The organism is Streptomyces sp. NPDC002004 (assembly GCF_053593975.1).
Genome location: NZ_JBSFDP010000026.1, coordinates 1 through 57,671 on the forward strand (window position 1 = coordinate 1; position 57,671 = coordinate 57,671).

Sequence of the window (57,671 nt, forward strand, 5' to 3'; positions counted from 1 at the left end):
CCTCGGTGAACTGGGCCGCACTCCACGAACACCGCACACCACGCCGCGTACCCCTGCCCACGTACGCCTTCGACACCAAGCGTTACTGGATCGAGGCGCCCGGACGTCCCACCGCCGGTCCGTCCCCGACGCCGACCGAGACGGCGGCGGTGGCGGCCCCGGTGTCGATGGGCTACGCCCGCCCGGTCCTGAGCAGCACGTACGTTCCACCGCGGTCGAAGACCGAGGAGCTGGTCGTGGCCGAGCTCGAAGAGACCCTGGGTGTCCACCCGATCGGTGTCCACGACAACTTCTTCGAACTCGGAGGGAACTCCCTGCTCGCGATGCGGATCGTGGCGCGGTCCGAGGCCCGCCTGGGGGTCCGGCTGTCCAGCCACGCCGTGCTCGACGCCTCGACGGCGGCGCAGCTCGCCCTCCTCGTGGACGTGGAGCGGACGCCGGCGACCGATGCGGGGGAGTCCGCAGTCGTGCTGCTCAAGCGGGGAGTCGGGGACGGCGTGCCGCTGTTCCTCGTGCACCCCGTCGGGGGAAGCGTCTTCTTCTACCGCGAACTGGCACGCCTGCTCCCTGCCGAGCAGGCGGTGTACGGCTTCCAGGCACGGGGTCTCGACGGTACGGCGGTACCCCTGCGGAGCATCGAGGCGATGGCCTCGCACTATCTCGATGGACTTCGTACACAGCAGCCCACCGGTCCCTACGCGCTGGGCGGAGCGTCCTTCGGAGGCCTCGTCGCCCTGGAAATGGCGCAACGGCTGCGAGCCGCTGGTGAGACCGTGCACCTGCTGGCCGTCTTCGACTCTCCCGGACCCGGCCAGATGCCACCGGACCGCGAGGAAGTGGACATGGCCGCGTTCGGCTCCGGAGATCCGGACGCCTCCTTTGCCCGACGAGTCATCGACGTCTATCAGGCCAACATGGAGGCGCTCCGGGCCTACCGACCCCGCCCCTACGAAGGCTCGATCCTGTACTTCCTCGCCGAAGAGCGCCGTGCGGGCATCGACCCCCCGCGCCCGGACACTGCGTGGGAGCCGCTCGCCCTCGGCGGACTCGCCACGCATCGCGTGCCCGGTAACCACGTGACGATGCTGGCACCGGAGAACGTGGAGGCGATTTCCCGGGTCGTATCCGGTCGCCTTCCGTCGGTCGACGCGGAGAGTTGACGGAGGCGTTGCTGTGAATGAATTTCGGTTTGGATCGGGAGGTTTGCCATGGAATTGACCAAAGAAGTGCAAGAGGGACAGCAGGCGTATACGCGCTGGGGGCTCAACTACTACAGATTCTTTGTTCTCGGCTTCAGTAACCGGCTCGGCTGGCGATGCTCGACTCCTCGCCTGCTCCGGATGTACGACGAGCATGTCTCCGGAAACCACCTCGATGTCGGCGTGGGTACTGGGTACTATGTCGCGAACTGCCGGTACCCCACCGCAAACCCCCGGCTCGGCCTCATGGACGTCAATGAGAACAGCCTGGACTACGCGGCCGGTGCTGCCAGGAGACACGCGCCGGAAATCCATCGCTACAACGTGCTGGAGCCGATACCAGATGGTCTGGCGAAATTTGATTCCATTGGCATGAACTATCTTCTCCACTGCCTCCCGGGGTCCATCGCCGAGAAGAGCGTCGTATTCGATCACCTCGCGCCGCTCATGAACCAGGACGGTGTGCTCTTCGGTGCAACGGTCGTGCACGACGGCCGGCACAACGCGATCGCCAGGTGGCTGCTCAAGGCCTACAACGAACGCGGGCACTTCCATAATTCTTCGGATACGACGCACGGCCTGGAGCGGGCTCTGCGGGACCGGTTCGAGGAAGTAGAAGTTCAGCGCGTGGGATCAGTGGCACTTTTCAGCGCGCGTAAGCCGAGAAGGGCGCCGCGCTCGATGGACGGAGAGTAAGAGATGAATCGCGATGCAGATCTGTCGTGTGACGTTCTGATCATCGGTGCCGGGTTGGCCGGGGGTACGCTGGCCCGACAGCTGCGTTTGGAGCAGCCTGATTTGGACATCGTGGTGGTCGAGAAGGAGAGGGAGTTCCCGCCAGGCCTCGATGAATCGTCTGGTGAGGAGTTCACCAACTATGCCAATCGCATTCTCCGAATAGGTCCTTACCTGCGCAAGAACCACTATGTCAGTTCGGGTATGCGCTTCTTCTTCGATTCGCCCGAGAAGGACCTGTCGATCGAGCGCATGTCCGAGATCGGTGGCAGGCGGCCCCATCCGATCCCCACCTATCTGATCGACCGGCCCGCGGTGGAGCGCGACCTCTGTGAGCTGAACCGTGAAAGCGGTGTCAGGGTTCTGCTCGGGACCGCCGTGCTGAACTGCGGTCCTGGTGAGTCACCGGCCGAGGCGATCACGCTCGACCGTGAGAACGGGCACCTCGTGCGCACCACTGCAGGCGTCATCCGCTGCAAGTGGCTCGTGGACGCGGCAGGCGAGGCCTCCCCTCTCGCCCGCATGCTCGACCTGGTACCCGAGGAGGACCGCAATCCGATCGCGGCTTCGTGGGCCCGCTTCGACGGATGCCTGTCCCTCGACGAACTCGGTGACAGCGACTGGCGCCATCGCGTTCCGCACTGGGGCCGGGCGTCGTCGATGACGTACTTCATGTACCGCGGCTACTGGATCTGGCTGCTGCCGCTCTCCGAGTCGCAGTACAGCATCGGTGTCGTCTTCGACAGGCGTCACACGGAGCCCGCTGTCGGGTCGGGCGACGAACTGCTGGCATTCCTTCGCGAGCACCGTGCCCTGCGTGACGTCCTCGGGCCGGACCCGATGCTTCGCAGTTTCGGCACGCGCGAGAGGCTCGCACGCCTCGCCAAGCAGCAGTTCTCGGAGGACCGGTGGTTCCTGACAGGCAATGCGGCGACGGTCCTCGATCCCATGTTCGCCACTTCCTCATGGCTTTTCACCGAGAACAACAAGCTCATCGGTGAGTTCATCACGTCCGACCGGGAAGGAAGGACGGCTGAGCTGCTGGCCTTCGTGCACCACTTCGACATCCGGGTCCGTAGCCGTTACGAGAAGCTCCTCAACACGTTCGGCCACTACATCTCTCGCGGCTCTTTCGACGCCTGGGCAGCCTGGCTGGCCCTTCGCACCCGGGTCTACTACAACCGCATTGTCCCGGACGCGCTCGAAGACCACCGGATCCTGCTCAAGTTCTCCCGGACCCACGGCACCGACTGCCCCTGCGACGCAACGGTGATGGGCGGAAAGCTGGCCCGGCTGCTGAGCTCGGCGGACCGCCTCACCGAAGAGTTCGTCGAGCTGATCGATCGCGACGAGAAGTACTACACGAACAACGAGGGCGTGTTCCTCGACTCGGCCGAGTTCGACCAGGACGAGACCTTGATGCCGAAGGTGTACGAGCCGAGGGACTGGACGCTGGAGGGCCCGGCGGACGAGCGGAGCTATGAAATCTTCTGCCGCACCCTCGTGCAACGGCTCATCGAGGTTTCAGGCGGGTCCTGGAGCGAGGAGAGGTTCAAGGCGGTATTCAACCCTGACTGGGACGGTCACCAGCCGCTGGAGGAGATGTACAAGGGCGTCGCCGGGTGAGTTCACCCCACAGCCGAATGACGCGAGTACGTGAATGGGGCGCCGAAGGCGCTCTGCTCGATCCAGCTGTCTGACGAACCGAACCGTGGAGCTTTGCCCATGACCCTTCCCGTCCACGACGAACCTGTGGCCTACCCGTTCGAAGGCGACGACGGCCTGGCCCTGAGCGAGGCGTATGCGGCCGCGCGAGAGGCGGATGGCCTGATTCCCGTCCAGCTGCCGTACGGCGAGCCGACCTGGCTGGTGACGCGGTACGCCGACGCCCGGTTCGTGATGGGAGACGCGCGTTTCAGCCGGGCGATGGCCGCGGTGAAGGACGCGCCACGGCTGACACCGGACAACAACCTCGTCGGCATCCTGAGCATGGACCCACCGGAGCACACCTATCTGCGCGCCCTGGTCGCCAAGGCACTCACCCCGCGCAGGGCCCAGGAGCTGCGGCCGCGGGTGCGGGAGATTGCGGAGCGACTGATCGACGACATGGTCGCCGACGGGCAACCGGCGGATCTGGTCGAGGGCTTCTCCATGCCGTTGCCCTTCACCGTGATGTGCGAGCTGCTCGGTGTGCCGGAAGCCGACCGCCCCATGGTCCGGTCCTGGAGCGATGCATGGCTGTCGACGAGCCCGCTGACCGTCGAGGAGTTCGGCGGCGTCCGCATGCGGATGCGGGAGTACATGCGGGGGCTTATCGAGGAGCATCGCAAGACGTCCACCGACAACATGGCGTCTCGTTTGATCGAGATCAGCAACGCGACCGCCCAGCTGTCGGACCTCGAACTGGCCGAGGTGTCGACCGGGATCCTCACTTCCGGACACGAGAACGCCGCGAGTCAGATCTCCAACTTCGTCCATGTGCTCCTGGAGCGCCCGGAGAACTGTGAGCAGCTGCGGAAGGATCCCGAGCTGATACCCGACGCCGTGGAGGAGCTGAACCGGTTCGTTCCGCTCCTCGCCGCGGGGGGAAGTTTTCCCCGTTACGCCAAGGAGGACGTCGAGGTCGGCGGAGTCCTGGTGCGTGCCGGTGAGCCCGTGCTCGTCTCGGTCAGCGCCGCCAACCGTGACGTGCTCCAGTTCGACGCCCCGGAGGCGCTCGTGTTCGACCGGGAGAACCGGCAGCACGTCGGCTTCGGTCACGGTGTGCACCACTGCCCCGGCGCCGGGCTCAGCCGGCTTGAACTGCAGGAGGCGCTGCGCGCCCTGCTCGCCAAGCTGCCCGGCCTGACGATGGCAGGTGAGGTCGTCTGGAAGACCCCGACGGTCGTTCGTGCACCCCGGATCATGCCCGTTGGCTGGTGACCCGTGACGTGGAACGTCGAGGTGGACCCGGACGTCTGTATCGGCTCGGGTGTGTGCGTGGCCCTCGCCTCGGACCGATTCACGCTGGACGGAGCACACGCCCGGCCCGTGACCGGCGGCGTAGAGCCGGACGAGGCCCTGCTCGACGCCGCGGACACCTGCCCGGCGATGGCGATCAGCGTCAGCGAGCGTGGGGCGGTCATCGGTCCGCGCCCCTGGTCATGAGCGGGTCACCCATCCCGATGAAGAATCCTGGGCTTGGCCGCCCCCGCCACCATCACGCGGCCGGCCTTCAGCATGCCCACCTACACGCGATCAGGAGTACCCCGTTGACCGAACACCGCTCGATCCCGGGCGTAGTGGTACGAGCACTGGAGTCCGCGGACGTCGATGACGCCGTGGAGCTGCTCACAACCTCCAGCGCCTACGACAACCGCATCCAGCTGCGCAAGCTGCTGACCGCCGAGGGACCCGATCACGTCAACCACGCGCTGGTGGCGGACCGGGGCGGCGCCGTCATCGGTGCGGCAGCGCTCACCGTGGTGCCCAGTCTCCCCGGCACCGCGTCGGTCCGGGTGGTGGTCACGGAGGCCGAGCGCGGACAGGGCATCGGGACCGTACTCGCCGGCGAGATCGCCGCGGCGCTCGGTGACGGCTCCGGCTTCAGGGCGATTACGTGCGCACTGCGCGACGATCTCCCGCGCGGGCGGCGGTTCGCCGAGCGGTACGGCCTCGCGGTGACGAACCACAGCGTCGGCTGGAAGATCGACGTCCCCGAGCGGGAGGAGGAACTCCGGAGCCGGCTCGCGAACGTGGCCGACGGGCCCGTGGTGCGCATGCGCCGGGTCGACGTGGAGACGGAGACGGAGCTGCTGACCGCAGTCGCGAGCCGGTGCCTCATCGGCTTTCCCGTCCCGTTCGGCACAGGGGCGAGCGTCGACATGGGCTCTGTCCTGCAGGCCATTCCGCGCGGAGCGATGATCTTCCTGGCCGAGCTGGCCGAGCTGGCCGATGGCGAGGAGAGGATCCCCTGCGGACTGTCGGTGCTGGCTCCGGAGGCCGGTGGGTCGGTCTGGCACACGATCTTCACGGGTGTGGACCCCGACCACCGCAAACGCGGGGTCGGGAAAGCGGTGAAGGCCGCCCAGCTGGCCGAGGCCCGACGCGCCGGTGCTCAGGTTGTCACGGCACTCAGTGACGAAACCAACGAGCCCGTCATGCGCCTGAACCGCGCCATGGGAATGGTGCGGACCATCGGTTACTGGAGCATGGCCCGCAGCATGTCGGACGACGCCGGCACCACCGTCTGACGCCACGGAGGCGTCGGGGTTCCGTCGGACCATCTGCTCCTGGCCAGGCCCGGCCCGCGCAGCCGGCTGGGCCTGGCGCGGGCCTCGCCGTCGGTCAGGCCTCGCGTCGTGGGGCGCCACAGCGCCTGAGATCGTCCTCAATGGCGCGCAGGACGTCCGAACGGCCGCCCTTGAGATAGAAGTGGTCGCCGTCGAAGGCCCGCAAGGTGAACGGACCCGCGGTGGTCTCGTGCCAGTGGGCCAGCTCGGCCCTGTTCACCTTGGGATCGTCAGCACCCACGTAGGCGGTGACCGGGCAGGACAGCACAGGGCCGGGCAACGGCCGGTAGAGCTCGTTGAGCTCGAAGTCCGCTCGCAGAGCGGGAAGGAACAGCTCCAGCAACTCCGGCTCGTCGAAGATCTCGGTGGGTGTGCCGTTGAGGTCGCGCAGCGCGTCGACGAACTCCGGGTCCGACAGGGCCGAGAATTGCGGGCGTGTGGATTGCAGGTGAGGGGCGCAACGGCCCGACACCATGAGGCACAGGGGATCCCCGAACGGCCCGCCGCTGAACCGGCGGGCCATTTCGTAGGCGACGATCGCGCCCATGCTGTGCCCGAAGAACGCGTAGGGCCGATCGAGGTACCCGCTGATGGCATCGTAGAGAGGTTCGATGAGCTGCTCGATGCGGTGGACCGGCGGCTCGTGAAGGCGGGACTCGCGCCCCGGCAGGAGAACTGGGTGGACATCGATTCCGGGGCCGAGCGCTCGCCAGGGGCGGAACAGGGATGTGCCGCCGCCCGCGTGGGCCAAACAGAACAACCGGATGCCCGCGTCAGTTGCGGTACCGGTCACGCCGGTGGTTATCCACTGGTCGGCGGTGGCGGTCACAGCTGTGCGGGGTCGGGCCTGCCCGGCCGCCGGCCCGAGTGCTCCAGCCAAGGTCTCTCCTTCATCGTCATGTCAGGGCGGAAGCCGCCGTCGTGGCCGTTCGAAGATCGAGGCCGCGTCGAGTCCGTTGCGCGGCTAGGGACTTGTGCCCGGGGCCCTACACTAAGCACGGGGTCGAGTAGCGACTCATTGATATCGCTGAGGATCCGTGCCGAAGTCGCCGCCGGCGGGGTTCGCCGTCCGGCCGGTCTCAAGGTGCGGGAATGACTGGGAAGGGTGTGTCGGCGTGACGCGCTATGGGTCTCCGCTTCCGGAGAAGCCCTCGCTCGACGAGCTGGAATCGAAGTGGTCGCAGTTCTGGAGCGACGCCGACGTATACCGCTTCGGTCGGCCGGGCAGTCGTGACGCCGTATTCTCGATTGACACTCCGCCGCCCACGGTCAGCGGCTCCCTCCACGTGGGGCATGTCTTCAGCTACACCCACACCGATATCGTCGCCCGTTTTCAGCGGATGCGCGGCAAGCATGTCTTCTACCCCATGGGCTGGGACGACAACGGTCTGCCGACCGAGCGCCGGGTGCAGAACTACTACGGGGTGCGCTGCGACCCGTCGCTGCCGTACGACCCGGACTTCACGGCGCCGACGCCCGTCGCCGAGCGGACGGGCAAGGACAAGAAGGCCCCCGCGATCAGCATCTCGCGGCAGAACTTCGTCGAGCTGTGCGAGAAGCTCACCACCGAGGACGAGCTTGTCTTCGAGGAGCTCTGGCGCAAGCTGGGGCTCTCGGTCGACTGGTCGATGACGTATACGACCATCGGCAAGGAGGCCCAGCGGGTCTCGCAGGCGGCGTTCCTGAACCTGCTCCAGCGCGGTGACGCGTACCAGTCCGAGGCGCCCACGATGTGGGACGTGTCGTTCCAGACGGCGGTCGCCAACGCCGAGGTGATCGAGAAGGATGCCTCGGGGGCGTACCACCGGGTGACGTTCAAGCACGGATCCGAGGACGTCTTCATCGAGACGACCCGGCCCGAGCTGCTTCCGGCCTGCGTGGCGCTGGTCGCGCATCCCGACGACGAGCGGTACCAGCCGCTCTTCGGCAAGGAGGTCGTCTCGCCGCTGTTCGGTGTCCGGGTTCCGGTGGTCGCCCACCGGGCCGCCGACCCCGAGAAGGGCAGCGGCATCGCGATGATCTGCACCTTCGGCGACATGACCGACGTGATGTGGTGGCGCGAGTTCCAGCTTCCGACCCGTACGGTCATCGGCCGCAACGGCAGGCTGCTCGCGCTGGACTTCGAGACCCTGCCGAGCGAGGACGCCGAGCGGGCGCAGGCGATCTACGACAAGATCGTGGGCAAGACGGTGCACACCGCCCGGGAGATCCTCGTTGAGGAGCTGCGGGCCGACGGCAGTCTGATCGACGACCCCCGTCCGACGACGCGTGCGGTCAAGTTCTTCGAGAAGGGCGACAAGCCCCTGGAGATCGTCAGCAGTCGGCAGTGGTTCATCAGGACCGTCGAGCACCGCGACGCCCTCCTCGCCCGTGGCGATGAGATCCAGTGGCACCCGTCGCATATGCAGTCCCGTTACAACGACTGGGTCCAGGGTCTCAACATCGACTGGCTGATCAGCCGTCAGCGCTTCTTCGGGGTGCCGTTCCCGCTCTGGTACGCACTGGACGAGGAGGGCCAGCCGGACTACCGCGAGCCGATCGTCCCCGACGAGTCGATGCTTCCGGTCGACCCGTCCAGCGACTGTCCGCCCGGCTTCACGGAGGACCAGCGGGGCAAGCCCAACGGCTTCATGGGCGAACCGGATGTCATGGACACCTGGGCGACCTCCTCGCTGAGCCCCCAGCTGGCCTGCGGCTGGCTCTCCGACCAGGAGCTGTTCGCGCAGGTCTTCCCGATGGATCTGCGCCCCCAGGCGCACGACATCATCCGCACGTGGCTGTTCACGACCGTGGTCCGGTCCCACCTGGAAGCCGGCACCACCCCGTGGAAGCACGCCGCGCTCTCCGGCTGGATCCTCGACCCGGACCGCAAGAAGATGTCCAAGTCTCAGGGGAACGTGGTCACACCCGGGCATCTGCTGGACGAGTACGGCGCGGACGCGGTCCGCTACTGGGCGGCGAGCGGCCGTCCGGGGACCGACACCGCCTTCGACCCGCAGCAGATGAAGATCGGCCGGCGGCTCGCGGTGAAGCTGCTCAACGCTAGCAAGTTCGTGCTCTCGCTGCCTGCCCCAGATGCCGGAGCGGAGACCACAGATCCGCTGGACAAGGCGTTGCTGGCGAAGCTGGCCGGGACCGTGAGCGAGGCGACGGCCGCGCTCGAGGGGTTCGACTACACCTCGGCGCTGGACGGCATCGAGCGTTTCTTCTGGTTCTTCTGCGACAACTACGTCGAGCTGGTCAAGGAGCGCGCCTACGGCAAGGGCAGCGAGGAGGGCGCAGAGTCGGCCCGGGCCACGCTGCGCACCGCACTCGACATCGTGACCCGGATGTTTGCGCCCGTGCTCCCCTACACCACGGAGGAGACCTGGTCGTGGACCCATGACTCCACGGTGCACCTGGCCGCGTGGCCGTCGCTCGAGGAGCTTTCGGCGGGTGCCGCCGACGGGCGGCCGGAGCTGGCCGACGTCGCCGCTTCGGCGATCGCCGTCGTCCGCAAGGCCAAGTCCACCGCGAAGCTGTCGATGCGCGCGGAAGTCGCCCGGGTCGTGGTCCAGGCGCCCGCCGAGGTGCTGGAGAGCATCGCGCTGTTGAGCTCGGACATCAAGGCGGCCGGCAATGTGTCCGAGCTTGAACTCCGGGCCGACGACGACGCCGCCGAGCTGACGGTCGAGGTGGAGCTGCCGTAAGAAGCCGTATATGCGGCACGGGACGGCACCACGCGTCACGATCACTGGTGATCTCGTAATGCGTCGCTCTCGGGTTCGAATCCCGAAGGCGGCCCTGTAGAAGCCTCAGGACTCACTCGCCGTGACCTGAGGCTTTTGCTTACCGGATGCAATGCCGCCAGCGAGCGCGAGCTTCCTTGAAGTTGTACACCGCGAAGTCCGTCACGGGGCGGGTACCCGATCCGCTGCTACAGGCCGTTGCTGGTGGAGTTGGCCAGGTCCGCGAACAGCAGCACCTCCGCCGCACCCGCAGCCAGTGCCGCCCGGCTGACCTCGACCGTCGCGGCGCCCGCGTAGCCGCGGCCGCGCAGGAGGGCCGGGGTGTAGACGGGGGCCACTCTGATCTGGCCGGCGGCCATCGGGGTCGTGCCCGCCATGGAGACGGGGGCGCCGTCCGGGGTCTCCCCGAACGTGACTCGTCCGTGGGTGATGCGCGTGTCGGCCCAGGAGCTGGCCTCCGCGGAGGCAGTTCCTCCGATGTCCGCGACGAACTCTCCGTAATGGCAAATGAGTTGATCGCGGTCCTGTTCGCCAGCGATTCGGCCCCGGATACGGCTCTGGCGGGGTCAGCGTGCCGAGGCGGTACAGGCGCTGCTGCTCGCGGAGCGTCGGCGTCGCGCCGGTGTGCCGCTGCCAAGCCTCGGCGAAGGCGGTGGCGGTTTCGTGGTCTGCACTGACGCCAGGGAGGGCGTGGCCAAGGCTGGCCAGATGGGCGGCGAGGGTGTCGGTCTCCTCTGGAGTGAGAGGGTGAGATTCAGGCGGCGGGGCGGGGTTCGGAAGTAGGTTGCGCGGATCTCACCCGCTCTCTCCAGCATGCCGAAGGCGGGGCTTCGGCGCCGTATGCGTGCGGTCCGCGCGTGCGCAGCGCCTCGGTCACTGTCAGGGGGATGGTGTGCAGGGCTGGGCGCGAGTGCAGGAAGTCTCATGCGCGGGCTATGAAGCTGTCGACGTCATCGGTGAGGTGCCAGTCGTCCGGGCGCATGCCTCACGTTCCCGCGTGTTCACGGACTGCGCCCGTGGTTTTCCGACGGGGCGAGGCGACGGGGGCGGTCAGGACACCGCCTCCCCAATGACTCCACCAACTACTCGGGCTTCAGGTCCGTCGCCTGGCTGTCGTGCAGGTACCTGTCCGCGGACGTGCAACGGTCTGGCTCCTCGTGGACTCGTTGGTGTAGCCGGACAGAGTGTCCGGCCCGTTCTAGGCCCGATAGCGGATGTTGAGCACGGCACGGCAGCCCGAATCGCTCCCTGATCTCGAGGGCCTGATCGGCCGCTAACGTGGATGACGGACCAACCGTCGGGGAGGCAGCGCGCATGCGTGGTCTTGGGGATCAGCTCAGCGTCGGAGAGCGGATCGCGTTCTACCGTGAGCGCCGGGGCTATACGCAGCCTGTGCTCGCCGGGCTCGTGGGGCACAGCACCGACTGGCTGTCGAAGATCGAGCGAGGTGTGCGCAAGCCGCCGAGGATCGACAAGCTCGCCGAGCTCGCTCGTGTACTGCGGGTCCCGCTGGGCGACTTGATGGGTCAGCCCGTCCTGATGGAGGACGGGGAGAAGCACATGGACGACGTGCCGGCCGTCCGCGATGCGCTGATGAGCCCTCGGCGTCTGTCCAAGCTGCTGTTCGGTCGTACGGCGGAGCGGCAGTTGCCTCAGCCGGACCTCGTGCGGGTCTTCGTCGAACGCAGCTGGGGCGACTACCAGGCCGGCGTTCTTGGGGATGTCATCGCCGCCCTGCCCGGTCTGCTCAGGACCGCCCAGGAGCTGGAAGACCTTCCGCCTGGTGATCAGCGGAGACGCGGTCTCGCCGTCTCGGCTCGTACACATCACCTGGCGGCAACCACACTCGCCAAGGTCGGCGAGTCCGACCTGTCCTGGCTCGCGGCCGAGCGCGCCATGCGTGCCGCCGACGAATCCGAGGACCCGCTGTCACTCGTCTCGGCCGCCCGATCCGGTACGCACGCGCTGCTGGCCAACGGGCGCTACGAGGACGCCCTCGAACTCGGCAATACCGCCGCTGCCTGGCTCGCCAGGCAGGTGCGTGACGACGATCCGGCAGCTTTGAGCCTTCTGGGCATGATTCATCTGCGAGCCGCTGTGGCCGCCGCCCGTCACCAGGATCGCCCCACCGCCCACTCCCTGCTGGATAAAGCAAATCGGCTTGCCGATCAGCTCGGCTCCGATGAGAACCACTGGCAGACCTGCTTCGGTCCGACCAACGTCGAGCTGCACCGCCTGTCGATCGAGCTGGACCTGGAGAACATCCCGTACGTCGTCGAGCACGGCGGCATCGACGTCTCCCACATGCCGGCGGAACGCGCCGTCTCCCATCGCATCGACTACGCCCGCGCCCTGTCCCTCAGAGGACGCGTCGACGACTCCTTCGGCGAACTGCGGGAGGCCGAACGCACTTCGCCGCAGCTCGTGCGGAACAATCCACGTGTACGCGAGACCCTTCGCGATTTGAGGAAACAGTCCCCGGTCACGGGCGGCAGCCACTCGTCCGAGCTGCTGGCCATGGCCCAGCGATGCAGGGCGGTGCAGTGAATTCGATGCAAGGCAAGGTGCTGGGCGTCGTCGGATCGAGCGCCGGCGGGATCGAGGAACTGCGTACAGGGCTCGTGGTCCCCGCGCTCGAACAGGGCTGGACGGTCGCGGTCACGCTCACGCCAACCGCAGGTCAGTGGCTCCGCGCGAGCGGGGAGACCGCAGAGCTCGAAGGGCTGACCGGCCTCCCTGTCCGGTCTGAACCACGCCTGCCGGGCGACTCCCGGCCCCATCCGCCAGTGGACTGCTTCGTCGTCGCCCCGGCGAGCGCCAACACCGTCGCCAAGCTCGCCCTGGGGATCTCAGACAGCCAGGCATTGACACAGGTCAACGAAGCCATCGGGACACTGAACCTGCCGGTAGTCGTCTGGCCCCGGGTGAATGCCGCCCACGCCCGGCACCCCGCGTGGGAGAGACATATCAAAGCCCTTCACGACTCAGGGGTGAGGTTGATCTACGGAGACGAAGTATGGCCACTCGCTGAGCCGAGGGCTGGAATGCCAGGTCGCCGATACCCCTGGGAAGCCGTACTGGACCAGGCCAGAAGGGCCGTCTCGTGATATTCCCCTCAAAATGACTGCAAGCGTGAGGAACTGGACCCGGACAGTCTGTCCGGGCCCTTTGCCTTGACTGGCACCAGTCTGAGGGCATGACCGACCACCGGAGGGAACGGATGCCCGATCAGGCATTAAGCGCGACGCTCCCCGGCACGAGGCCCCGAGGCTACAGGCCGAACGGCTGCCCGAACTCGCGCGCGGAAGGGGTAGGCGGCAGCAGCGACCACTCGTCTCGATGCTCGCCAGGAGTAGCCCTCACGCCGTTGGGCACGGAGCACATCGTCACGAGCGCCGCGAGTAGCACTCCTGCGCTGACCAGTGGTACCCGGCTCTGCAGCCTCTGCCAATGCCGTCTGAGCCGATACAACAAGGACGAGGTGTGCTCCAGTTGCAGCCGCGACAACCGGCCGCCCGAGCGCAGCATTCCCATGGACATCTGGCAGTTACCTGATGTCCGGGAAGCCTTGATTAACCGCGAATTCGGGCGCATGTGCCAGTTGATCAGACAGTACGGCGAAGTCCGACAAGAAGACGTAGCCGCACTCACCGACCTGAGCCAGTCCTTCCTATCGATGCTCGAGTCCGGAGCCCGCAAGCTGACCAACATCGATAAGATCATCCAACTGCTGGATGGCCTGCAAGCTCCACCTGAGCTCACGGGACCAATGCTGCGGCCCAGCATGTACCATCCGCCCACGGGCTCCGCTCCGACAGCTATCTCACGATCCTGACCTCGCCGTGTTCCTCGCCGAGCCGGGGCAGGGACGGCGTCACGAAACCTGTCGCGTACAGGCGAGCGTTCCCTCACCCTGGCTGCATGCCGAAGATCCTCACTCCCCGACTTCAGTACAGTTCCACGGCCGCACGCCCTCGCTGGTCCCAGCTTCCTCGACCCGTCCGCGACCTCATTGAACGCCACCTCGGTGGTGCCGCACACGCCGAGGAGAGCGCCGGAGGCGGCTTCACCAGCGGGTACGCAGCCGTGGTCCGAAGCGCCCACCGCTCCCAGTTCGTCAAAGCCGTCGACGTCCGGAACAATACCGTGGTGGCCGACTGCTACCAACGAGAGGCCGTGATCAACAAGGCGCTACCGCCAACCGTGCCAGCACCCCGCATCCAGTGGATGGACGAGTGCGAGGGGTGGCTCGTGCTCGCCTTCGACGCGGTCGAAGGCGGCCACATGCCCGCCGCCCCCTGGAAGGCCAACGACCTCAACGCCACCCTTGCTGCGTACGCGGTCACCGCCGAGGCACTCGCAACGCCGTCCGGGGAGCTTGAGCAGGTTGGACTGAAGCCGGTCGGCGACGGTGGCGACTTCGACGACTGGCGCACCCTGGCCTCCGGGGCCCCCGGCCCGACACTTTCCCTCTCCGGTTGGGTGCCCTTCGACATGCTGGATCCGCTAGCCGAGCTGGAATCGGCATGGCGGTCGGCGGTGGCCGGGACCGCCGTCCTGCACCACGACCTGCGCCAGGACAACGTCCTCCTCGACGCGCACGGCAGCGCGTGGATCTGTGACTGGAACTGGCCCTGTCTGGGGGCCAGCTGGTTCGACCTGGTGCTCCTGTTGGCTTCCGCGTACGCCGACGGCCACGATGCGACCGCGATCTTCCAGGCTCACCCCACAGCCCGCGAAGTGGATGACGACCAGCTCGATGCTGCGCTCGCCGCTCTGTCCGGCTTCTTTCTAGTCTCGGGGGCGCACCCGCCGGCGGACTGGTCTCCACACATTCGCCAGCACCAGACCTGGTGTGGCGAGGTCACGCTGCGGTGGCTGGCCGAAAGGCGTGGGTGGCATCTATGACGGGGATCTGGAGAGCTGAGCGCGGATGGGGTTCGTCGCGGAGACTCGCACGCCATGCGCTCGCACGGCCGCGGCAATCCGGTGTGCAAGTGGCGGTGGATACGGGATAGGTCCGGTGGGGTCCAGGAGAGGGTGAGAAAATCACATCTGGCAAGTTCGGTGAACGGCAGGGGTGGGGCAAGGGCATGGCAAAGAGGTCCGCGTTGCGGGGGTACTTGCTCGAGGAGGCCCTGGCCTGGTTGCTCCGGCACAGCGGCTACCGTCTGCTCGTCGACTATCGACAGGACGATGCCGAACTCATTGGATCGGGTGGCGCTCTGCGTGTCCGTGGCCGTGGCGCGGTCCATCAGGTGGACGTGCTTGGTGAGTTCGCTTTCACCCCCGCATTCTCCCTCCCCGTGCGGTTGTTCCTGGAAGCCAAGCACTACTCGACCCCGTGCGAACTGGAGGTCGTGCGCAATGCGCACGGCGTCCTGCACGACGTCAACGAAAACTTCATGAGTCATGCTGGTACCCGGCCCCGGCGGCGCTACCAGTACACCTACGCGCTCTTTTCCGCCAACGGGTTCACTCAGAGCGCCCAGCAGTATGCCCTCGCCCACCAGATCTCGTTGGTGGACTTGTCCGGGGAGTCCTTCACATGGCTGCGCAAGGCGATCCGGATCGCTGCGGCCAGCCTTTATTCGGCGCAGAACGCCCATGCCGTCGCCAGCTTCCCTGTGGCGTGGATGCGCAAGGTGCTCCGCGAGGCTCTCGATACATGGCCGACCGGGGTGCCGCCGCTGCCGGTCGATACCAACGCCGAGCAGTTCAAGGCTGCTGCCTCTGTGATCCTTGCCCAGTTTGTCGACACCCTGGAACAGCACGCTGCGGCTGAGCTGTTGCTGGGCTTCCCTGCGGCCCCGTTCGTCCTGCCGTTGGTCGCCGAGGATCAGGAGCAGTTCCTCTCCTACGCTGAACAGTGCCCCGACCACGCTGTGCGGCTGCGTCGGTCGGGGCAAGGCGCAACTGCTGAGTGGACGCTTTCCCCGCGAGAAGACGAGGGCGCTTATCGTCTGGCCTTCAAGCTGCCGGAACACATTGAGGTGTGGATCAGCGGGATTGAAGAGAAGGAGCGGCAACGCATCCTGGACATCAAGCAGCAGTTCCTGTCGAGCATCACGATCTACCGTATGAACGGCAGCAGTGCCCGCGCCATCAACTCAGCTATGAGCCGAGCGAGTTGCGACCGTCTCCTGACGGAGACCAGTAGCAGATCGGCTAGGGGGAAGAACTGCAACGGCAGTAGATCGCCCATGTGCCGGGTTATTCAGTTGCCCCACTCCATCCGTACGGGCTCGCGGGCCGCGGCGAGGGCGCCGTCGAAGTCAGCGAGGCGTTCGGCGAGGGTGGTGGTGGCGATGCGGGGCGGAAGGGCCGCCGAGAACTTCAGGCCGCGGACGGCCCGCGGGTCGACGGTGGGCAGGGTGAGGGAGTCGGGGAGTTCGGTGCGGGCGGTTTTCCAGTCGGTGGGGGAGAGGTCCTGGCGGAGCCGGACATGGGTGTCGGTGGGGCGCTGGACGGGGTCGGCGAGGTTGCCGAGGGAGGCGGCGAGGGTGGCGTTGGCGCGGTAGCCGGCCCACGTCCACCAGCGGGTGGCGTCCGCGTCGTGGACCAGCAGGGTGCCCGCCGGGTGTACTTCGTGGGGTGCGCGGTCCATGCGGAGTTCGGCGAGGGCCGCGACGGCGCGGCGGGTGAGGCGGACGTCGGGGTCGGTGCCGAGCAGGACGTCGCGCATGGCGCGGGTGAGGACGTAGGACAGGCCGCGGGCTTCGCTGCCCTGCCATTTGGCGATGCCGCCGTCCTCGACGGGTTCCACGAAGGCACGGCGTCGGGCCCAGTCGATGAACGTGACCTGCCAGCTGCGGCCGGCCAGCAGCAGGCGGCGCGGGCCCGGTCGTTCTTCGGTGAGGACGGTGGGGTCGGTGGTGCCGATCTCGCTGCGTCCAGCGAGCACCGTGAACTCGGGGGGTGCGGTGAAGGAGGCGGTCAGCTCCATGAAGTGCCGGCGGCCGAAGAGCTTCTCGGCTTCGGAGCCGATGAACAGCATGCCGCCGTCGCTGTCGAGGAAGCCTTCCGCGACCAGGTGCGACAGGAGGGGCGCGGCAGACTGGTCGAAGGGAGCCAGGCCGTTCCACTGCTCGGGCCACAACCGGTCGCCGACGCGGTGTTCCTGCAGGGTGACGGCGAGGAGCTGCTGAGCGACGAGATGGCGGGGTGAGGGGGGCGGGGTGACGGGTTCCACCCAGCCACGGGCCCACAGAGTGAGCAGGCCGGCGGCTTGGAGCAGGTTGTCGGGTCGGGTGGCGAGGAACAGGCAGTTGCGGGATGTGCCGGCGCGACGCCCGGTGCGGCCGATGCGCTGCAGGAACGAGGCCACTGTGCTGGGTGAGTCGATCTGGATGACACGGTCGAGGTCGCCGACGTCGATGCCGAGTTCCAGGGTGGAGGTGGACACGATGACGCAGTCGCGGGCTTCGGCGAATGCCTGCTCAGAGCGTGCGCGTTCGTCGGTGGACAGTGAGGCGTGTGAGAGGAACACGGTGACGTCGCGGGCGCGCAGTGCCGCACCGAGTTCTTCCACCTGCTTGCGAGAGTCGCAGAAGACGAGCCGTTTCTCGCCTCGGTGCAGGGCGGAGATCACCTTGGCGGCGTTGGCGAGCGATCCGACGTAGTCGAGCTCCACCTCCCCTGCGGGGCGCGGGTGTTCGCTGGTGCCAGTTGTGGCGGGCAGAGTGACGCCGGGGGCGACGACCCGGCCAGGGCGGTCGGCGGGGCGTGCGCCCTGGAGCCAGGTGAGCAGGGTGTCGGGGTTGCCGACTGTGGCGGACAGCCCGATGCGCTGGATGCGGTGGCCGGCGAGCCGTTCCAGGCGTTCGAGCACGGCAAGCAGGTGCCAGCCGCGGTCGTCCCCAGCGAAGGCGTGCACCTCATCGACGACGACGGCACGCACCCGGCCCAGCATGTGTGCGTGGTCGGTCTTGACGCTGATGAGCATCGCTTCGAGCGACTCGGGTGTGGTGAGCAGGAAGTCGGGGGATTCGGTGCGGATGCGACGGCGTACGGACTCGGGGGTGTCGCCGTGCCAGAGGGCGGCTCGGCGCCCCAGCCACTGGGCGTAGCTGTCGACCCGGTGCACCAGGTTGTTCAGGAGCGCCTTGAGCGGGGCCAGGTAGAGGACGGAGGTGCCGGTCCAGCGCTGCTCTCGCATGGCGGACAGCAGGGGGAAGGTGGCGGCCTCCGTCTTCCCGCCCGCCGTCGGCGCGAGCAGGACCGCGTCCTCACCGTTCATCAGCGGGTGCACGGACGCCTTCTGCAGCGGGCGCAGATCGGGCCACCCGAGCGTGTTGACGATGTGGTGCAGGACTACCGGGTCAAGGCGCTCCAGCGGGTCAGTGCCGCGCGGCTGCTCCTGCACGTCTGCAACTCCAGGGCTGTTCGTCAGAGTTCGGGACTTCGGGAACTGGGGCGTCAGAGGTCGATGTCGAGGTCGTCAGCCGAGGCGGCCGGTGCGGGCGCGGCGAAGTTCCGTTCGGTGGCGGTGAGCTCACTGCTGCCCACGGTCAGCTTGTAGTGCCTGCGCGGGTCGAAGTCGGGGAACTGGTCGATCCGGTCGAGTACGTCGCCAACCAGCTTCTTCAGATACAGCCGTGGTGCGACTCCGACCTTCCCGCCCAGTGCCCCGCCCACAGCCCGGGCCAGGTCGGTGAGGTAGGCGTCGTCGGCAAGCTGCTTGATCCTGTCGGGGGACTGGGAGCCTTCGGTATACAGGTCGCGGATGGTGGCGCCCAGGCCGGTCAGTGATGCCTCGGTGAATCCGGGCAGCCGGATCTGGACGGCCCGCGGGTTGTCGAAGCGGGGGTCGGTGGTGAAGTCGGTGGCGAGGCGCTGGGCGAGCGGTGCGAGTCGCTGTACGCCCTGTTGCCCATCGTAGAAGGCGGGCGTGCCGGTGATGATGAGATACAGGCCGGGGAAGCGGCCGGAGTGGACCTCGTCGATGAGCTGCCGCAGCGCGTTGAGTGCTTTGTCGCGGGCGTCGGAGCGGACCCGTTGCAGGGTTTCTACTTCGTCCAGGACGAGGACGAGGCCGGCGTGCCCGGCGTCTCTCAGCACGGTGAGCAGGCCCTGAAGGAAGCCGAAGGCACCGAAGTGGTCGAGGTCACCGCGGACGCCTGCACTGCGCCGGGCGGCTGCGGCGACGTGCGGCTGGCCGCCGAGCCAGGCCATCACCGCAGCGGCGGTGGCCTCGTCGCCGGCATCCAGGGACTGCTTGTATCCGCGCAGGGCGGTGGCGAACGCGGGGGCGTGTCGGGACACCTCGGCCAGACGGGCAGTGAGCAGCCGGTCCACGGCCTGTGGCAGCTCGCTCTCGCTCGCGCCGTCGGCGAGTGCATCCTCCTCGAGTGCGTAGAACCAGGCGTCTACGACCGGCCGCAGGGCGCTGGGCGGGAAGCTGGCGGTGGCCAGGCGCTCAGTGAGTCGCCGGTAGACCGTCTCCAGCTTGTGTAGTGGGGTCTCGGTCTCTGACACCTGCACCTCGGCCACGGCAAAGGTGCGCCGTTTGGCGCGCTCGCTGAGCCAGCGAGTGAAGAAGGTCTTGCCGGATCCGTACTCGCCGCGCACGGCCTTGAACACCGAACCGCCTGCGGCGGCAGTGTCCAGTTCCTCATCGACGGCCCGCTCGAAGCGGTCTAGTCCGGTGGCGAGCAGGTCGAGGCCGCTCTCGGGGACGGCGCCGCGCCGCAGCGCGTCCACGACAGCACGCCGCCGCACCGCGCTGACCGGGGTGGTAGCCCCGGATGCTGAAGATCCAAACGCGTTCACCCGAATAGTCTCCCATCCGGCTGGCCACCTGGCCGGACACCCGGCCGTGCACCGCGGCGCCGGTGCTCGGAGCGGCCGGGCGGGCCGACTGCACCGCCCGGCATGGCCGCAGACCCCCGGTTCACAGTCCGAACTGCTCGATCATCTGGCCCCGGTGCAGGCGCAGGGTGCGGTTGTCGGGGAGAATTTCCAGGATCTGGGCGCCGTCATAGTTGAGGAGCTGGGCCAGGGTCGCGGCGAGGCCAGGGGCTCGGGTGGCGGGCTGGCTGGCGCGTTCGGCCAGGGCGGTCATGGGCAGGGTGCCCGCTTCGACCAGCGCGGCCAGAGCCTTCGGCAGGACCGCCTTGTCGCGTGGCACACGGGCGAGCAGTGCCAGCTGTTCCTGGTACAGCTCGGTGGCCATGAGGCGATTCACCAGTGCGGTGGCAGGGTCCTCTGTTTGATCGGAGACGGGTACAGCCGCGGGCTTCACTACAGGGGCGACAGGTTCCTGTGGTGCGGAGGGTGCGACCTCGTCCTCGCCGAAGAGACTGATAGCGCCCTCTGTCACGGGCGGGGGTGACTTCTTGGCCTGCTTGCGGCTTGGACGTGCAGCGGTGGCCTCGGGTGCTGCGATGGCATCGGCTCCGGCCCTCGTCTCGGCCTCGAGTCCGGTGGTGGCGTCGTTGTCCTGCTCCCACCATGCGGGCGTAAGGTCGCCCAGCTCCCGCCACCCCGTAGGTGGCTCCGCGCCGAACGGCAGTAGGGCGAGGAGGGGGATGGTGAACTCGGCGAGGGTTGCCCCGCCGTGGTAGCCCGCCTTCAGCGCGGTGTACCGCGCGTCGTGGTCCCGCAGCGCGACGATCCGCGATCCGGGCTCCGGCCAGACTACCCGCGGTCCGGACAGCTCAATTTCGGCCGGTGCGACGGGTCCGCCGGGGGCGCGGTGACGGGCCGACCCTATGGCGCCGGTGGCCGTGTCGATCTTGCTGCCGCGTCGCTCGACCACATGGCCGTGGTCGGAGGTGAGGAGCACGATCATGTCGTTGGCGCGGGCGGCCCGCAGCAGCGGTTCCAGGCCGCCGATCTCCTTGATCTCCCAAGCGCCGTCGCCGAGCTTCTGCTCCTTGGCGAGCCGGTCGTCGACGGTGTTGAGGACGACCGCGACATGGGTGCGCTCGTCGGCGAGCGCTTCAGTCAGGGCGGTGGAGAAGGGCGAGCCGGTGTCGGGGCTGCGCAGATCGTCCTTGTGGAAGACAGCCGCAGGGGCCCCCTTCCAGCACGGGTGCTGGGGGAAGAGCCGCTTCTCGTCGTTCTGGTCGCCCTTCATCAGGGTGCCGGCGAACAGCGAGGTGCGGGAAACGGTGGTGAGGGTGGGCAGCGCAGCGGCCACGGCACGCCTCACCGGTGCTCCGGTCGCGCCCTGCAGCGGGTCGAACTCGGACCAGTGTGCGTGCAGTTCCTCACCCAGTTCGGCTGCGATCGCCGCACTCATTCCGTCGATGAGGAGGAGCAGGACCCGTCGGCCGGGACAGTCCACGACGGGCGCGACGACCCGGTCCAGGAAGCTTTCGACGGTGAGCATGGCGCCGGGGGCGGTGCCATCTGCGGTCCACACCGCGAGCCGTTCGGAGAACGCGCGGTCCAGCTCACGACGTTTGCTGCGCACCTGCTCGCCGATCCGGCTGTAGGCGTTGGCGAGTACGTCATCTGCGTCGCCGCCCGCGTCCAGGTGTTCCAAGGCTCGGTCTACCCAGCCGAGTTCGCGGATCTGGCGGTCGGCGCCGTCTGCCACCGAGGCGATGTCGACTTCAGGCTGTGACGCCAGCCACCGCCGCAGCCGCGCTGCCATCCGTACCCGTTCGATACGGGCCTGGGTGGCGCCGTCGACGGCCAGGGCGTGTTCGGCCAGCGCGGTGATGGCAGCCGTGACCGTCTCGGGACCGCCGTCGGCGAGGGCGCGGCCCGCGGCGGTGAAGCGGGCATCGAGTCCGGCGGCGAGCAGCGGACTGGCAGCGGCGGCGGTCTGCGCCCCGAACTGTGTGACGAGCTGTGCGGCCCTGCTCAGGACCGGGTCGGCGAGCCGGTGTTCGCCCCGGTCGACGAGGCCGCGGACGTACGCCTCACCGCTTTGCCCGAAAGAGGTAAGGAGTCGGTCGAGGTCGTCGCCCTGGGCGGGGGGCTGGTCGCCGAGCCATCGCTCGGCGCGCCCGCGCGCCCGGTACAGGTCGTGGTCGGCCTCCGCGTGGCCCCACAGGGCCGCGCAGACGACCGCGTAGGCGGCTGCGTCCGCCCCGTGGTCGGCGTCTACCAGGGCGGTAATGATCTTTCCGGTGGAGCCGGCCTGTTCGGGTTCGGCGAGGAAGCGGGCCAGGCCGGCCCGTTCCGGTCCGCGCAGGTCGCGCAGGAGGTTGGGGCCGCCTGGGATGTGGGTCCACCGGAACAGGGTGATGGGGTCGATGCGGTCCCCGTCGTCGTGTGCGGCCGGCCCGCCCAGCGCGTCCGTGTCACGGCGGCCGAGTCGGAGCCGACGCCGGGCCAGCCGGGTGAGGGCTTCGTCTCGGGACAGCAGTCCTTTACCGAGCGAGGGCCAACCGCGGCTGGCCGCCGCGTCAAGGAGCGCTTCCGCCGCCCAGGTCTCCCTCCGCAGCCGCCCGTCGAGACCGCGCGCGTCGAACGCCTCCTGCACGACCTCCCAATTGTCGACGGACCGGATCCTTCCGCCGTAGACGCGGGCGAGCAGCCCGGGGTCGAGGTCGGTGTCCTCGCGGTCGGTGAGGACGACCAGGACTTTGGGGTCAGGAGGAGTCGGCGCGTCGAGGTGGCCCAGGATCTGCTCGTGCACGGCCAGCACCGAGGGCGCGACGACCACCCGCGCCTGCAGCCCGCTCGCCGTACGCTGCACGGCGGGCCCGTCCCAGACGGGAGCGGCCCGCAGCAGCAGTACGCGGACCGTGCCGTCACCGAGCCGACTGCGGGCGGCGAGGTACTGACGGACGGTTCCTGCCGACAGCCGGGCGGGGCCGGCCGTCGCGGGGGCTGTGGTGACCGTGTCGGACATCAGTCGACGACCTTCCAGGTGACCTCGACGGTGGCGTTCGGGTGCTCGGCCGCGAGCGCCGCGATCTCCGCCTGCAGTTCGGCGGCGGCCCGGGCGGCGGTAGTCCGCCCGCCGCCGGAGCGGGCCACGGACCGGGACGGTGTGCGCGGCCCCGGCTGCTGCGGCGGCTCCGGCAGCACCTGCGGGTGGGCGGAGCCGCCGTTCAGGTCCACGCTGTCGGAGCTCGGCGGCGGAGTGGGCGACGGCTGGGGGCGCTCGGTCGTGCTCTGGCGAGACCTCAGCAGGGACAGCACTTCCCGGCTGCTGGCGTGCAGCACGCCCGGCAGGTCGGGGTAATCACCCGGGTCGCCAGCAGCAGCATCCCGCACCCGCTCCAGGACGGCCGCGCCGTCCACGCCGAGGGTGTCAGCCAGGCTCAGCTGGTCCCAACTGGTGTTCTGCAGCGCGCTGGCGACCTTCCCGGCGCTCTTCAACGACATGCCGTACCGGTGTGCGGAAAAGTCGCCGAGAGGGAAGCGGGCGAGCCGGTCCACGACGGTCTTCGCCTCGATGCCCGCTTCCGTTACCTCCTTGACCAGTTCCTGCGCCCGCCGGGCAAGGACGAGGCGGGGGGAGTCGTCGTTCAGATGGAGGAAGTCGCGGTGCTTCTCCAGTTCCCCGACGAGCCGTCCGGCGTCCTGGCCGAGTGAGGCGGCGGCCTGCTTGATCTGTGCGGCGAACTGGTTGACGATCCGGCCGCGCCGCAGTTGCGGCGCCTGGTCGCCGAGCATGGTCTCGAACCGCTTGCGCGCCTCTGTCCAGTCGCTCTCCGTGGGCAGTTGCTGCTCGCGCAGGGCGTAGTCCGGCTTCAGCTCGTGCGGTGCGGGCGCGGGTTCGATGGGGACGCCGCCGCGCACCCATACCCGGTCGGTCATCTCCGCGTACGCGGCGGCGAGCAGCCGGCGCAGCGGCTCGGGCAGACCGCGCGGCTCGGGAAGGTCGCTCCAGTCGGAGAGCTTGACCAGGGTCGGCTCGGCGGTGCCGTTCCGGCGGGCTCGGTCGTTGAAGTGGTCGGACCAAGCGGTGGACTGCCGGTAGTACGCCTCCCGCATCGCGCCGAGCCCGAGGCCGCCCGCGATCCGCGCCATGGTCTTGCGGTCCTTGGAGTCGACCTCGGTCTGGCCGTCACGGTTCTCGGCGGCCTTGCGGACATACTCGAAGACGGTCTTGATCTCGGCAGGCTTCACGGGCCTGCCAGTGCCGTCCGGGTCCAGGTCGGGATGGGCGGGGTACTGGTGGGCGAGCAGCTTTCCGGCCAGGTCGCGGGCGGCGGTATCCAACGTCGCGCCAAGCGGAAGCCGCAACTCGGGCACGTCCTGCTGGGCGACCAGGTGGGTGTCGAAGCTGAGGTCGACGACCCCTTCCTGCTTCTGCGTGAGCCCGTACGCCTGCCGCAGCGCCTGGCTGACGCGCTCGGTGAGGACGAGGAGCTGCGACTGGAGCATGCCCTTGGCGCGCTCTTTGTCGTCGGCGTTGAGGCTGCGCGCGAAGTCGGAGTCGAAGCGGGTCTCGTCAGCGAGGGCCTTGTCGATGACGACGAGGCGCTCGAAGTCGCCGCGGGAAGCATCGGTCAGATGAGTGGGCAGCCAGGCCAGGGTGCGTGAGTCACCGCCCGGCTTCTCCCGCAGAGCGCGCAGCCGCTGCAGGTCGTCCATCGGCCCGAACTCGCCCTCGTCATAGGGGAAGTCGACGATAAGCCGCCAGGCGTCCTCCTGGCTGGGCCGCAGGGTCGCCTCGGGCAGCGAGTCGACATCGGCGACGTTACCGAAGACCACCTCGACCTGCCGTTCGGTGCCCTTCCACACCAGGTTGAGCACGTCGTAAGCGTCGAAGCCACCAGGCCCGTCGCTGACGCCGAGCGCCTCCTTGAGCAGGCCGCGCATCTTGGCACGTCGGTTGTTCTGGTTGTTGTGGACCTGGGCGTTGGCGAGGACGGCGTCCAGGTCGACACCGGTGAGCTCCAGACGCACCACCGCACCCGGCCCGGTACCGGTCACCTTTATCTCGGGGAAGGTCGCCGCCCACTCCTTCGCCTTCTGCTCGAGCCGGCCGACCTCGGTCCCCGCGATGCGGGTAGTGATGGAGCCGTGGTTGAGGGCATGCAGCCGTGCCAGGGTGAGGTCGGCCAGCGCGGGCACACTGGGCGCGAGCGCAGACAGCAGCAGGGTCTGCAGCAGTCGGCTGTCACCGGTGAAATCGCGGCAGCGGGCCGCAAGTTGCGCGTCGCCGAGGGTCTCGGGGCGGCGCCGGTACGCCTCGACCTGGTCCTCCGTGACCTGGTTGGTCTTCAGCAGGTACGGGCGCAGCTTGTCCCGGTACAGCTTGTCGGCGGCCTCGAAATGAACACTGGTCTCCCCGCTGAACGCCTTGTCGCCGCCGCCCGCGATCGCCGGGTACAGATCACCCAACGGCACAAGCTGCCCGAGCCGCCAGTCGTTGCGGTGATCGACGAGCAGCTGACTCATCAGCTTCAGACCAGTGCGGGAGCGCTGCAGGGCCGCGGAGATGTGTACCAGGGTGTCCATGAACGCCGGCGGGAACGGGTACGTCCGCCTGAACGCGCCCTCGTCCGCGCCGGTGGTGGACTTGTCGTGGCCGAGCAGGGTGTCCCAGACATCCGGGCCGAGCCTCTTGGCCTCGGCGAACGCCGCCTCCACCTTCGCCTCGGCCTCCGGGCTGGTGGGCCTGAGTAGGCGGGCCTGCGCGATCTGTGGGAGGTTGCGGTCCTCCAGGACGATCTTGTCGAACCGCCCACCGCTGAGCTTCAGACTGTCCTGGACGGCGGCCTCGGCGGCCCCCGACATCTCTTCGCCGACCAGCTCACGCAGGTCGCGCTGGCGGGCGATGAATGACACCACCGGGATGGCGCGCCGTTCGTCGCCGCCCTCCACAAAGTTCGTGATCTTGTCGGCTTCGCGGGAGACGAACTTCTGGTCGTGGATGCGGGAGGCCAGCCACAGGATCAGCTCGTCCATGAAGAGGACGAGACCGTCGTAGCCGAGGGACTTGGCGTGCGCGGCGATGATGCCGAGCCCCTTGTCCAGCGAGACGAACCCGTCGGCATCTTCGGAGGCGTTGCGTGAGAACGATGGGAACAGGGTCTGGGTGAGGTCCTGCACGAGACGGGCCCGCAGTTCCCGTGGCGTGGAGGGGTTCTCCAGGTCGAGGTCCTTGGTGTTCTCATGCTCCTCCGGCGCGTTCACCGCCTGGTCCAGCAGCTCAGTGGTCCAGGCGAAGGAGTCACCCCACTCGTCCTCCTGGCCGTCGCCAGCATCGGCGAGCTGCTCGATCACCCGCTCGTCGCCGTTGCGGCGACGCTGCTCGGCGAAGTCCTCGAAGAGCCCGTCGGTCCGGTAGACCTGCGGCAGCGGGCAGTCGGGGTGGAGTTTCCGTACGTGCTCCACGTACTTGCCGAGTACACGCTGCTCCAGCGACTTGGAGCCCAGCATGTGGTACGGCACCAGCAGGAACTTGCGGTCGTCCGCATCCAGCCAGGCGTGCCGGGCCCGCACCGGGTCGAGGTCGCGGCGCGCCCGGGCGGCCTGGTTACGTGACAGCAGCGCGTAGAGCACCGCCATGAAGTGCGACTTACCGGAGCCGAACGAGCCGTGTAGATAGGCAGCCTTCGAGGAGCGGCTGTCCAGCGCCGACTTGATCAGGTCGAGGGCCTCGTCGAAGTTGCCGAGCAGCCGGTCGGTGACGACGTAGTCCTTCAGCGCAGCCTCGGCCCCCTCGGGCGTGACCGCTTCGTTCAGCTTCAACACGAAGTCGGAGGTGGACACCGACTCCGGGATGTCGATCAACTCCCGAAGCAGCGGCCGGTCCTCGGGACGAGGATTGTTCCTGTTCATGAACGCCATGGTGTGTCTGCTCCTCGCCCTACTCAGGCGGACTCTGCGCCGCTTACGGCCTCGGTGACGGTGTCGTTGTCGGCGTCGATGGTGGACGTCTGGACGGCGGCCTTCGTGCCCGTGCGCGTCCTCGATGTGGCGGCCTTCGACGCGCCGCGTCCACGGCTGGCGGCCGACGGACGCCAGGCCCGCAGTGCATCGTCGGTCAACCCGAGCTCGCCCTGCTTCTGCTGCCTGAACGCCAGGATCTCGGCGGCCGGCGACGCCCCGAACTCCGGGTCGTACTCGCCATACCACTGGTCCAGCCACGGCTGCAGCTCAAGCAGCCCGGCCAGGTAAGGCACGAGGTCGTCGTCGCTGAGCCCAGCCTGCTGGATGTACGAGGCGAGCGCGAGGGCCTGCTCCAGGTGATCCCAGCCGGCCCACCCGTACAGCTCCGGCGACTGCGCGTTGACCGTGCCGTAGGACACGAACCGCTCCTTCGGCACATCCAGCTTGCCGCGCGCACGCCAGTAGCTCGGCTTCAGGAAGTCCGCCGAGGTGTACTTCGGCGGCACGGGCGTCCGCTCACGGACCTTCCGCTTGGCGGGCTCGTCCGGCGCCGCGTCCTCCTCCCGCTGCAACTCCCAGACCTGCTCCCAGTCAGCACGCTTCTTCAGCCCGGTCGGCTTGTACCGCAGCGCAGACACGAACGGCACGTGTTCCTCGGACAGCAGCTCCCGCACGATTTTCACGAGGTCCTGCCGGGGTGCGTACAGCTCGGCAACGGACGTGAAGTCCTCATCGGTGAACAGGCTCTCGGCGAGGCGGGCGAGGGTGGTGACGGTGGGATTGCCGCTGGCGTCGAACCAGTACGCGCGGTCCTCAACTCGGTCGAGCAGCCAGGACTTCAGCGCCTTCTGCTGCATCGCGTCCCAGCCTTCGGACTTCCATCGACGCTTGTATTCTGGGCGCTCCACCATCCCGATTGCACGGTTCGACTCAATCACCTCGATGCGCTTTTGGACGAGCGCGCGGTAGTCGTTGGACCAATGCGCAGGAATCTCCGTGATTGGCGTCGAGCCATGCCGCGTGAACCACTCGCTACTGGCCTCACCGGCTGCAACCCGACGCGCGAGCACGATCTCAAACGCACGTTCACCGAGGGCGAGTTCGGGCACATCGGAGGCATCGGGCAGGCGCAAGTCCTCAGAGTGCAGGTGGTACAGGGAGTAGACCTGCCAGTCCAGCTCCTCCTGGAGGGCGATCATGCGGCCCCGGGTGGTGTCGTAGCGGTCGCGGGCTTTGCGCAGGGCAGCGGCGGCGGGGACGGCCTCAGCGGCGAGGGCGAAGGGGGTTGTCGCGGAGAGCTGCTGGGCGAGGGCGTCGAGTTCAGTGGCGAGAGCGATGGGGTACTCGGCGGGGAGAGGGAACTCCTGGAGTTTCGTTCCGGTGAACTCATAGTTGTTTTTCCATGCTTCGCTACCCATTGCCGCATAGCCAGCGTCAACGCGTGCGCCGCCCCCTTCACCTTTATTGTGTGATACCTGCATCAACCAGAAACCAGCCGTGGAACTATTGAGTAGGCCCAGCAATTGCAGATGCTCCTCCTCCGTCGCCCCTTCCTGCAGCTTAATTACGGGTGCATGGCGGTTGAAGACACTCCCGCCACGGTTCAGAACAAGGTGATTATGGGTGGAGACGAATGCGAACATGATCGATAGGGGCGTGGCATATGCTGACGCCGTATACTGCATATACTCCCACCAATTAAGGCCAGCGTCGGCCATGTCCCCCTGGAAGGTGCGTCGCTCCCTGAGGATTGCCCGATAAGGCCAGAGTTCCTCTTGAAGGCGCCCTACCTCAATTCCCTTGGCGTACGGAAACCAGATGGATTCCTCAGCTGTAGCCCGCCAATCCCTGACGACATCACCGGTCAGGAAGGGGAGGAGTGCCGACTTGTTGGCTTTGGTTTGGTACGTGCTGCGATTCGGCCTGACGAACGCGCTATCGGCGCCGACGCGAACGGCGCGACCAATGCCCGGATCAATGGCATTTACCAATGTCTTGCCGGTTGTCGCCGACAGAACTTCAACGAGCTCCAGTCCGCCATCGGCCAGAATCCACGGCTGCTTCCCGAAGTATCTCCGCCGCTCCAAGTCGTCCACTGAGATCCACTGGCTTACGCTCCCCGGCCGGTCGATCTGTTCCACAATTGCCCGCCAGACCAGCCCTTTTGCCGCATCCTTCGGTGCCGAAGGTTCCCCCTGCACGCTTCGCGCTGTCCGGACCGATACCTGGCGACCTGAGCCCTCTCTCGGCCTGCCCACGAGGATGACTGTCGGTGTCCCGTGTCCCGGGATGTACGCCCCTGACGTGTCGATGACCTCGGTGAGTTCGACCTTGTGAGCGAAGTACTCCTCGATGAGCTTCGTGCCGAACTCGCGCTTCATGAAGGAGTTCGATGTGATCTGGCCGACCATGCCGTAGCCGTTCCCGTCAGCTCCGCCTCGCTTGGCCAGTTCAAAGAACCGCTGGGCGAAGGGGACGGACAGCGCGTACGTACCCGCGCACGCGTCGTACAGCTGCCGGTACAGCTGGTTGAGCTGCTTGTCCTTGACCGTGATGTAAGGCGGGTTGCCCACGACCACGTGGTAGCGCCCTTGCTCCAGAATCCCGGCATGCTCGTACACGTCCTCCGTCGCGTACGAAAAGTCGGCCAGCGGGTCACCTGCTGCGCTGCCGCCGTCTTCCTCAAGGGCGAGCCCCAACTGCAGCTCCAGCTGCCGGTCCTTGATGAGCGAGTCTCCGACCGCGAGCTGGACGGGCCACTCGTAGCGCCGCGCCTCCTCGAACGTCCGCATGCCGCTCGCGGCCATCGCCGCGACCAGGAGCCGGAAACGGGCCACTGCGACCGCGAACGGGTTGAGGTCCACCCCGTGCACCGAGTTCAGGGCCGCTCGCACCCGCTCGTAAGCGCCAACCTCGGGCCGCTGCTCAGCCCACATCCGCACAAGCCGCCGGAATGCGCCGAGCACGAAGTGGCCGGATCCGCAGGTCGGGTCAATCATCTTAAGCTCTTCGAAGCCGAACTCCCGCACTGCCGGGGTCATCGTCCGGTCGAGGATGAACTCCTCCACGAACTCCGGCGTCTGCAGCAGCGCGTACGTCTTGCGGGCCGCCTCGCTCAGGTCTTGGTACAGGTCGCCCAGGAACCGGGTGTCCCAGCCCTCGGTGCCGTCCTCGCTCAGCGGGTCACTGAAGTCGTGCACGAGGACCGGACCGCCCGCCCCTTCGTCCCCGCTGACCTCACCGGCGCGCTGCTCCCGCCAGAATGCGAGCAGCGCGCCGGCGCCGTCGTGCGACAGCGGGATCTGGTAGAGCGGGTTGTGGTCACGATCGAAGAGCAGCCGCCCGGCCTGCCCGGCGCCCAGCTCAGCGAACGCCGTCTCCAGCCATCCTCGGTACGTCGGGTCGGCGTCCTTCTCCAGGTATTCCTCGAACCGCGCCTGGGCGGTCTCCCGCCCCGCCACGTCGGGGGCGGTGATGTACGGCTCGGCGATCAGCCGGTTGTCCTCGCTGAACCGCACGAAGACCGTGCCGAGCACCCAGGCCACCGCGACCTGGGTGATCCGCTCGCCAAGCCAGGCGTTCCACGTCGCCGCCGTGCGGCCCAGCTTCCGGGCCTGCTCATACTCACCGCGCAGCCGCGTCCCGACCTCAGGGACGGCTTTGACCTGCTGCTCAAGGTCGGTCTCTGCCGCCTTGACCTGCTTCTGCAGGTCGGCGAGGAGGCTCTGACGGTCGATCACGAACGGCTCCAGTCGGGAATGGAAGAGGACGGAGAAGATCAGGTTAGAAGGGGGAGACGGGTCAGGCGTTCGGCTCGAGGTGTTTGCGCGCGACCCAGGCGTCAGGCACAACGATCCACTCGTCGAACCCCGCCTGGTACGGAACACTCTGCCCTGCCAGCCGCGGCGCTCGTGCCGGGTCGGACTGGGCGACAAGCAGCCACAGCGGGTTACCGCCCTGCCGCGCTTCCTCCGCGAGCCGCCCGAGCAAGTCCAGCGCGTCGTAGCGCGCGAGCACCGCTGTGTCGGTGAGGAGCAGCGGCCCCAATCCTTGCGCAAGGTGCTCCCGCAGCTGCGGCTCGATCCGCCCCCACGCCTTGTCGGTGCGTATGCGCAGCTGTTGGTGAGCCCGACTACCCGGCTCGGCGGCGTCCGCCTTGAGGACGGTCTCCCAGGTCGGCCGGGCAGCCTCGCCGACCACGCCGCGCAGTTCGGCCACGAACAGTGCGGTCACCGACACCGGCCGAGCCCTGTATGGTTCGCCGGCCAGCCGCCGCACCGCGTCCTCGGCCCGCCGCTGGGGCACGGTCAGGACGCGGAAGCCGTCCTGCCGCGCCGAGTGCATAAGTCGCTGCTCAGCCTTGACGGCAGCGGCGACGGCAGCGTCCGCGTCGTACTGGGTGGGGGCCGAGCGGCGCGCAGCCGAGGCACCCCAGCTCGCCGAGGTCAGCCCGGCAGTGGCGTCCCCGGAGGGGCGGTCCGGGATGAGCCGGAGCACCTTGTCGTAGCGGGTGGCTAGTTTCAGCTCGAAGCCGGCCTGCTTCAGGGCGCGGACCAGGGCGCTGCCCGTGGGCAGCTCGCGCGGCGCCAGCGGATCGGTGCCCAGGTCGGGGAAGCGGGTGGCGACCCGCTTGTGCAGCGCGTCCACCGTCAGGCCCGGCTGCCGCTCCTCCTCGACGCCCGGCTGCACGGCGACCACGCCGGCCTGAGTGATCCGCAGCGCACGCACTAGGTCCAGGTCGCGCGGGTAGATCTCCAACCGCGGGGTGAGCGCGGCCCGGGTGGAGGCGGCGACCGCGATCTCGGCCGTCCGCCGCTCGTCCCAGCCCAGGCTGCCCGGTGGCCGTCGCACCGCGTCCAGCTCGGTGAGGACCGTGCTCGCCGTCGGCAGGGACTCAAGCGCCGCGAGCCGGTCGGCCCGCACGCCCAGGTTCAGCGCGTACTCCTGCAGGGCGGGCAGCGCCGGGGTGTCCGGACCGTCCACGTCCTCCCGGACATCCAGGGCGAGCAGGCCGAGTACCGGATCGGCGCCCTTGGGCATGCGGGCGTGGAAGTAGCGGAAGAGCGGCGGGGACTCGTTGTCGTAACTCTCTCGTTCGACCACCGCACGCAGCAGCGACAGGGCGAGTGCACGCCGGTCGCGCCGCTCCACGTGCTGGGTGCCGCGCCGGGCGATGAGGGCGTCGGCGAGCTCGATCACCGGGGCCACCCGGCCGCGCTCAGCCAGAAGCTCCACCACCTGCTCACGGAGCAGCCCCAGGGCCGCGTCCTTGTACCAGCGCTCGCGCGCCTTCTTCACGATCTGCGGGATCCGGCCCGCGGTCAGGCCCACCGCATCGGCGACGTCCCGTTGCCGGACCCAGGCCAGGCCCCCGGGCAGCGTGCCTGTCTCATCGGGCAGCCGCAGCAGCAGCCGGATTGCTTCGCGCTCCTTGGCGTTAGAGCGGGCACTACCGCTGGACGGCTTCGGCACCAGGCGGGCGGCGAGCGCGTCCAGGCTCAGGCCGCCCAGCACCTGCGGGTCGGTGACGTCCCCGGCGACCGACTCCGCGACCGCCCGCTCCAGGTCGGAGAGCTCCTGGCCCGCCGCCTTGCGGGCCTCCGCGCTGAGCGGCGTGGGAGCCGCCTTGCCCAGGCGCGCGTTCCATTCTTTCTGCCGGCGCTGGATCTCCTCCCGGGTGCGCGAGCCCATGCCCGGCGCGGTGAGGAACTTCTTCGCCGAGTATTCCAAGACGTCACCGACGGTGTTCAGCCCCATCGCGAACAGCTGCGACTGCGCTGCGACCGTCAGACCCGCCACCGACAGCGGCGTGTTCCGGTCGGCGCGCTCGGCCTGCTGGTCGCGGACCTGCTCGGCAGAGACGTCGTCGTCCTCCCGCCCGATCCGCGGCTGCGCAGCCGACTCGGCAACCGCGTCGGTGCCGCCCTTCGCTCCGCGCCCCGACTTCTCACCGTGACCAGTGCTCGGCGCCGTCGTCTGCTGTGCGTCTAGGAAGATCCGCTGCCAAGCACGCTCCATCGGCTTGAGATCCGGAAAGCGGTCCTTCACATCCCGGGCCAGCGCCTTACGGAAGAACGCCAGCAGGCCGTCCCGGACGGCCGGCTCAAAGGCGTCTGCCGCCAGCTGCGGGTACGGCCATTCCTTCGCATCCGTCTGCCGGGCCGTGACCGAGCCGTCACCCCAGCGGGGCAGCTCGTTCGACGCCATCTCATGCAGCGTCACGGCCAGCGCATACCGTTCGGCGTGCCCGTCGTACGAGCCGCGCGTGATGACGCCCACGAACGGGTCGAGATAGCCCTCGGTGCCCGCCTCGATTTCCTTTGCCGGGTACCCGGCGAGCGAGAAGTCGATCAGTACCAGCTGCCGGGTGCCGTTGGGGCGGACCCGGATCGCGATGTTGTCCGGCTTCAGATCCCGGTGCCAGATCCCCTCCGCCTCCAGGTGCTCCACCGCGCCGAAGAGGTATTTGCCGTACGCCTCCAGCTGGTCCATGCCCAAGCGGCCGTTGTCCCGCAGCTGGCGGGCAACGGTGTCCTCCCGGCGGCGCGGCCCCTTACTCGCACTGCCGTCCTGGTCCTTCAGCTCCCGGCTGTCGCCCACGTACTCCAGGACTAGGACCCGGCGCCCGGCCAGTGTCAGCGGTTGAGGCTCGTACAGCGAGATGATGCTGGAGTCCCGGTGGATCCGGCCCAGGACCTCCGCCTCACGATCCAGGACAGCATGCTTGGCCTCGCTTAGCGCGACCTTCAGCACTGCCACCGGCAGGGCGCCGCTACGCCGAGGCTCGCCCTCCAGGTCCCGCACCAGGAATGCCCGCGAGGTCGAGCCTGTACCGAGTCGGCGCACGACCTCCCAGCGTCCGGCCAGTACGTCCCCGGCCACGGCCTCCAGCGGGTCCTTCTCCGGTTCAGACCGTTCCTCGCCCGCTCCTGTGGCTGAACCGCCGTCCCCGCCCGCGCCTGCAGCCGCATCCCCGCCGCCCGGGACGTCCTCGACGAATGCCTGCTCGACGTACTCCAGCATTTCCAGGAAGTCGTCGACCGTGGACAGACGCCGACCCGGTTCGTACGCGGTGGAAGCCTCCACCAGATCGTCGATGTCCGGATTGAGACCGTCGACGAGCGCGCTTGGACGCAGACTCTCACCGGCCTCCAGACGTGCCATCACCTCGCTCTGGCTGGCGCCAGGCGCTTGTCCGGTCACCAGCAGATACGTGAGCACGCCGAGCCCGTACACATCGAGGCGCACTGGATCGGCCTTCGGAATCCTCAGTTCCGGAGCCAGATACGGATCGGCCTGCTCCGCGACATGGAACCCCGACACGTTGGTCGGAGCCAGGGTCAGCGGCCGGCCGCGGCTGGACCTTTGCCCAGTGGCGATCTGCCAGTCCGCGATCTGCGTCCACGGACGCAGCCAGCGCTGTTCTTCGCCGAGCTCCCTCCCGCGCGGGCCGCGGTCGCGCGGAATCACATGCACCGCATGCGCCGACAGCGTGCGGTGGTGGACCCGCCGGGAGTGCGCGGAGCGCACCGTCTCGGCAAGCTGCCGCACCAGCGCGAGGCGCCCCTGCAGGTCGAGACCCTCACCGTGCTGGACCAGGTAATCGTCCAGGCGCAGCGTCTCCGGGTGGTAGTCGAAGAGGATCGCGGGCCCGGCGGGATGCCCCGACGGCAGATAATTCTTCAGCTGTACCGCACCGGGATGACGAAAACGGCTGAGTACCGATGCCTCGCGGGCGGCGGCACGCTCCACCGAGCGCCGCTCGTCGTCGGAGGCACCACGTTCACTGAGGAAGACCCGTACCCGTGCCAGATCGTGCAGCTGGGAATGGCGTCCCAGATAGTCGGCCCAGGACGGCCCGGAGTCGAACGCCTTCGCCTCCAGGAGGTAGGAGCCCACCTCGTGCTGGCGGCGGATCGGTGCGATACGGAGCTTTTTCAGGGCTGCATCGACAAAGCGGGATGCCTCGGCTGTGATCTGGTAGCGGGCGTCTCCCGGCGGCACGGCCAGCATGTCCACCAGCTGCTTGACCGTGAACACGCCGTTCATGTCGGCAGCCGGAAGGTTCACCTGAAGCTTGTCGTCCGTGAAGCAGACAGCCTCACCCACCCAGATCTTCGTTCGGTGCGCGGGCCGACCGGAGACGCCGTTAATCAGGCCCGACAGCTCCTTGGCCTTCCGGTTCGCCAGGTGCAGCGGATTACCGTGTCGACGGCTGGTCCCGCTGGGCGTGGTCTGCACCCAGTCGTTGCCGCCGCCGTGGACCGAGCCGTGCCAGTCCTTCAACTCGACCAGGAAGACCCCGGCCGGCGCTACCACCAGAAGATCGACCTCACGGACGTGCCCGCTGTTCGCGGTGAACATGAAGTTCGTCCAGGCACGCCACGGCTCCTCATCTGGCAGACGCCGGCGGATCGCCTCAAGACCACGGCGCTCGTGCTCATACTCGGACTCGGTGACCGTCGTCCACCGGTCTTCCAGCATGCGGCTCCCCGTCCGTGTCTGTATGCCTGCCGTGGTTCCTGTCGGCGCGTTCAGGAAGCACAGCTCAACCTCGGACCGAATCCTAAAGGGTGACACTGACACCAAGAGCGGCCTGAGCGTGCTGCGACAGAGGTCCTGCAGCCCAGACCTGGCGGCGATGGAACGGGGCAGAGTGCACCATGAACAGATTCGGCCAGGCGGACCATAGCGATTCAAGCCGTCGCAGCGCCGAGTCCACGCGGGTACGGATGAAGCGGTGGGTGTCAGGTAGGCGATCACATCGCCGTGCTCGGTGGCGGGTACACCTTCGCGTCGCGGTATTGCTGACGCGGTCATGCCCGCCGACTCCTGCTGGGTGAGCGGCAATGGCTGATTGGCAGTAGCGGGCCGTCACGGTGATGCCCTCTGCGTAAGATCCAATGACTGTGTGAAGATCGGCCTTGAGCGCAGGAGGGGCCGGGTGGCCGGAGGGGAATGCCATGAGCGATTCAGGGACGCAGCTTTCCAGGCATATCTGGTCGCTCACGGATCTTCTTCGCGGGGACTTCAAGACATCTGAGTATGGCAGCGTCGTATTGCCGTTCACCGTGCTGCGGCGCTTGGATTGCCTGCTCGACCCCAGGCGCCAGGAGGTACTGGACACCTCGGCCAAATTGGCGGATAAGGGTGCATATTCGGACTCATTGCGGGACCTTGCGCTCCGCCGCGCCTCCGGCCATCCCTTCTTCAACACCAGTCGCTACGCCTTGGACGCTGTCGTCGCCGACCCGAGCAACTTGGAGGCGATGCTGCGTGGATACGTGCGCGAGTACTCCGAGAACGTCAGAGACGTATTCCAGCGCTTCGAGTTCGACCGCACCATCGAACGGCTCCACCACACTGGGCTGCTGTACGAAGTCGTCGGCCGGTTTCTATCTCTGGACCTCGGGACCTCGCTGTCTGCCGACGACATGGGGTTCGTGTTCGAGGACCTTGTACGGCGCTCGACCGAACAGGCAGGAGGGACCGGCGCAGACGAACACGTCACCCCGCGTGACGTCAGCCGACTGATGTCCGCACTTCTGGTGCTGCCCGATCAGCATGAGCTCGCGCTGCCCGGCGTGCTCCGCACGGTCCACGACCCTGCCTGCGGAACCGGCGGATTGCTCGATGAGGTGGCCGAGCGCATCGAGGCCACCAATGCCGAGGCGCACGTGTCTCTGCACGGCCAGGAGATCAACGCCGAGACCTGGGCCGTTGCTGGCTCCAACATGCTGATGAGCGGACGCGACCCGGCGCAGATCCGGTTCGGGAACGTCCTGCGGGACGACGTCTTCGTCAATCAGCACTTCGACTACCTGTTGGCGCACCCCCCGTTCGGCCTGAGCTGGAAGAACGCCAAGGAACAGGTCCGCGCCGAGCATGTCGAGCGGGGGTATGACGGACGATTCGGCGCGGGGCTGCCGAGTGTCAGCGACGGATCGCTGCTCTTCCTCCAGCACATGCTGGCGAAGATGAAACCGGCGGACGCCTCCGGTGACGGTGGAAGCCGCGTCGTCGTCCTCTTCAGCGGCGCTCCCATGCAGGGCGGAGCCTCAGGTTCGGGTGAGTCCGACATCCGGCGATGGATCATTGAGAATGACTGGCTCGAGGGCATCGTCGCTCTGCCTGACCAACTCTTCTACAACACTGGCATCAGCACGTACCTCTGGGTCCTGAGCAATCGCAAGAAGCCGGCGCACCAGGGCAGGGTGGCCCTGGTCAAAGCACAGGACCACTGGCAGAAGACGCGGCAGTCATCGGGCAGCAAGCGGAAGTACCTCGGCCCCGATCAACTCAACAAGATCGTCCGGCTCTACGAAGAGGCACTGTCGGCTCCGGTCAGCGGATCCCCCCGCGACCAGGTGAGTGTCGTGCGGAACGAGGACCTGCTGTACCGACAGCTTGTCATCGAACGCCCGCTGCGCCTGCGCTTCGAACTCACCACCGACGCCTTGCACCAGCTTTCCTCCCTGAGACCGATCCAACGAGGGGATGACCCCGAGAGGTTGATCGGCGCCTTGCGTGGGCTGGTCGGAACATCTTGGGCCACCAGCTCCGACGCTTTCTCGGCACTGCGGCGCGCGGCCGCGGCCGTCGGCCAGACCTGGCCGCGAGGTGCCGCCTTCGAAAGGAGCGTCCGAAACGCGATCGGGGTCCGCGACGACCAAGGAGAAGTGCAGCAGCGCCAAGGCGTGACGGAACCCGATCCGGAGCTGCGTGACCTGGTCGTCGTGCCGTTGCGGGACGACCCTGATGAGTACTTCCGCGCAGAGGTGCTGCCCCACGCCCCGGACGCTTGGCTCGACCATGAGAAGACCAGGGTCGGCTGCGCCATCCGGCCCTCACTTTTCTACGTCGCGGAACTCGACGGGGCGTTCAGGCCGTTGCGGGCCTTCGCACAGATGGAGACGGAGCGTGTCAAGCTGCGCCCTCCGCGGCGCGGCGAGGCGGAGCCCATCCCGCCCAAACACCTCACGGCGTCCTATCTGCACAGTGTCGACTCGGCCTTGGAACTGCCGGATGCGGAATTGGATGACTCCGAACTGACACCATGCACGGGCGGTGACTTGGTCGGGCGCTCCGGTAACTGGCGCCTTCTGCCTACAGGGTTCGGTGACGCAGTCACTCGGCTGTTCGTGCTGCACCCCACCCAGGGAAGCGGCCATGGGCTATGCGAATGGCTCAACTCCCGCAAGGGAAATGCGGCTTACCCGCAAGCCCGAGAGCTGCTCGACACGCCCGTACCGGTGGAGCTGGTCACCGCCCCGGAGGTCGAGGATCTACTGGCAGAGGTACAGGAGGGCCGTCATGCGCTACGCATGGCGACGGAAGGCATCTTGCCGAACGTCTTCGCCAGCCCCGAGACACGCGTTGCGGAGATCCGTCAGTCCATCCGCTTCGTCGCCCGCGAGGCGCGCCTCGCGGGACAATTGGTGCGTCCTTTCGACGACCCTGTGTGGCGTGCGGAGGCGAGCTATCCATTTCACATAGCCGCTCTCGCGCGGCGTTACCGCGTGAGCACTCACCCGGCCGAGAGGAAGGACGGACTGCTCAAGCTTGGTGAAGGAACGGCACGCACCCTGGGCGTCCTTGCCTTGCGTGAACTCATTGCGCACCACGGGAGCTTCACCAGCTCTCTGCGCAACACTTTCGGTCAAGGGGCGACCTTTGGTACTTGGACCACCCTCATTAAGAGATTCATGGTCGAGGTCCCAACCCCTCATCTGCCGGAACTCGTCGCGCTCCGTGAACACGACGTAACGCTATCGCTTCTGAAGGAAATCAAGGATCTCCGTAACACTTCCCACCACGCTCACGGGGTACGCAGGAGTCACGAACTCGACGAGGACGTCGAAAAGCTCGAGCCGTATGTGGTCTCGGCGCTCAACTCAGTCAACTGGCTGTCGAGCACTGACTGGTTTTGGGTGGAGCGCTGTGAATACCTCGATGATTCCTCCTTCCAGGCTGTGGGCCTGAGGCTACGAGGGAGCCACCCGAGCTGGGAGCCGTTTAGCCGGCCGATCAACCACCCCCTGCGCCCGGACAGGATATATGTCGACGGCACCCCGCCAGGCGTACCGATCGACCTATTGCCATTGGCGATGGTCAGCCTGTGCCCGGACTGCCGCACGCGGGAACTGTTCCTGCTCAATAAGGTTTCAAATGGCACGGCAGTTCTGCGCAGCCTGGAGGAGCACGAGTTGACAATCCCGTACCCCACTCAGGCTCTCTGAGCTGATGAATGCGCCTAGTTCGGGGCGTGTTCACCGAGCTAGAGCGCGCTGATTGTGTGCTTGCTTCTGGGAGGGGAATTTCGGCCGGGTAAGTGACACTTGCTGTTCACAAGCAGTCGCCGCACTCGTTGCTTTCTGGGGTCTGTGGCTCTGTCTCGTCGCAGCTGCGCCTCCAGTAGGGATGGTCTTTGTCGATCTGTCTTGCAAGGCGAAGAGGTGCGGGCTCGGTTTGTCGGCCATCCCAGCTGACGCCCTGGTTGGTGAGTACGATGCCGATCTTTCCGATGAGGTCTGCATCCGCTGTCTCCGCCATGGGGATCACGGTGAGGCGTACTGCGGTGTGGGCGTATCCGTTCTTTCCTTGCCGTGCTGTCGCCTGCGGGTCGAGCCGGGTGTATTCACCTCCGAAGCGGCCACCGGGCCCAGCGGCATATGTGCGCGGGACGTTGATGAGGAGGAAGTCGGGCAGGTATCCGGAGCCGTCATCCGAGGCGAGCTGGAAGGGTCTGTTGGTGGTGCTGGTGCGGCGCCATTGACCGTCTTTGCCGTAGACGTAGGCACCGGTGGGGCGGCCGATGCGTTCCAGGTCGGTGATCGTGCGCACCACTGCTAGGGGGCGCTGTGCCCGTGGAAGGCCGTGTCCGGGCAGCCACGAGGCTGGTCGTGGGAGGTCGCTCGTCGGCTGCTGGCCGATGTTCTCGTCTCGAAGGCCGGCCCAGATGTACTCGGTGGTGTCGCCGTTGACGTAGATGAGCATGGGGCCTGTCAGGGGCAGTTGGGTTCGGGCTGCCAGCAGAGCGGCCTCGGTGATCTGTGCCGCGGCGGATGCTTGGTGGCTCTCGTCGCCGACGGTTTCGAAGTCGGCGACGTCGAGTCCGAGTTCAGTGGCGTGCACGGCGAGGCGGGTGTGGAGGTAGGGGGCCCATTGGGAGGTGACGGGTGAGTAGGCCCACATGGTCCATGGTTCGCTGGTGCCGCCGGTGGGGCGGATGGCGGTGAGCGTGATGGTGATGGGGGCGGGCTTGGTGTTGCGCTGGCCGTACTGGCGTGGCTGGTGGTGGCGTCGCACGTGGATGCCGATGTGCCACCAAGGGTGCAGCGGCAGCGGGCCGAACGCGGCGCCGAGGCGGTGGTCGGCGAGGCCGAGGCCGCGGAGCATGTCACGCAGCGAGTTCTCGGTTGAGTTGGCGAGGCCCGACTCCCGTGCTGCGGTTGCCTTCTCGATGTACTTGGGGGAGCAGGGCTCGCCGTTCTTCTTGTGTGTGGGGACAGGGGCAGGGGCCTGCTTGATGTACTGCGATGTGATGCCCATGCGGGCCAGCGCGGCTTTTGAAGGCCACTTGCCGTCTTCGGCCTCAGCCTGTTCCTTCTCCTCCGGAGTGGCGAACTTGCGGTCGGGGTCCCACTGGGTCTCGCACAGGGCGGCGATCGTCAGTCCTGGCGTGCGATGCGGGGCCAGGAGGGCCTCGAGCTGCTGCTGGCGGTGTGCTGAGGATGCGGGGCCGTGCGTGAGCGCGCCGGCCTTGTCCTCCAGAAACAGCAGGTGTACCCGGCCCGGGATCACATCGGTCACGACGGTGTTGTCCGGCGCGACGAAGTCAACCCCGAGGTTCCACTGCCGGGCGATCTCGCGCTGGAGGCGGGCACGAACCTCATCCGTGTGCCACAGCACCACGACCATGACCGTGTCAAGCTGGGCAGCGTCCATGGCGGCGGGCAGGTCTTGGGGAAGGATCGGGCCGCTGATACGGATGCCGGTCTTGCCCGGGGGAACGGAGAGGTCCGGCACCTCGACGTACAGCGGGCTGCGGGATCGGTAGCGCTCGCAGTGTTCGTCAATGTGCTCCTCGATCCGGCGGAACATTTCCATCCCGTGGCCGCGGCCGAGGCCGGGCGTGATGACGCTCTTGGGGGCGACGGCCCGTACCGCGCCCAGTTCGGCATCGGGCGCGACGGCCTGTTCGTCCAGCGTCTCGGGGAAGGGCGGGACGCGTCGGTTCAGCCGGGATAGGCCGGCGAGCCGTCGGCTGGCGGCGACGGCGGGCACGTTCAAGCGGCGCTGCCATGCAGGTCCGTCGGTGTGAGCGGCGACCGCGAGCGGCTGCTCGGGGTTGGAGAGCAGGACGGTGGCGACGCCGTACCACCGGTTGGCCAACAGTGTGGTGACGGCGTTGATGGTGACTGCGTGGCGTGAGGAGTGTCCTGTGGCTGCCGTGCCGATCTTGATGCGGGGCAGGAGGCGGCGGATTCTTCCCTGGGCATCGGGGGCGCTGGGCAGCTCGTGGCCGATGGCAGCGAGCGTGCCGTCCGTGCACAGCGTGAAGCGGACCGGATCGTTGGAACCGAGCTTCCAGTCGATGCGGGCCAGGTCCTGGGCCAGGCGCCAGCGGGCGAGTTCGCCGGGCCACCAGCTCAGGGTGCGTCGTCCGGCCACCGGGCGGGGGAGGTCGGGGTAGGGCAGGAGCGGGGCCCGGGCGACCAGCTCGGCCAACTGCTGGGCGAGCTGCCTGCCGTGCCCGTCGGGGAAGATTGCTTCGCCCCAGTACAGGAAGACGTCATAGCGGTCCTCGGCTGTCATCTCTGCGCCGGTGATCAGCTGCGCCTGCCCGTCGTTTACGTCCCAGCGTGCCCAGTCACCGAGAACGGCCCGCAGGATGGCCTCCAGGGAGCGGTACGGGGGCTGCACGTCCTTCTTCTTGTCGCCGAAGCGCTCCTTGTAGGCGCTGCACAGGTCGCACCAGAGACCAAAGGCCGTCGGGCCGGGGCGGTAGGCATAGACGGTACCCAGGACGTTGGCGTCGGTGCGGTATTGCAGGAGGCCGGCGCGCTTGCGGGTCTCGTCGCCGAGCGGACACGGGTTCATGCGGCAACTCCGAAGTGGTCGGGGTATCCGTTCCGCAGGCCGGCGCGCAGCTGGGGGGCCTGGGCGTAGTCGAGGAACTCTTCGGCGGTGTACCCGTAGGTGCGGCCGGTGCCGGCCAGTTCCTCGGGGGTGTAGCTGGTGTACAGGTCGCGCACCAGAGTGGGCAGGTCGCTGCCCCAGGTGGTGTCGTGGAAGGCGCCGTCGATGAAGTGCAGTTCGACGTGGGTCTGGCCCCGCCTGCCGCGGCCGGCCAATTGGATGCACTGCCCGAGCAGGGTGGCGATCAGCTCACTGCGGAGATCGTCGGGGAGGGCGGTGAACCGCTTGGGGGCCGCGAGGATAGCCCACAAACGCTGCCGCGCCGTCTTGCGGACAGCGTCGAGGCGGACTGCAGGAGAGCCTGTAGGGGGCGTGGAACGCCAAGCGCAGGAAGCGATGCTGGCGGCCAGGACGGGCGGCTCGTCCACCGGCATGACCGGGCGAATGGCGAGTCCGATCAGCGTGATCGCCGACTCCCGCTTGCCCGACGGCGCCGTGGTCAGAATGTTCAGGCCCCGCTCGGTGCGCGGCAGCGGTGAGATGAGGACGTCCCCGCCTCGGTCGGCGAGCCGCGAGAACTGGTCGCGGGTGACCAGGCTGACCGCGTCGGGAACCGACGGCAGGTCGGGGTTCTCCTTGTCGGGGGTGGCGACGCAGATCTTCAGCTTGCGGCCCAAGGCCAGCGCGGCTTCGTACAAGGCGGCTGCGAACAAGCGTGCCTGTGCGTAGGAGTTGACGGCGATCAGAGCCCGGGCCCGATGTGCGGTGGCCGGGTCAGCGGCCAAGCGGGCTAGGTCTGCAATGAGGGCAGGCGCGTATCCGCTGGCCAGAGCGGCGACGCGTTGGGCGCGTTCGCGATAGGGAGTGCTGCCCACCGCCAGGGTGCGCTGGTCGACGACGGGGGTGCTTCGGAAGATGGTGAGGCCGCCCTGTTGAGCGTCGGGCATTGTCCACTGCGGTTCGGACAGCAGGTGTGTCCGTGCGGCCCGGGGCAGATATCCGGTTGCTGACATGCCCAGGATGACCCTGCGGTGGCCGGCGAGGGCCAGCGACACGATGTCGCCGAGGTAGGCGGTCTCGGTGTGCGGATCGCCGCGCAACACCTCCATGAGCAGGCGGGGTTTTGCCGTGGGGTCGTCCAGGCCCTCGAACCGGAATCCGCTGATCTGCTGTCCCAGCGGGCCGAAGGGAACGATGTTGCCGGTGTCGCGGTGTCCGACCGCATCCGCCACTGTTGAGGCGGCGTCGATGCCGTGACCGGCCAGTTCACCGGCCCGGTCGGCGAGGTCGAACACGGTGTGGTTCAACGCGCTCAGCCATGCCTTCATCATCACCGCGTGGAAGACCCCAGCGGCGAGGACTGGGGCGGGCAGCTCCTGGCGCCTTTCGCTGCGGCTCTTCTGCTCGGGATGCGGTGGTTCTTCGTGGGTCTGCTGACCCGTGTCCCTCTTCTTGCGTTCGCGGGCCTTGGCGAGCTTGGTGACGGCCTTCTCCACGATCTCGCGCAGCAACTCCTTGGTTTCGTCGAGCTCCCACTGACCGCCTTCGTCAATACTGAGCATCCGCTCCAGCACGTTAGGGATCTGCCGCAGATGGTCCGGCAGCACAGCAGCGGAAACGCGGTCTTCCGGACGCGCAGCGACAGGTGGCAGCAGGGCCTGCAGCTGGTCCATCTGCGCGATGGAGGCGCTGTCATCGACCTCTACACCGATGAGATCTTCCAGGAGTTCGCGGTCCCAATGATGCGGCTGATACCAGCGCCGGCGGTCGCGGAGCACCTGCCGCATCCGTCGCGGGTCCTGCCCGGAGGCCAACGCGTGCGCCTGATACGTCTCCGTGCACACCTCGCCACTGCTGGCCAGGTCCAAGAGCTGCTCGGAGAGGAAGACGGCCCGAGTAAGCGGTCCCCGCGCCTCCAGCCGCAGCCGTTCAGGGGCACGGTGCAGGTTGTCACGGATCTTTCGCATCATGGTGTTCGGTTCGCTGACCGACGCCAGCACCAAGCTCTGCGACGATTCGAAACCACGGGACTGGTAGGCGTCGACCTCATCAATGATCACCAGGTGGGACAGACGCAGCAGCGTCTCGCGCACGCTCACCTGACGACGCAGTTCGCCGTCCACGATGACGGGGATCTTCACCATGCCGCGCTGGAAACAGGCATGCGTCGTCACGATGATCTGGGCCGAGCAGGCAGCCCGGATATGGGAGAACTTGTCACACCGGTTCACGAACGGGCACAAGGCGGTGCCTTGGGGACCGTCGGGGTCCGTATGACGCAGGCTGCTGCACGGCTCCCGCCCGTCACCGAAGGCGTCGCGCCCCTCCAACTGCGCCCTAACCGCGCAGCCATAGCCCGACTCGGCCAGGCGTTCCATGAGGTCGGCCGGCATCTGGGAGAGGGCAGTGTGCTCGTCGACTGCCTTGTGCGCGGTCTGGAGTGTGAACTCGTGGCGACTTCCCGGCGCGATCAAGGGCGTCACCGCCACATCGAGGCTCAAGGCGGCCAGCTCCCGCCGCAGCGTGGCCACCTCGCCGAAGACGTCAGCGTTGTCGCTGACCAGCAGGGTGACTGTGTAACCGTCCCGGGCCAGCTGCTTGGCCTGGGCGCGGGCGAACACATTCTTTCCCACACCCGTCGGTGCGCTCAGATGACGCATCAGTCCGGGATCCATCTGCACGGCGGACTGCGGAAGCTTCCCTCCCCCCATCGTGCCGCTCAACAGGAGCCCCACCTGACGCTCCCGGAACGGATCGCCTCCCATTCCGGCGTCGGTCTTGCGCGTGAGCCAGCTCAGTACGTTCGGGTTGATGGGGATCGGGCCGGTCGCGTCGACCGTGGTGATGACGGGCGGGTTGTAGGGAACGGCACTGGTCTCGAAGGCCAGCTGCAGCGGACCGCGGGAGCTGGTGGCGACCCAGCCGCCACCACTGGCCACGCGGATCCGGACCTCCCGGTCCGTGGGCACGAGCAGCCGGTCCGCCGACTCAAGTGGGTCCTGGCCGTGGCGCGGGTAGACCTCCACCATGCGCCAGCCATCCCGGGCCCCTGGGGCGTAGCGGTGGAAGACGGGATCTTCCCACTGCTGATCGAAGCACTTGCGCACACGGCGTTGTACCGACGTCAGATCGGCCTCGCCGCGAGACCTCTGAGCGACTAGCCGCCCGATGCGCTGCTGCTCGGGGTACGTCAGTGAGTCCCATTCGGACCACACATGCGCCAACTGCCCTGACATCAGGACGTGGGCATCCTCCAGCCGGACGACTGCACGGCCTTCGTCATCCTTTGCCGGAAAGTAGTGCTCGGCCAGCGCGAGAGCCGCCGCGAGAGTCCGGCTCATGCCGTGCGAACCTCCGCGATGAGATCCAGATCCGTGATCACCCTCGCGCCGAACGGGCCCAGCACCCGGTTCAGCACAGCGGTGTATCCGCGCAGGTGCTCGGGGATGACGACGATCAGACCCGAGCAGCCCTCCGGATCCGCGCGCATCTGCTCCGCGATGCCCTGTGGGTCAGCCCAGGTCTTGACATCGACGCGCCAGGTGATGCCTCTCTTCGTGATGTGGAGGTCGTAGCTGTCGCCGAACGGCCACAGGCGCACATCTGCGCCTGCCCCGTCAGCGAGCGCCTTGAGGTCAATTTCCAGCAACCCGGGAATCGTGATCCACTGCCACAGCCCGTACGACAGAGCGACCCACCCTTCGACAGGGCGGAGTTCGGGGATTTCCCGGATCTCACCCAGTGGCTTGAGTTGCCACTGTCCGTCGTCCGACTCCATCTTGAAGCGCGCACCCCGTTGGCGATGACGCTCGTCCTCACAGGCCAACTCCGCGCCGTGGCTGCCTCGTGGCGTTGCCCGCATGGTCCACTTGCACAGCGGACAGGGTGCCCACTGGCCGGCGAACTGCCGGACGGGGGAAATGCCCGTATACACGCCCAGGTCCGTGAGAAGGGCATAGCGAGACAGGGCGCGCCGTCCAAGGACGGGCTCGTTCACCAAGGTCCTGCGGCCTTCGGTGTAAGCGGCGAACCCGGCCTGCTGCAAAGTACGAAATACGGCGTGCTGCACCGCCTCGGCCGCGATACGAGCCAGCCGCGCTCCTGGCGGAAGCTTCCCCAGGGCTCGCAGCACACTGTGAAGGTGCCGCAGATCAGCCGAGAGACCAGGCACCTCGTGGGCCTGATCGGAGGCTCCCATGATCAGACGCGTCAGAGCGGTCGTGGCGGTGCCGTCATCCTCCAGCAGACGCACGTCCCAGATCTCTGACCACGACCCAGGCCCCGGCAGCAGCGCGCCAACAGGCGCTGACTGCAACTGGTTCAGGAAGGCAGGGAACGAAGCTGCTTTACCGAATACGCCCCACGACCGCGTATAGCGGCCGTGACACTCCATCAGGAGACGTGCACGATCCCGCGCATCCCCCTCGGGGGTGCACAATGCCATTGCTGCGATGACGCACGCATCAAGAGCGTCGCGCTGACATTGATCCAGCTCATCGATCTCGGCTGGCGTTGCTTCGAGGGCAAGCATCTGTGAACGGTCCTCGATATCGTGCGCGACGGCTGTGTCATGGATCCCTGCCTAGAAGGCGGGTCGCCCTTTTACTGCGCTTCTATCAGGTTTGTTCCTTTGTGTGTAGGAAGCGGGGCCTTGGCAGTGAAAATCTCCCCAAGGCTCGAGGAAGCGAAGAGATCGCCGTTCCGTCGCCCGGAGGGGGCCAGCTGACGGGCGCCTCACGTGCGGCGCCGGCGGGGCATTCGCCCACGGCAGACGAGAAAGAGCCCCAAAGGACTGGAACCTCCTCCGGGACCATGTCAACGTACAACGGCCCGGAAAACACCAGGTCAGCCAAGGGGTAGGGCTTCTGGCGGCGGCGCGCCGACCAGTCCCACGACAGCCCGCAGCCCGCGCCACTCGGCCTCATGACAGAGCGCCCGACCCCACGGAGGTCCACCTGCCGAACCCCGCTATCCGATCTGCCCGCTTTACCGCCCCCATCCTCTTGGCGCTCGGTGCCATGAACGCGTGGACGGCCCAACAGACCGAGGACTACGTCTCCTTGTCCACGGCACTGTGCCTGTGCGTCTGCGCGGCCGGGCTGTTCGGTGAGGACCTGCTGCAGCGCGGCTACCACCGCGACCGCGCGGTCCTCGCGCACGTCGCGGCGCACCCTGGAGCTACGACTCGCCATGTCGCCCGAGCCATTGGGGTCTCAGAGCGAGTCGTCGCTCAGAACCTCGACCGCCTCACCGACGACGGGCTGCTGGTGCTCGCCACTGACAGCGCGACCCCTGCCCTGCGGTCCTATCGACTGGCGGTCTGACCGGCCTCGGATCAGAGCGAGAGGCCCTGCCCCGTGGCGCAGGGCGATACATAGCAGACGATCCCCGGTTAGCGAAACCGGGGATTCTCCGGATCGTGTAGGGCGTCTGCACTGACTGCTTGGCGGTGGAACAGGTGTGGACCTGACCATTGCCATGCCCGCTGCCTCGGAAGGGCAACTGCGGCCCAGTCGAAAGGCGCTCGTTGATGTGCGACAAGCTGCATTCCGTTCGGAGTGTCGCCGAAATACTCGACGTGAGTCGGCGCTCCGTATACCGATACATCGCCCTCGGTGAGCTTGCAGTGATTGACCTCCGTACGGGGGTCGAACGTTCCCGTGTGCGGATCCCCGGGTGCGATGTTCAGGCCCTTATGGAGAGGCGTCGTACTCATTCCGTTGTCGGGCCCGTCGCCTCGTAAGGACGTTTGTGGCGTAGAAGACTCGACACGATTAGCGAAAGGTTCCATGCCCTACCTGCGCAAACTTCCCTCCGGGAAATGGCAAGCAACTGTAAGGACTCCGGCGGGTGATCGACGGACAGAAACGTTTACCCTCAAAGATCAAGCTCGTGCCTGGGGAAATGAGCTTGAAGCGCAGTATCGGCGTGGCATCCACAAAGATCCCCGCGCAGGCAAGATCAAATTTAAGGAGTGGCACGATCGCTGGTGGGACGCGCGCGTAGTCGAACCTCATACACTCCGCGGGGATGCATCCTCTATACGCAACCATGTCATGCCATATTGGGCGGACTGGGAAATGCGGGCAATAGGTCGCATTGACATGCAGGCGTGGATCCGAAAGCTGGTGCTCGAGGAAAAGGGTGCATCAGCGATCCGGCGCTCGTACAACCTCGTCCACTCGCTGATGCAGGCTGCGGTTGATGAGGACATCATCTCGGTTACGCCATGCCGACGCATAGACCTGCCTCGGGAGGTAGTGAAGCCTCCGGAGTGGTTCACGCTCGGTCAGGCCCAGGCGATCCTTGATGAGCTGCCGCAGCCGTGGCAGACAATGGCCCTGCTCGGCTTCTATACCGGTCTCCGGTGGGGTGAACTGTCGGGGCTCCATGGGAAGCGGATTGACTGGCTGAGGTCACGACTATTCGTCGTTGAGGTGAACTCAAAATCGGGCATCAAGGAGTACCCCAAGACCGCGAAGAGTCGTCGCGAAGTCCCTCTTCCGGATCACGTGCTTGATGCCCTCGCACGGCACATGCATGGACGAGACCGTGACGGTGTCGTCTTCACCACCGTCACCAAGGGGCGAGCGGGTCGGTTGCTCAATGACGGGAACTGGCGGCGTCAGACGTGGTGGCCTGCCGTACGCGACGCCCGCTATCTTGACGAGGGCGGCAGGCGGCGAGCCGTGCCGGAGTATCCACCGCACTCCATGCGCCACACGTGCGCGTCGTGGCTCGTACAGAAGGGCGTGTCGCTGTACGAGGTGCAGCACCTGCTGGGGCATGAGAGCTATCAGACCACTCAGCGGTACGCTCACCTCGCGCCCGACGCCCACCAGGCGGTTCTTGGCGCGTGGACGCGACTCGAATCGCAGCTCGTCGTTCCCGCAGATGCCGTCCCTGAGTCGCGGCGTCGCTCTGGCTGGCGCGCCGTAGTCGCAGGTTAGCCCGCCTGATGCTTCATACACTATCGGCCCTGCCGGTTCACTCCGAACCGGCAGGGCCTTTCGTGCTGATCAGTAGAGTTCAAACGAGCAGTTTCGGCGGCGACAGCATGCGCGGGCGCATGCTGTCGCCGCCGTTGCGGAGCAGGTTGCCATGGGCGCCCTGCTGGTTGATCCGACTGGGGCGCGCATGGGAGCGTTGTTCTGCTGCCGCGCTCGTTTGGATCATGGTCGGACGGACGCCTCTGACGCACGGCCCGGAGCGTGACGCACGTTTGACGCACGGAGCCCGCCTCCAGAGGGGCGATCTCCTCGAAAGTGGCCTCTGACCTGCATGTTCCCTTGTGATGGGCTGACTGCACATCTTCCCGATGACGCATCATGTGGAGTGCGTGGCGATTCTTGAGCCGGTGGCCAAGGGCGCCTGACCTGCTGGTTCGGGTCGGGACACGGTACGGCTCGGGACTCGTGCGGCGTGTGCTCCTCGAGCGGCTGGAGGCCGACAGAGAGCATGAAGCCTGCGCTGTCCTGGGCCGGGCCGGCGGGTCCGGTGGAGGGATTCAGGGCCTGCGTCCTATGCGGACGGGCAGGATGCTCACGCCGTGACGGTGCCGTCCGCCGGCGCACTCGTGGCTGACTGTCGTCGGCGGAGGTTCGTGCCACAACCGTGCCGCGGCCGCACCGGGTCTCGAAACACCAGGTCAGTGCCGTGATCCGGTTGTTCCCGTCCGGATCTGTGTCGACGGCCACAGCGAGCAGGATGCACGTAGGCCCATACTGAGCCATGAGAAAGCCCGCAGCACCGAAGCGTCATTTGCCCACCAGCCCCTTCAAGGCCCCGGTTCCACCGGCTCCCAAGCACTTCGCCATGGGGGACCAGGTCACACATGACGTGTACGGCCTCGGCCGGGTAGTCGGCATCGAGGACGGAATCGCGGCGCTCGTGGATTTCGGCTCGGCGCAAATGCGGATCTTGAGCCCGTACGCCAAGATGACCAAGCTGTAGGACCGCTGAGCCCGGTCACGGCACGCCAAGCCCCATCAAGGACCTGTAACGAAAGGCAGACCTCTCATCGACCCGACGTCGCTGTTCTCCGCTCTGGAAGGGCAACCCCGCCGTTCCACTGCAGTATCGCCGCCTCCGGCGACAAATCCCTTCCAGGCCCCGGACTTCGGAGAAGACGAGATCTTCTGGTCCGAGGACGCGCAGGAGCCCGCACCGGGCACGCGTGCGGCGCGGCCCAAGGCTGGCTAGCGGAGGTTTCCACAGCGACTCGCGGACTGTCTGCGGTGCTGCGGTGAGGAGTGCGGCCGTCTCGGGTTCCGTCTCATTCAGCCCTGTTCGCGGTCGTTCGGACGCTGGCAGCCGGACATCGGACCTGGAGTGTGCCGGCGTGGCGCAGGTCTACCCGGAGTCGCCGCTGCGGGCTACCGACGCAGCCCTTCAGACTTTCGGGAGGGACCTGAGCGCGCTCGCAGAGCCATCCGACGAGCAGGTCTTCGACACCATCAAGCGAGTCGTCCTACGCCTCAACGCAATCGATGACGACAGCCACCACGGCGGCGAGTACGACACCGACGAGCGCGAGCAACTGTGCGGCGGTCAAGGATCTCGACCTGGTCCTCGTTCCGCTCGACGGTAGGCCGGGGCGTTCAGGCGAGACTTCGGGCCCAGCGCAACAGGGGCCCGAGCCGTCCACGAATGCAGGTGAACCCCCTGCACCAGTCCACCACCCCACCAACACAGTTGGAAAGCGTGTTGGTCCAAGGCCATGTCTTGGTCAGGGTCATCCCAGCCGAGCAACTCCTCGTCTCCGGGCCTCAGAAGCCGTCTCTCAACGCAAGTGCGCTTGCTGATCCTCGATCGAGTTGACCCGATATGGAGGCAGCGGGACGATCCCGCCGGCGAGCGCACCACGCTTGGAACGGGTGCCGCAGGTTCGAATCCTGCCGGGGGCACAGAGGAGCTCCAGGCCAGAGGCCCTTCCGTCCGGACTGCGGAGGGGCCTCTGTACGTACAGCCCCCCGATCCCAGGGCGTTGGCGTTCAGTGCATACCCGGCTCGGCCGGTGACGGCAGCGCTGCCAGCCCGGTGACCGGGGACGCGAAGAGTCCGATTGCCACCGCGGCGGAGCCGATCGCCGCGACGGTCAGTGCGCCTCCGCCGCCGAGCGCGCCGGTCAGGAGACCGGCGGACAGTCCGCCGAGCGCGCCTCCGCCGAACAGCAGCGTCCGGAAAGCCGCGGTCATCCGCCCCATCATCGACGCGGGAGTGCTCGTCTGCCGGAGGCTGACGATGATGACATTGGCGACGCCGAGTCCCAGGTACGTGACGAAGAACGACGCCACGCACATCGCGATCACCAGCCGGCTCGGTCCGGCGGCGGTGGCGAGGAGGCTCGGGCCGAGCAGCAGGGCCGACTGGGCCAGCAAGTAGACGCGTCCGAGACGGAACCGTTTGATCACCCGTCCGGAGATCAACGCGCCGATGAGGCCGCCCACCGAGGCCGTGGCGAAGATGCCACCGAGAACCGACGGGGCGAGATGCAGGTCGCGTGTGCCATGGAGCAGGAACATCGTCCATACGGTGATCATGGAGAAGTTGCAGCAGAACCCGACGAGCGCGAGGGCTCGCAGGATCCTGTCCGTCATGACCCAGCGGAGGCCCTCCCGCAGCTCCGACCAGATGTGGCGGCGAACGCCTTGCTCCGGACGTGGCTCGGGTGTGCGGATGAGCAGCAGGGAGATCACGGAGACCAGGTACGAGAAGGCGTCCACGACCAGTGCCACCGGTGCGCTCAGCGCCGACACCAGGACGCCTGCCAGACCGGGCCCTGCCACATCCGCCGTGGAGGAGCTGACGCCCATCTTCGCGCTCGCCTCGACGTAATGATCGGGGTCGCGGACCAGGGTGGGGACGTACGACATCCAGCTCACGTCGAACAGCACCGACGCGACACCGACGGCGCACGCTATGACCGTCAGGGTGACCATGCTGAGGGCGTCCGCCCAGTACAGGACGGGGACGAGCGCCAGCAGGACCATCCGGACCAGGTTCGCCGCGAGCATGACCCTGCGCCGGCGGACGCGGTCCACCCACACCCCGAAGACCAGGGCCAGGCCGAGGTAGGGGGCGAGTTGCAGAAACCGCAGCAGTCCCACCTGCTCGTCGCTTGCCCCGAACGCGCGGATGGCGGTGAGGGGCAGCGCGAGAGTCGTCACCTGGGTGCCGAGCAGCGACACGGTCTCGCCCAGCCAGAACTTGAGGAAGTCGCCGTTGTGCCAGAGGGTCCTGGGTGGCCCACCGGCAGCGGCCGCCGGGTCGGCCTCCGTCACGTTCGCCGACGCCATCAGCGGGTCCTCTGCCCGTGCTCGGCGAGTTCGGCGACGGCTGCGGCGACCGTGTCGACCCCGTCCTCGGTGTTGTGGTCGGCCCGGAAGTCGATCGCCGACAGCGCCTTGGTGTACGCACGGGTCGCGCTGCCGGCGAAGGCGATGTTGCCGGGTCCGGTGCCCAGGAGGTCGGCGGTCGACGCGTAGTAGTCGCGGACCTGGACTTCCCGTGCGACGGAAGCCTCGTATCCGCCGGTGTCCGCCTCCGGTCGAAGGTGGTCGGTCATCGCCGCGAGGACCGGGCGGGCCGCCAGGCCGCAGCCCACGTTGTTGAAATGGATGACCGACGCGCAGTCCGGGGTGTCGGCGCGCAGCGCCGCAATCTCCGCCGGCGTGTCGAGGAGCGATTCTCCAGCGGGGAGAGAAGCGTTACTCTGTTGTCTCATGTCAGAGAGTAGCAGTACTGAGGCGCTGATAGGGATACTCCGTTCGGAGATCGCCCGTCTAGTGCCCGGTGACCGGCTGCCCAGCAGCCGCGAGTTGACGATGCGTCATGGCGTCAGCCCGGTGACGGTGTCGAAGGCGTTCGCCCAACTGTCCGCCGAGGGCGAGGTGGTCACCCGCCCGGGCAGCGGCACCTACGTCGCCCCGCGCCGCGCTCGCTCGGCCGCCGACGCGCCGGACACCTCCTGGCAGGCAGTGGCACTCGCCGGACGTGACTTCGATCCGGGTGTCGCGGACGGCCTTTCGGATGCGCCGCCCGCAGGCGTGATCCCCATGGCCGGCGGCTATCTGCACCCATCGCTCCGCCCGGAACGGGCGTTGAGCGCGGCGCTGGCCCGCGCGGCCCGCCGTCCCGGCTCCTGGGACCGGGCACCCGCCGCGGGCCTGGCGCCGCTGCGCACGGTCTTCGCCCGAGCGGCGGGAAGCGCGGTCGGCCCGGAGGACGTGCTGGTCACCGGCGGCGGCCAGGGCGCACTGTCGATGCTGTTCCGGGCACTGGCCGGGCCGGGCAGTCCGGTGCTGGTGGAGTCGCCGACGTACCCGGGTGCGCTGGCCGCCGCCCGCGCGGCAGGGCTGCGGCCGGTGGCGGTACCGATGGACGGCGACGGTATCCGCCCCGACCTGCTGGCCGACGCCTTCGCTGTGACCGGGTCCCGGCTGCTGTACTGCCAGCCCACCTTCCACAATCCGACCGGCACCGTGCTCGCGCCGACGCGACGCCGCCAGGTCGTGGACGTGGCCCGCGCCGCCGGCGCGTTCCTCGTCGAGGACGACTTCGCCCGCCACCTCGGCCACGGCGGCCCGGTACCTCTCCCTCTGGTCGCGGACGACCGCGACGGCACAGTGATCCAGCTGACCTCGCTGACCAAGCCGGCCTCGCCCAGCCTGCGCATCGGGGCGGTGATCGCCCGTGGACCGGTGATGCGAAGACTGCAGGGGATGCGCCGGGTGGACGACTTCTTCGTCGCCAGGCCACTGCAGGAGGCGGCCTTGGAGCTGCTGAGCACTCCCGCGTGGGACCGGCATCTGCGTGCTCTTTCCACGCACTTGAGGGAGCGTTGTGCGGTACTGGCCGGAAGCCTGGCGCGCGAACTGCCCGACTGGACGCCGACCCGGATCCCGGAGGGTGGCCTGCATCTGTGGGTCCAGCTCCCGCCCGGCCTTGAGGACTCCGCCGTCGCGGACGCGGCACGGGCTCATGGTGTGGCGGTCAACGCGGGCGCCCGCCACTTCCCGGCCGAGCAATCGGGCGCCTGCCTGAGGCTCGGTTTCGCGGCCTCGGAGGACCTCGCCGACCTCGCCGAGGGCGTCCATCGCCTCGGTGAGGCGGCACGAGCATGCGCTACGGCATGAGGCGCGGGCAGCACGTCCTGTGTCCGCCGAGCGGTGCCGCGCCGCCCTTGCATGCGGTCCCTGCGCCGTTCCGCACGTGTGGCCGCGCTGGGCACCGTCGCCGCGTGCGCCGTGGCGCTCCTCGCCTCTGCGGATGCACGGGCCAAGGACGCGTGTGCAACGGCCACCGCTGCCAGGCCGTCAGACGCCGTCCTTCTTGCCGACCACCCAGATGACACTGATGACGATCAGCATGATCGTTATGGACGAGATGATCCATGCCATCGTCGACTTGCTGACTTTCGTCGTCGGGTCCTCGACCCACCGGTAGTAGTCACTGGTGATCCGGCCGCGCACCGGGGCGAGCATGAGCGGGAACATGACCATGGTCGCCGCATACAGGTAGAGCGTGGCGGCCACATCGTGGCTCTCGGCGAGGCTGCGCGAGCCGATGCAGACGATGCCGATGACCGGAAGCCAGAACTGTCTCCTGCGGTACTTCGGTATCTGGATGATCCACTGCATAGCGGCCAGGTTGACGAGAGTGGCGCCTGCCGCGATCACAATCCATGCGCTGGTGGACAGCGACAAAAACATGCAGAGTCCCTTCCGGTCCGGTACACATATCCCTTTGCGGGCCTTGAAGATCATGCCCCGACAGATGACCCGACTCATCCTCGTTATCTGTGAGTTGATCACCTCCACACCGTCGCTTCCGCGGTGGAGCGCAGGGGCGCCTTGCCCTCGATGCTCATCGCCGCCCTGACCGACTCCCTCGTGCACGAGGTGTGCGAAGCTGTTCAGGTACCGACGGCTGGCCGAAGGCCACGTCGACCAGCGTCAGTGGCGTTGGATCGCCTGGCCGGAGCGGGCCCGGAAGCCGGCCCGGCCCAAGAGGGCAGTTCTCGGGGGCGCGGCATCGCGCCAGCGGCGGGTGACATGGCGTCAGCCCCGACGGGAGGGGGAGGTGCAACGCATCGGCCGGATGGTCTGCGACGGTGTGCGGGCTTTCGCCGGGGTTGTAGCGGCAGCTGGCGGCCGGAGCCCGAAACGTGATGCGCGCGGCGCGGGCCCGGACCACCAGGTGGGCCCCATCTGCCGATCACGGCACAGCACCGCAGGTCGACCGGACGCGGTGTGCGTGTGACCGGCCGGTCGGCGCCCGCGGTGCTGCCCCCGTCGCTGCGCGTGTGGCTCGGGCTGACTGCGGCCATCGCCGCGCTGGTCGTCGTCGTGCTCGGGGTCCTGTATGCCGACGACAGCACGCCCGGCATGGTGGACGCGCGGGTCGGGGCGGCGGTGGACGGTGTACGGCCGCCGTGGCGGCAAGTCGCCCTGTCCATGGACTTCTTGGGGGAGCCCGTGGGATCGGCGACACTGGTCGTGGCCATCGTGACGGGCTGCCTGTTGCTTCGGCGTCCTCGCGCAGCGGTGCTCGTCGTTGCCGGCGTCGGCATGACCGTGGGGACGGCGACGCTGCTCAAGTCCGTGGTGGGACGCACCATTCACGACGGGTACCTGTCCTACCCGAGCGGGCACACCGCCTTTCTCACCGCGCTCGCCCTGGTGGTGGCGCTGCTCGCGACCGGCCGGCTCGGCCTCGGCAGGGCGGCCGGCACGCTACTCGTGCTCGCCGCGGCGCTGGTTGCCGGCGCCGCCATGGGCTGGGCGCAGATCGCCCTCGGCGCGCACTACCCGACCGACGTCCTCGGCGGCTGGTGCACCGCGCTGGCGGTGATACCGGCGACCGCCTGGCTGGTCGATCGGATGGCCGACCGGCTGGTCGACCGGATGGCCGACGCCGGTCGGTGGGAGCGTCGCTGACATCACGTCATATCACGTCACGTCATGCCAAGCGGCGGAACACGGGCTTCACCGGTCGTCCGGCCAGCCAGGGGGTGGGGTCAGCGGCGTCCAGTGCCTTCCGGTACACCGCACATGCCTGGGCCACCACGTCGACGGTGTGATCGATGTCGGCGTCGCCGAGCGCGCTGCTCACCACGAACGACGGGGCCAGCACCCCGCCCGCGAGTAGCCGGCGCAGGAACAGGGTGCGGTACTGCTGCGACGGCTGCCGGTTCTCGTCGAGGGTGGCGAAGACCAGGTTGCTTGCCCGGCCCCGGACCACGATGTGGTCACCGACGCCCATGGTGGCCGCGGCGTCGCGGACACCGGCGGCCAACCGCTCGCCGAGGGTGTGCAGCCGCGCGGTGATGCCCTCCTCGACGTAGATGGTCTGCACGGCCATCGCGGCGGCCAGCGAGTGCGTTTCCGCACCGTGCGTGGTGGACAGCAGGAACACCCGGTCGCCGGAGTGACGCAGCCCGCCCAGCTCCATCAGGTCGCGGCGCCCGGCCAGCGCGGAGACGGCGAACCCGTTGCCCAGCGCCTTGCCGAACGTGGAGAGGTCGGGGACGACGCCGTACAGGCCCTGGGCGCCCGCCTCGGACCAGCGGAAGCCGGTGATCATCTCATCGAAGATCAGTACGCAGCCGTGCCGGTCGGCCAGCTCGCGCAGGCCGGCGAGGTAGTCGGGTGGGGGCTCGGTGTGGGTGGCGGGTTCGAGGACGAGGCAGGCGACCTCGTCCTGGTACCGGGTGAGCAGCTCCTCCGTGGCGGCCAGGTCCCCGTACGGGAAGGTCACGGTGAGGTCGTTGGTCTCCGCCGGAATGCCGGCCGACATCGGCGTGGTACCGATGAACCAGTCGTCGACGGAGAAGAACGGATGGTCGGCGCAGATGGCCACCCGGGGGCGCCCGGTGGCGGCGCGGGCGAGGCGCACCGCGGCGGTGGTGGCGTCGGAGCCGTTCTTCGCGAACTTCACCATCTCGGCGGTCGGCACCGTGGCCAGGAAGCGCTCCGCGGCCTCCACCTCCACGATGGACGGCCGGACGAAGTTGCTGCCGCGGTCGAGTTGCCGCCGCACCGCCTCGATCACGCGTGGGTGGGCGTGGCCGAGGCTGACCGACCGCAGGCCGGAGCCGTACTCGATGTAGCGGTTGCCGTCGATGTCCCACACGTGGGCACCGCGGCCGTGGCTGATGACCGGTGCCAGGTTTTCCGGGTACTGGTCGTCGCCCTTGGCGTAGGTGTGCGCGCCCCCGGGGATCATGGCGTGCAGCCGCTCGTTCGCCATCCGGGACCGGGGCAGGAGGGGCTCTTCGGTGTTGTCGGTTCCCACGCCGGACTCAACTCTCTTTTTGCTGCAGGACCTCGGCGAGGCTCGGCGCCTCCCGGTCCCGCCGGGACATCGATGTGACCGGCAGCGGCCAGGGAATGGCGAGCTCCGGGTCGTCGAAGGCGATCGTCACGTCCTCGGCCGGATCGTGCGGGCGGTCGATCCGGTACGAGACGTCGGCGGTTCCGGTCAGGGCCTGGAAGCCGTGCGCGCACCCCGCCGGGATGTACAGGGTCAGCTGTGTCTCGTCGGACAGCTCGAAGAAGGCCCGGTTGCGGTAGGTCGGCGAGTCCGTCCGCAGGTCCACGACGACGTCGAAGATCCTCCCGTACGAGCACCGCACCAGTTTGGCCTCGCCGGCGCCGGAGCGCAGGTGCAGGCCGCGCAGCACGCCCCCGGCCGAGCGGGACAGGCTGTCCTGGACGAAGGCGTCCGGGTCGAGGCCCACCGAGCGGACCACGTCGGCGTCGAAGGTGCGGCAGAAGAAGCCGCGTTCGTCGGCGTACGGCGCTGGTTCGAAGAGGTACGCGCCGGTGATCTCCGGGACTTCG

33 protein-coding genes and 1 pseudogene (1 of these 34 running past the window's edge) are annotated in these 57,671 nt (G+C 67.8%); 18 read left to right on the forward strand and 16 right to left on the reverse strand.

The window, feature by feature from the left end; all coding sequences use genetic code 11:
- The 6 genes from ACWCP6_RS28035 to ACWCP6_RS28060 all read left to right on the forward strand — a co-directional run.
- A partial coding sequence (locus ACWCP6_RS28035) for an alpha/beta fold hydrolase (protein ID WP_450935355.1) occupies nt 1-1,160 on the forward strand: 1,160 nt, incomplete at its 5' end.
- 48 nt (nt 1,161-1,208) lie between these two features.
- The gene (locus ACWCP6_RS28040; protein ID WP_450935356.1) at nt 1,209-1,895 is read left to right on the forward strand and encodes a class I SAM-dependent methyltransferase; all 687 of its coding nucleotides are present in this window, start codon (nt 1,209-1,211) and stop codon (nt 1,893-1,895) included.
- Between the two features lie 3 nt (nt 1,896-1,898).
- On the forward strand, nt 1,899-3,560 hold the full coding sequence (locus ACWCP6_RS28045) for an NAD(P)/FAD-dependent oxidoreductase (protein WP_450935357.1): 1,662 nt from the start codon (nt 1,899-1,901) through the stop codon (nt 3,558-3,560).
- 99 nt (nt 3,561-3,659) lie between these two features.
- On the forward strand, nt 3,660-4,856 hold the full coding sequence (locus tag ACWCP6_RS28050) for a cytochrome P450 (protein ID WP_450935358.1): 1,197 nt from the start codon (nt 3,660-3,662) through the stop codon (nt 4,854-4,856).
- A gap of 3 nt (nt 4,857-4,859) precedes the next feature.
- Nucleotides 4,860-5,081: a ferredoxin gene (locus tag ACWCP6_RS28055; protein ID WP_450935359.1), complete on the forward strand. Its 222-nt coding sequence runs from the start codon at nt 4,860-4,862 to the stop codon at nt 5,079-5,081.
- Nucleotides 5,082-5,185: 104 nt separating this feature from the next.
- Nucleotides 5,186-6,166, forward strand: a complete 981-nt coding sequence (locus ACWCP6_RS28060; RefSeq protein ID WP_450935360.1) for a GNAT family N-acetyltransferase — start codon at nt 5,186-5,188, stop codon at nt 6,164-6,166.
- 94 nt (nt 6,167-6,260) lie between these two features.
- On the opposite strand, the gene ACWCP6_RS28065 is transcribed toward ACWCP6_RS28060, so the two are convergent.
- Entirely contained in the window at nt 6,261-7,034 is a 774-nt protein-coding gene (locus tag ACWCP6_RS28065; RefSeq protein ID WP_450935361.1) for a thioesterase II family protein, read from the reverse strand.
- A gap of 286 nt (nt 7,035-7,320) precedes the next feature.
- Between ACWCP6_RS28065 and valS the strand changes: the two genes are divergently transcribed.
- Complete coding sequence (valS, locus tag ACWCP6_RS28070) at nt 7,321-9,894, forward strand: valine--tRNA ligase (RefSeq protein ID WP_450935362.1); 2,574 nt, start codon at nt 7,321-7,323, stop codon at nt 9,892-9,894.
- A 227-nt stretch (nt 9,895-10,121) separates the two neighbouring features.
- Here valS and ACWCP6_RS28075 read toward each other — a convergent pair.
- Nucleotides 10,122-10,915 (reverse strand): annotated as a pseudogene (locus ACWCP6_RS28075) (GNAT family N-acetyltransferase).
- Nucleotides 10,916-11,247: 332 nt separating this feature from the next.
- Here ACWCP6_RS28075 and ACWCP6_RS28080 point away from each other — a divergent pair.
- The 4 genes from ACWCP6_RS28080 to ACWCP6_RS28095 all read left to right on the forward strand — a co-directional run bounded on the left by ACWCP6_RS28080 (nt 11,248) and on the right by ACWCP6_RS28095 (nt 14,841).
- Nucleotides 11,248-12,480 (forward strand): helix-turn-helix domain-containing protein, encoded by a 1,233-nt coding sequence (locus tag ACWCP6_RS28080; protein ID WP_450935363.1) that lies wholly within the window; start codon nt 11,248-11,250, stop codon nt 12,478-12,480.
- Between the two features lie 5 nt (nt 12,481-12,485).
- Nucleotides 12,486-13,040: a flavoprotein gene (locus ACWCP6_RS28085; protein WP_450935364.1), complete on the forward strand. Its 555-nt coding sequence runs from the start codon at nt 12,486-12,488 to the stop codon at nt 13,038-13,040.
- A gap of 425 nt (nt 13,041-13,465) precedes the next feature.
- Nucleotides 13,466-13,768: a helix-turn-helix domain-containing protein gene (locus ACWCP6_RS28090; RefSeq protein WP_450935365.1), complete on the forward strand. Its 303-nt coding sequence runs from the start codon at nt 13,466-13,468 to the stop codon at nt 13,766-13,768.
- Between the two features lie 86 nt (nt 13,769-13,854).
- Nucleotides 13,855-14,841, forward strand: coding sequence for a phosphotransferase family protein (locus ACWCP6_RS28095; RefSeq protein WP_450935366.1), 987 nt, complete (start codon nt 13,855-13,857; stop codon nt 14,839-14,841).
- A gap of 1,309 nt (nt 14,842-16,150) precedes the next feature.
- On the opposite strand, the gene ACWCP6_RS28100 is transcribed toward ACWCP6_RS28095, so the two are convergent.
- From ACWCP6_RS28100 to pglW, 6 genes are all read right to left on the reverse strand, one after another.
- Nucleotides 16,151-18,298 carry a DEAD/DEAH box helicase gene (locus ACWCP6_RS28100; protein WP_450935367.1) on the reverse strand — a complete coding sequence of 716 codons (2,148 nt, stop codon included), beginning with the start codon at nt 18,296-18,298 and terminating at the stop codon, nt 16,151-16,153.
- 53 nt (nt 18,299-18,351) lie between these two features.
- Complete coding sequence (brxD, locus tag ACWCP6_RS28105; RefSeq protein WP_360965128.1) at nt 18,352-19,704, reverse strand: BREX system ATP-binding protein BrxD; 1,353 nt, start codon at nt 19,702-19,704, stop codon at nt 18,352-18,354.
- A gap of 121 nt (nt 19,705-19,825) precedes the next feature.
- A complete protein-coding gene (pglZ, locus tag ACWCP6_RS28110; RefSeq protein WP_450935368.1) occupies nt 19,826-22,744 on the reverse strand; it encodes a BREX-2 system phosphatase PglZ in 2,919 nt (972 codons plus the stop codon).
- On the reverse strand, nt 22,744-26,643 hold the full coding sequence (pglY, locus tag ACWCP6_RS28115; RefSeq protein ID WP_450935369.1) for a BREX-2 system ATPase PglY: 3,900 nt from the start codon (nt 26,641-26,643) through the stop codon (nt 22,744-22,746). The genes pglZ and pglY overlap by 1 nt, the downstream gene beginning before the upstream one ends.
- Nucleotides 26,644-26,666: 23 nt before the next feature.
- Nucleotides 26,667-30,425, reverse strand: coding sequence for a BREX-2 system adenine-specific DNA-methyltransferase PglX (pglX, locus tag ACWCP6_RS28120; RefSeq protein ID WP_450935370.1), 3,759 nt, complete (start codon nt 30,423-30,425; stop codon nt 26,667-26,669).
- A gap of 61 nt (nt 30,426-30,486) precedes the next feature.
- The gene (gene pglW / locus ACWCP6_RS28125) at nt 30,487-35,169 is read right to left on the reverse strand and encodes a BREX system serine/threonine kinase PglW (protein WP_450935371.1); all 4,683 of its coding nucleotides are present in this window, start codon (nt 35,167-35,169) and stop codon (nt 30,487-30,489) included.
- Nucleotides 35,170-35,648: 479 nt separating this feature from the next.
- On the opposite strand from pglW, the gene ACWCP6_RS28130 reads away from it, so the two are divergent.
- Nucleotides 35,649-38,924, forward strand: a complete 3,276-nt coding sequence (locus ACWCP6_RS28130) for a type I restriction-modification system subunit M (RefSeq protein WP_450935372.1) — start codon at nt 35,649-35,651, stop codon at nt 38,922-38,924.
- A gap of 106 nt (nt 38,925-39,030) precedes the next feature.
- On the opposite strand, the gene ACWCP6_RS28135 is transcribed toward ACWCP6_RS28130, so the two are convergent.
- The 3 genes from ACWCP6_RS28135 to ACWCP6_RS28145 are packed head-to-tail and all read right to left on the reverse strand — an operon-like array spanning nt 39,031 to nt 46,357.
- Nucleotides 39,031-41,787 (reverse strand): RNaseH domain-containing protein, encoded by a 2,757-nt coding sequence (locus ACWCP6_RS28135; RefSeq protein ID WP_450935373.1) that lies wholly within the window; start codon nt 41,785-41,787, stop codon nt 39,031-39,033.
- Nucleotides 41,784-45,167, reverse strand: coding sequence for a hypothetical protein (locus ACWCP6_RS28140; protein ID WP_450935374.1), 3,384 nt, complete (start codon nt 45,165-45,167; stop codon nt 41,784-41,786). The genes ACWCP6_RS28135 and ACWCP6_RS28140 overlap by 4 nt, the downstream gene beginning before the upstream one ends.
- Complete coding sequence (locus ACWCP6_RS28145; RefSeq protein WP_450935375.1) at nt 45,164-46,357, reverse strand: restriction endonuclease-related protein; 1,194 nt, start codon at nt 46,355-46,357, stop codon at nt 45,164-45,166. Before ACWCP6_RS28145 ends, ACWCP6_RS28140 begins: the two co-directional genes overlap by 4 nt.
- 487 nt (nt 46,358-46,844) lie before the next feature.
- Between ACWCP6_RS28145 and ACWCP6_RS28150 the strand changes: the two genes are divergently transcribed.
- The 4 genes from ACWCP6_RS28150 to ACWCP6_RS28165 all read left to right on the forward strand — a co-directional run bounded on the left by ACWCP6_RS28150 (nt 46,845) and on the right by ACWCP6_RS28165 (nt 49,779).
- A complete protein-coding gene (locus ACWCP6_RS28150) occupies nt 46,845-47,150 on the forward strand; it encodes a winged helix-turn-helix domain-containing protein (protein WP_450935376.1) in 306 nt (101 codons plus the stop codon).
- A 206-nt stretch (nt 47,151-47,356) separates the two neighbouring features.
- On the forward strand, nt 47,357-47,569 hold the full coding sequence (locus ACWCP6_RS28155; protein WP_450935377.1) for a helix-turn-helix domain-containing protein: 213 nt from the start codon (nt 47,357-47,359) through the stop codon (nt 47,567-47,569).
- A gap of 217 nt (nt 47,570-47,786) precedes the next feature.
- Nucleotides 47,787-48,776 (forward strand): tyrosine-type recombinase/integrase, encoded by a 990-nt coding sequence (locus ACWCP6_RS28160; RefSeq protein ID WP_450935415.1) that lies wholly within the window; start codon nt 47,787-47,789, stop codon nt 48,774-48,776.
- A 781-nt stretch (nt 48,777-49,557) separates the two neighbouring features.
- On the forward strand, nt 49,558-49,779 hold the full coding sequence (locus ACWCP6_RS28165; RefSeq protein WP_450935378.1) for a hypothetical protein: 222 nt from the start codon (nt 49,558-49,560) through the stop codon (nt 49,777-49,779).
- A gap of 1,040 nt (nt 49,780-50,819) precedes the next feature.
- On the opposite strand, the gene ACWCP6_RS28170 is transcribed toward ACWCP6_RS28165, so the two are convergent.
- Nucleotides 50,820-52,124 (reverse strand): MFS transporter, encoded by a 1,305-nt coding sequence (locus ACWCP6_RS28170; protein WP_450935379.1) that lies wholly within the window; start codon nt 52,122-52,124, stop codon nt 50,820-50,822.
- Nucleotides 52,124-52,552, reverse strand: coding sequence for a hypothetical protein (locus tag ACWCP6_RS28175; protein WP_450935380.1), 429 nt, complete (start codon nt 52,550-52,552; stop codon nt 52,124-52,126). The genes ACWCP6_RS28170 and ACWCP6_RS28175 overlap by 1 nt, the downstream gene beginning before the upstream one ends.
- Between ACWCP6_RS28175 and ACWCP6_RS28180 the strand changes: the two genes are divergently transcribed.
- Nucleotides 52,551-53,963 (forward strand): aminotransferase-like domain-containing protein, encoded by a 1,413-nt coding sequence (locus ACWCP6_RS28180; protein ID WP_450935381.1) that lies wholly within the window; start codon nt 52,551-52,553, stop codon nt 53,961-53,963. The two genes, ACWCP6_RS28175 and ACWCP6_RS28180, sit on opposite strands and share 2 nt — an antisense overlap.
- A gap of 180 nt (nt 53,964-54,143) precedes the next feature.
- Here ACWCP6_RS28180 and ACWCP6_RS28185 read toward each other — a convergent pair whose 3' ends face one another.
- The gene (locus ACWCP6_RS28185; protein WP_450935382.1) at nt 54,144-54,467 is read right to left on the reverse strand and encodes a hypothetical protein; all 324 of its coding nucleotides are present in this window, start codon (nt 54,465-54,467) and stop codon (nt 54,144-54,146) included.
- 618 nt (nt 54,468-55,085) lie between these two features.
- Here ACWCP6_RS28185 and ACWCP6_RS28190 point away from each other — a divergent pair.
- The gene (locus tag ACWCP6_RS28190; RefSeq protein WP_450935383.1) at nt 55,086-55,766 is read left to right on the forward strand and encodes a phosphatase PAP2 family protein; all 681 of its coding nucleotides are present in this window, start codon (nt 55,086-55,088) and stop codon (nt 55,764-55,766) included.
- Nucleotides 55,767-55,788: 22 nt separating this feature from the next.
- Here the strand turns inward: ACWCP6_RS28190 and ACWCP6_RS28195 are convergent, their stop codons facing one another.
- Together ACWCP6_RS28195 and rfbC are read right to left on the reverse strand one after the other, a co-directional pair.
- Nucleotides 55,789-57,123: a glutamate-1-semialdehyde 2,1-aminomutase gene (locus ACWCP6_RS28195; RefSeq protein WP_450935384.1), complete on the reverse strand. Its 1,335-nt coding sequence runs from the start codon at nt 57,121-57,123 to the stop codon at nt 55,789-55,791.
- A gap of 7 nt (nt 57,124-57,130) precedes the next feature.
- Nucleotides 57,131-57,671: the 3' portion of a dTDP-4-dehydrorhamnose 3,5-epimerase gene (gene rfbC, locus ACWCP6_RS28200; RefSeq protein ID WP_450935385.1), read on the reverse strand. It continues 11 nt past the right edge of the window; the window shows 541 of its 552 coding nt (coding positions 12-552); the start codon falls outside the window, past its right edge; the stop codon is at nt 57,131-57,133.

Excerpts from the sequence above, each read along its gene's own strand:
- ACWCP6_RS28040 (WP_450935356.1), top strand. The coding sequence starts at position 1,209 with ATGGAATTGACCAAAGAAGTGCAAGAGGGACAGCAGGCGTATACGCGC.
- ACWCP6_RS28045 (WP_450935357.1), top strand. The coding sequence starts at position 1,899 with ATGAATCGCGATGCAGATCTGTCGTGTGACGTTCTGATCATCGGTGCC.
- ACWCP6_RS28050 (WP_450935358.1), top strand. The coding sequence starts at position 3,660 with ATGACCCTTCCCGTCCACGACGAACCTGTGGCCTACCCGTTCGAAGGC.
- ACWCP6_RS28080 (WP_450935363.1), top strand. The coding sequence starts at position 11,248 with ATGCGTGGTCTTGGGGATCAGCTCAGCGTCGGAGAGCGGATCGCGTTC.
- ACWCP6_RS28085 (WP_450935364.1), top strand. The coding sequence starts at position 12,486 with ATGCAAGGCAAGGTGCTGGGCGTCGTCGGATCGAGCGCCGGCGGGATC.
- ACWCP6_RS28090 (WP_450935365.1), top strand. The coding sequence starts at position 13,466 with ATGGACATCTGGCAGTTACCTGATGTCCGGGAAGCCTTGATTAACCGC.
- ACWCP6_RS28095 (WP_450935366.1), top strand. The coding sequence starts at position 13,855 with ATGCCGAAGATCCTCACTCCCCGACTTCAGTACAGTTCCACGGCCGCA.
- pglZ (WP_450935368.1), bottom strand. The coding sequence starts at position 22,744 with ATGTCCGACACGGTCACCACAGCCCCCGCGACGGCCGGCCCCGCCCGG.
- pglY (WP_450935369.1), bottom strand. The coding sequence starts at position 26,643 with ATGGCGTTCATGAACAGGAACAATCCTCGTCCCGAGGACCGGCCGCTG.
- pglW (WP_450935371.1), bottom strand. The coding sequence starts at position 35,169 with ATGCTGGAAGACCGGTGGACGACGGTCACCGAGTCCGAGTATGAGCAC.
- ACWCP6_RS28130 (WP_450935372.1), top strand. The coding sequence starts at position 35,649 with ATGAGCGATTCAGGGACGCAGCTTTCCAGGCATATCTGGTCGCTCACG.
- ACWCP6_RS28135 (WP_450935373.1), bottom strand. The coding sequence starts at position 41,787 with ATGAACCCGTGTCCGCTCGGCGACGAGACCCGCAAGCGCGCCGGCCTC.
- ACWCP6_RS28140 (WP_450935374.1), bottom strand. The coding sequence starts at position 45,167 with ATGAGCCGGACTCTCGCGGCGGCTCTCGCGCTGGCCGAGCACTACTTT.
- ACWCP6_RS28145 (WP_450935375.1), bottom strand. The coding sequence starts at position 46,357 with ATGCTTGCCCTCGAAGCAACGCCAGCCGAGATCGATGAGCTGGATCAA.
- ACWCP6_RS28150 (WP_450935376.1), top strand. The coding sequence starts at position 46,845 with ATGAACGCGTGGACGGCCCAACAGACCGAGGACTACGTCTCCTTGTCC.
- ACWCP6_RS28155 (WP_450935377.1), top strand. The coding sequence starts at position 47,357 with ATGTGCGACAAGCTGCATTCCGTTCGGAGTGTCGCCGAAATACTCGAC.
- ACWCP6_RS28165 (WP_450935378.1), top strand. The coding sequence starts at position 49,558 with ATGAGAAAGCCCGCAGCACCGAAGCGTCATTTGCCCACCAGCCCCTTC.
- ACWCP6_RS28170 (WP_450935379.1), bottom strand. The coding sequence starts at position 52,124 with ATGGCGTCGGCGAACGTGACGGAGGCCGACCCGGCGGCCGCTGCCGGT.
- ACWCP6_RS28180 (WP_450935381.1), top strand. The coding sequence starts at position 52,551 with ATGTCAGAGAGTAGCAGTACTGAGGCGCTGATAGGGATACTCCGTTCG.
- ACWCP6_RS28175 (WP_450935380.1), bottom strand. The coding sequence starts at position 52,552 with ATGAGACAACAGAGTAACGCTTCTCTCCCCGCTGGAGAATCGCTCCTC.
- ACWCP6_RS28185 (WP_450935382.1), bottom strand. The coding sequence starts at position 54,467 with ATGCAGTGGATCATCCAGATACCGAAGTACCGCAGGAGACAGTTCTGG.